Source organism: Spirochaetota bacterium, from assembly GCA_035477215.1.
GTDB lineage: Bacteria > Spirochaetota > UBA4802 > UBA4802 > UBA5368 > MVZN01.
On record DATIKU010000034.1, the window covers coordinates 1 to 57671 of the forward strand.

At 56.7% G+C, this 57671-nt stretch carries 49 protein-coding genes and 1 tRNA gene (1 of these 50 running past the window's edge); 38 read left to right on the forward strand and 12 right to left on the reverse strand.

Features of this window, described 5'->3' with window-relative positions:
• Positions 1-184: 184 nt before the first annotated feature.
• Genes VLM75_07590 through VLM75_07600 form a run of 3 tightly spaced genes read right to left on the reverse strand, consistent with a single transcriptional unit; the run spans position 185 to position 3349 of the window.
• The gene (locus tag VLM75_07590) at positions 185-760 is read right to left on the reverse strand and encodes a putative metallopeptidase (GenBank protein ID HSV96782.1); all 576 of its coding nucleotides are present in this window, start codon (positions 758-760) and stop codon (positions 185-187) included.
• The gene (gene recN, locus VLM75_07595; protein HSV96783.1) at positions 757-2466 is read right to left on the reverse strand and encodes a DNA repair protein RecN; all 1710 of its coding nucleotides are present in this window, start codon (positions 2464-2466) and stop codon (positions 757-759) included. The genes VLM75_07590 and recN overlap by 4 nt, the downstream gene beginning before the upstream one ends.
• Position 2467: 1 nt before the next feature.
• The gene (locus VLM75_07600) at positions 2468-3349 is read right to left on the reverse strand and encodes an NAD(+)/NADH kinase (GenBank protein HSV96784.1); all 882 of its coding nucleotides are present in this window, start codon (positions 3347-3349) and stop codon (positions 2468-2470) included.
• A 142-nt stretch (positions 3350-3491) separates the two neighbouring features.
• Between VLM75_07600 and VLM75_07605 the strand changes: the two genes are divergently transcribed.
• From VLM75_07605 to VLM75_07645, 9 genes are all read left to right on the forward strand, one after another.
• Entirely contained in the window at positions 3492-4337 is an 846-nt protein-coding gene (locus tag VLM75_07605; GenBank protein ID HSV96785.1) for a helical backbone metal receptor, read from the forward strand.
• Entirely contained in the window at positions 4321-5310 is a 990-nt protein-coding gene (locus VLM75_07610; protein HSV96786.1) for an iron ABC transporter permease, read from the forward strand. The genes VLM75_07605 and VLM75_07610 overlap by 17 nt, the downstream gene beginning before the upstream one ends.
• 139 nt (positions 5311-5449) lie before the next feature.
• The gene (locus tag VLM75_07615) at positions 5450-6238 is read left to right on the forward strand and encodes an ABC transporter ATP-binding protein (GenBank protein ID HSV96787.1); all 789 of its coding nucleotides are present in this window, start codon (positions 5450-5452) and stop codon (positions 6236-6238) included.
• A gap of 179 nt (positions 6239-6417) precedes the next feature.
• Positions 6418-6696: a hypothetical protein gene (locus VLM75_07620; GenBank protein HSV96788.1), complete on the forward strand. Its 279-nt coding sequence runs from the start codon at positions 6418-6420 to the stop codon at positions 6694-6696.
• Positions 6697-6866: 170 nt separating this feature from the next.
• Complete coding sequence (locus VLM75_07625; protein HSV96789.1) at positions 6867-7832, forward strand: glycerophosphodiester phosphodiesterase family protein; 966 nt, start codon at positions 6867-6869, stop codon at positions 7830-7832.
• 321 nt (positions 7833-8153) lie between these two features.
• On the forward strand, positions 8154-9383 hold the full coding sequence (locus VLM75_07630) for an amidohydrolase family protein (GenBank protein ID HSV96790.1): 1230 nt from the start codon (positions 8154-8156) through the stop codon (positions 9381-9383).
• An 18-nt stretch (positions 9384-9401) separates the two neighbouring features.
• Positions 9402-10634, forward strand: a complete 1233-nt coding sequence (locus VLM75_07635) for a cyclic nucleotide-binding domain-containing protein (protein ID HSV96791.1) — start codon at positions 9402-9404, stop codon at positions 10632-10634.
• Between the two features lie 5 nt (positions 10635-10639).
• Complete coding sequence (locus VLM75_07640) at positions 10640-11290, forward strand: Crp/Fnr family transcriptional regulator (protein HSV96792.1); 651 nt, start codon at positions 10640-10642, stop codon at positions 11288-11290.
• Positions 11291-11296: 6 nt separating this feature from the next.
• Positions 11297-11370, forward strand: a tRNA-Arg gene (locus VLM75_07645).
• A 7-nt stretch (positions 11371-11377) separates the two neighbouring features.
• Here the strand turns inward: VLM75_07645 and VLM75_07650 are convergent.
• Positions 11378-12379, reverse strand: a complete 1002-nt coding sequence (locus VLM75_07650) for a hypothetical protein (protein ID HSV96793.1) — start codon at positions 12377-12379, stop codon at positions 11378-11380.
• A 322-nt stretch (positions 12380-12701) separates the two neighbouring features.
• Here VLM75_07650 and VLM75_07655 point away from each other — a divergent pair, with 322 nt between their 5' ends.
• The 7 genes from VLM75_07655 (at position 12702) to VLM75_07685 (ending at position 21742) form a co-directional block, all read left to right on the forward strand.
• Complete coding sequence (locus VLM75_07655) at positions 12702-13505, forward strand: enoyl-CoA hydratase-related protein (GenBank protein HSV96794.1); 804 nt, start codon at positions 12702-12704, stop codon at positions 13503-13505.
• 422 nt (positions 13506-13927) lie between these two features.
• Positions 13928-15343 carry a CoA-binding protein gene (locus tag VLM75_07660; protein ID HSV96795.1) on the forward strand — a complete coding sequence of 472 codons (1416 nt, stop codon included), beginning with the start codon at positions 13928-13930 and terminating at the stop codon, positions 15341-15343.
• A gap of 61 nt (positions 15344-15404) precedes the next feature.
• Positions 15405-16298, forward strand: a complete 894-nt coding sequence (locus tag VLM75_07665; GenBank protein HSV96796.1) for a hypothetical protein — start codon at positions 15405-15407, stop codon at positions 16296-16298.
• A gap of 202 nt (positions 16299-16500) precedes the next feature.
• Positions 16501-17295, forward strand: a complete 795-nt coding sequence (locus tag VLM75_07670; protein ID HSV96797.1) for an enoyl-CoA hydratase/isomerase family protein — start codon at positions 16501-16503, stop codon at positions 17293-17295.
• Positions 17296-17402: 107 nt separating this feature from the next.
• Entirely contained in the window at positions 17403-18005 is a 603-nt protein-coding gene (locus VLM75_07675; GenBank protein ID HSV96798.1) for a TetR/AcrR family transcriptional regulator, read from the forward strand.
• A gap of 249 nt (positions 18006-18254) precedes the next feature.
• On the forward strand, positions 18255-19931 hold the full coding sequence (locus VLM75_07680; GenBank protein ID HSV96799.1) for a long-chain fatty acid--CoA ligase: 1677 nt from the start codon (positions 18255-18257) through the stop codon (positions 19929-19931).
• 128 nt (positions 19932-20059) lie between these two features.
• Positions 20060-21742 (forward strand): long-chain fatty acid--CoA ligase, encoded by a 1683-nt coding sequence (locus VLM75_07685; GenBank protein ID HSV96800.1) that lies wholly within the window; start codon positions 20060-20062, stop codon positions 21740-21742.
• 86 nt (positions 21743-21828) lie between these two features.
• On the opposite strand, the gene VLM75_07690 is transcribed toward VLM75_07685, so the two are convergent.
• From VLM75_07690 to VLM75_07705, 4 genes are read right to left on the reverse strand one after another with little or no spacing between them, the layout of a single operon-like run.
• Entirely contained in the window at positions 21829-22980 is a 1152-nt protein-coding gene (locus tag VLM75_07690; protein HSV96801.1) for an acyl-CoA dehydrogenase family protein, read from the reverse strand.
• 52 nt (positions 22981-23032) lie between these two features.
• The gene (locus tag VLM75_07695) at positions 23033-25039 is read right to left on the reverse strand and encodes an FAD-dependent oxidoreductase (GenBank protein ID HSV96802.1); all 2007 of its coding nucleotides are present in this window, start codon (positions 25037-25039) and stop codon (positions 23033-23035) included.
• Between the two features lie 10 nt (positions 25040-25049).
• Entirely contained in the window at positions 25050-25856 is an 807-nt protein-coding gene (locus tag VLM75_07700) for an enoyl-CoA hydratase-related protein (GenBank protein HSV96803.1), read from the reverse strand.
• Between the two features lie 11 nt (positions 25857-25867).
• On the reverse strand, positions 25868-26440 hold the full coding sequence (locus tag VLM75_07705) for a nitronate monooxygenase (GenBank protein HSV96804.1): 573 nt from the start codon (positions 26438-26440) through the stop codon (positions 25868-25870).
• Positions 26441-26833: 393 nt separating this feature from the next.
• Here VLM75_07705 and VLM75_07710 point away from each other — a divergent pair, with 393 nt between their 5' ends.
• The 5 genes from VLM75_07710 to VLM75_07730 all read left to right on the forward strand — a co-directional run bounded on the left by VLM75_07710 (position 26834) and on the right by VLM75_07730 (position 33265).
• Positions 26834-28693: an acyl-CoA dehydrogenase gene (locus tag VLM75_07710; protein HSV96805.1), complete on the forward strand. Its 1860-nt coding sequence runs from the start codon at positions 26834-26836 to the stop codon at positions 28691-28693.
• Between the two features lie 24 nt (positions 28694-28717).
• On the forward strand, positions 28718-29572 hold the full coding sequence (locus VLM75_07715) for a MaoC/PaaZ C-terminal domain-containing protein (protein HSV96806.1): 855 nt from the start codon (positions 28718-28720) through the stop codon (positions 29570-29572).
• A gap of 61 nt (positions 29573-29633) precedes the next feature.
• On the forward strand, positions 29634-30548 hold the full coding sequence (locus tag VLM75_07720) for an SDR family oxidoreductase (GenBank protein HSV96807.1): 915 nt from the start codon (positions 29634-29636) through the stop codon (positions 30546-30548).
• Positions 30549-30591: 43 nt separating this feature from the next.
• Positions 30592-32058: a 3-oxoacyl-[acyl-carrier-protein] synthase III C-terminal domain-containing protein gene (locus VLM75_07725; GenBank protein HSV96808.1), complete on the forward strand. Its 1467-nt coding sequence runs from the start codon at positions 30592-30594 to the stop codon at positions 32056-32058.
• 1 nt (position 32059) lies between these two features.
• On the forward strand, positions 32060-33265 hold the full coding sequence (locus tag VLM75_07730; protein HSV96809.1) for an acetyl-CoA acetyltransferase: 1206 nt from the start codon (positions 32060-32062) through the stop codon (positions 33263-33265).
• A 260-nt stretch (positions 33266-33525) separates the two neighbouring features.
• Here the strand turns inward: VLM75_07730 and VLM75_07735 are convergent, their stop codons facing one another.
• The gene (locus tag VLM75_07735) at positions 33526-33999 is read right to left on the reverse strand and encodes a YiiD C-terminal domain-containing protein (GenBank protein ID HSV96810.1); all 474 of its coding nucleotides are present in this window, start codon (positions 33997-33999) and stop codon (positions 33526-33528) included.
• Between the two features lie 306 nt (positions 34000-34305).
• Here VLM75_07735 and VLM75_07740 point away from each other — a divergent pair, with 306 nt between their 5' ends.
• The 3 genes from VLM75_07740 (at position 34306) to VLM75_07750 (ending at position 38082) form a co-directional block, all read left to right on the forward strand.
• Complete coding sequence (locus tag VLM75_07740) at positions 34306-35802, forward strand: NAD(P)/FAD-dependent oxidoreductase (GenBank protein ID HSV96811.1); 1497 nt, start codon at positions 34306-34308, stop codon at positions 35800-35802.
• Between the two features lie 10 nt (positions 35803-35812).
• Positions 35813-36976, forward strand: coding sequence for an FAD-binding oxidoreductase (locus VLM75_07745; GenBank protein ID HSV96812.1), 1164 nt, complete (start codon positions 35813-35815; stop codon positions 36974-36976).
• Between the two features lie 122 nt (positions 36977-37098).
• On the forward strand, positions 37099-38082 hold the full coding sequence (locus VLM75_07750) for a nitronate monooxygenase family protein (GenBank protein ID HSV96813.1): 984 nt from the start codon (positions 37099-37101) through the stop codon (positions 38080-38082).
• Between the two features lie 90 nt (positions 38083-38172).
• Here VLM75_07750 and VLM75_07755 read toward each other — a convergent pair whose 3' ends face one another.
• Positions 38173-38949 (reverse strand): enoyl-CoA hydratase/isomerase family protein, encoded by a 777-nt coding sequence (locus VLM75_07755; protein ID HSV96814.1) that lies wholly within the window; start codon positions 38947-38949, stop codon positions 38173-38175.
• A 793-nt stretch (positions 38950-39742) separates the two neighbouring features.
• Between VLM75_07755 and VLM75_07760 the strand changes: the two genes are divergently transcribed.
• The 9 genes from VLM75_07760 (at position 39743) to VLM75_07800 (ending at position 50537) form a co-directional block, all read left to right on the forward strand.
• Positions 39743-41359 (forward strand): carboxyl transferase domain-containing protein, encoded by a 1617-nt coding sequence (locus tag VLM75_07760; GenBank protein ID HSV96815.1) that lies wholly within the window; start codon positions 39743-39745, stop codon positions 41357-41359.
• Positions 41360-41429: 70 nt separating this feature from the next.
• Positions 41430-42917, forward strand: a complete 1488-nt coding sequence (locus VLM75_07765; protein HSV96816.1) for an acetyl-CoA carboxylase biotin carboxylase subunit — start codon at positions 41430-41432, stop codon at positions 42915-42917.
• A 52-nt stretch (positions 42918-42969) separates the two neighbouring features.
• Positions 42970-43476, forward strand: coding sequence for a biotin/lipoyl-containing protein (locus VLM75_07770; GenBank protein ID HSV96817.1), 507 nt, complete (start codon positions 42970-42972; stop codon positions 43474-43476).
• Positions 43477-43534: 58 nt separating this feature from the next.
• Complete coding sequence (locus tag VLM75_07775; GenBank protein HSV96818.1) at positions 43535-44305, forward strand: enoyl-CoA hydratase-related protein; 771 nt, start codon at positions 43535-43537, stop codon at positions 44303-44305.
• A 24-nt stretch (positions 44306-44329) separates the two neighbouring features.
• The gene (locus VLM75_07780) at positions 44330-46123 is read left to right on the forward strand and encodes an acyclic terpene utilization AtuA family protein (GenBank protein HSV96819.1); all 1794 of its coding nucleotides are present in this window, start codon (positions 44330-44332) and stop codon (positions 46121-46123) included.
• A 108-nt stretch (positions 46124-46231) separates the two neighbouring features.
• Complete coding sequence (locus VLM75_07785) at positions 46232-47368, forward strand: acyl-CoA dehydrogenase family protein (protein ID HSV96820.1); 1137 nt, start codon at positions 46232-46234, stop codon at positions 47366-47368.
• A 125-nt stretch (positions 47369-47493) separates the two neighbouring features.
• Complete coding sequence (locus VLM75_07790) at positions 47494-48327, forward strand: biotin--[acetyl-CoA-carboxylase] ligase (GenBank protein ID HSV96821.1); 834 nt, start codon at positions 47494-47496, stop codon at positions 48325-48327.
• Between the two features lie 26 nt (positions 48328-48353).
• Positions 48354-49733: a sodium:solute symporter family protein gene (locus VLM75_07795; protein ID HSV96822.1), complete on the forward strand. Its 1380-nt coding sequence runs from the start codon at positions 48354-48356 to the stop codon at positions 49731-49733.
• 117 nt (positions 49734-49850) lie between these two features.
• The gene (locus VLM75_07800; protein ID HSV96823.1) at positions 49851-50537 is read left to right on the forward strand and encodes a TetR/AcrR family transcriptional regulator; all 687 of its coding nucleotides are present in this window, start codon (positions 49851-49853) and stop codon (positions 50535-50537) included.
• A 333-nt stretch (positions 50538-50870) separates the two neighbouring features.
• On the opposite strand, the gene VLM75_07805 is transcribed toward VLM75_07800, so the two are convergent.
• Together VLM75_07805 and VLM75_07810 are read right to left on the reverse strand one after the other, a co-directional pair.
• Entirely contained in the window at positions 50871-52490 is a 1620-nt protein-coding gene (locus VLM75_07805) for a long-chain fatty acid--CoA ligase (protein ID HSV96824.1), read from the reverse strand.
• 111 nt (positions 52491-52601) lie between these two features.
• Positions 52602-52922, reverse strand: a complete 321-nt coding sequence (locus tag VLM75_07810; protein ID HSV96825.1) for a hypothetical protein — start codon at positions 52920-52922, stop codon at positions 52602-52604.
• A 317-nt stretch (positions 52923-53239) separates the two neighbouring features.
• Between VLM75_07810 and VLM75_07815 the strand changes: the two genes are divergently transcribed.
• From VLM75_07815 to VLM75_07835, 5 genes are all read left to right on the forward strand, one after another.
• Complete coding sequence (locus VLM75_07815) at positions 53240-54301, forward strand: SMP-30/gluconolactonase/LRE family protein (protein ID HSV96826.1); 1062 nt, start codon at positions 53240-53242, stop codon at positions 54299-54301.
• Between the two features lie 117 nt (positions 54302-54418).
• Entirely contained in the window at positions 54419-55489 is a 1071-nt protein-coding gene (gene prfA / locus VLM75_07820) for a peptide chain release factor 1 (GenBank protein ID HSV96827.1), read from the forward strand.
• Between the two features lie 14 nt (positions 55490-55503).
• Positions 55504-56334 (forward strand): peptide chain release factor N(5)-glutamine methyltransferase, encoded by an 831-nt coding sequence (prmC, locus tag VLM75_07825; GenBank protein HSV96828.1) that lies wholly within the window; start codon positions 55504-55506, stop codon positions 56332-56334.
• Between the two features lie 283 nt (positions 56335-56617).
• The gene (locus tag VLM75_07830; protein HSV96829.1) at positions 56618-57559 is read left to right on the forward strand and encodes a hypothetical protein; all 942 of its coding nucleotides are present in this window, start codon (positions 56618-56620) and stop codon (positions 57557-57559) included.
• 9 nt (positions 57560-57568) lie between these two features.
• On the forward strand, positions 57569-57671 hold the start of the coding sequence (locus VLM75_07835) for a hypothetical protein (GenBank protein ID HSV96830.1). The gene runs 1223 nt beyond the window's last position; only the first 103 of its 1326 coding nucleotides appear in the window; the start codon lies at positions 57569-57571; its stop codon lies beyond the right edge, outside the window.

Below are 57671 nucleotides of genomic sequence, written 5' to 3' on the forward strand. Positions count from 1 at the left end.
ACGCGTGCTGCTCGACATCGAAGACGACGATGCGGCGCGCGAGTACATGCGGGCACTCAGGCAGAATCCGAAGCGCATTGCTTTTTACGGTTATATCGAGCGCATAGACGTGCGGTGGCACGCGGGGCCGATTGAGGGTGATTATCTTTTTTAGCGCGGCATCGCGCCTTTCCGGAACGCGGTTTCAGCCGACGACAACCGGCCTGGGCATCTTCATCCTGCGCCCCTTTATCTTTTCGAACGAAAGGCGCAGCGCGCGCGCGTTCATCCCCAGAAACTTCATGTACGGAGTTTTTACGATATACGCGTGGAATTTCCGGAGATCGTTTTCGAAGTAGTCGTCGAAGCGTTCGCGCGAGTTTCCATGGGAGGCCTTGTGCGAGGCGAGACGCCGTATGTCGCCGTTGAAATAGGGGCTTATATGGTAGAGCTCATGGAAAATCACCTTGAGCTTCTCGATTGGCGAGAGGTTGAAGAAGCGGGGATGGTAAAAATAGATGAGGTAGCGCTGGTCCACGCCGCCGTTACGGAGGCGCGGCATGGCGTAGAGCTTCCCCCGGTAGCGCAGCGTTTCGGCGCCGTCCTTGAAGCGCAGCGGCACCAGCTTGCCGAAGGTGCCGCCGCTCGCGTTCGACCGGTTGGTTGCCATGCACACCAGCACCCTGCGCGCGTCCACATGGCTGAAGGCCTCGCAGCGGGAGGCGATCTCCTGGATTATAAGCGTGATGACGTCGGTGAGGTTTATCTCCGGGAGCTTCAACCGCCCTTCCCCGCCTGTGCGATCATCTCCTCGGCGTGGCGCACCGACAGCTCGGTGACCTTCTCGCCCGCGAGCATCCGCGCGATCTCGTTTACCTTCTCCCGGCGGGCGAGCTTCTTTACCAGGGTCGTCACGCGGCCGCCGATGTTCTCTTTCTGAACGGTGAAGTGAACGTCGGACATCGCGGCGATCTGCGGGAGGTGCGTGATCACGAGTACCTGCCGCTCCTTCGCCAGGGACTCGAGCTTTTTCCCGACCACCTCGGCGGTCTTGCCGCCTATCCCCGCGTCCACCTCGTCGAAGACCAGGCTTTCGACGATGTCCGCCGAAAGTATCACCTTTTTGATGGCGAGCATGATGCGCGACATCTCGCCGCCGGAAGCGGCCTTGCGAAGCTGCCTGAGGTCCTCGCCCTCGTTGGCCGATAGCAGGAACTCTATGCGGTCGAGCCCGTGTGGATAGAGCACGTAGCGCTTGTTCTCGGTCTCGATCTCGCCGTCGGGCGAGAGCTCCCGCTTGATCGATATGCGGAAGACCGTTCCGGGCATGCCGAGGTCTGCGAGTTCCCTCATAACCTTTTCTTCGAGGTCCTTGGCGGCGAGCCTCCGTTTTTCGGAGAGGTCCAGCGCCGTTTCCTTTGCTACCTGCACCATCGCGCGGTAGTCGGCCTTAAGTTTCTCGATCTGCTCCTCGGAGGACGAGATGGCGTCGAGCTCGCGTTTTGATTTCTCGGCGTAGTCGAGCACCTCGCGCACGGTGTTGCCGTATTTCTTCCTTAACGAGGAGATCAGCGAAAGGCGCTCCTCGACCTGGTTGATCCGCTCGGGCGAGAACTGTATGTCCTTCTCGAAGGTTCGAAGGTCCGCGGCCGCGTCCTCGAGCGAAAAGAGCGAGGTGCGGACGGTTTCCAGGATGGAGGATATGCGCGCGTCGAAGCCCGATATGGCCGAGAGGCTCTGGTCGGCGCGCTTGAGGCTCTGGACAATGCCGCCGTCGCCCTTGAGCAGCGACGAGCTGGCGTTTATCTCGGTGAAGAGCTTTTCCGAGTTCTGCAGGAGAGCCGATTCGTTTCGCAGCTCGTCCTCCTCGTTCGGCTGGAGGCGGGCGGCCTCGATCTCCTTGATGGCGTAGCCAAGAAATTCGATCTTGCGCGCCTTCTCCTTTTCGTCGATCTCGAAGGAGCTGATGCGCTCCTTGAGATCTGAAAGGCCGCCGTGGAGGCCGCGCACCTTTTCGACCAGCGTGACGAGGCGGGCGAAGCTGTCAAGCGTCTCGCGGTGCTTGGCGATGCGCATGATGTTCTGGTGCTCGTTCTGCCCGTGGATGTCGACCAGGTATTCGGAGAGCGCCTGTAGTTTGGCGATGGGGATCTGGGTGGCGTTGGCGAAACAGCGGCCCTTGCCGCTGGTGTAGATCTCACGCCTGAGCACGAGCGTGCCGTCGTCGCAGTCGATGCCCGATTCGTCGAGGATCGCGCGCACTTGAGGCACCATGGAAACGTCGAAGACGCCCTCGAGCGCGGCGCGCTCGAAACCGGAGCGGATCTGGTCGGTGGTCATTTTGTCGCCGAGCACGCCCGAGAGCGCGTCGATAAGGATGGATTTTCCGGCGCCCGTCTCGCCCGTGAGGATGTTGAGGCCCGCGCCGAAGGGTATCTTTAGGTCGTCGATGATTACGAAGTTTTTTATTCGCAGCTCAGTCAGCATGTCAGCCGTCACCGTTTACGTTTTTTCCCCAGCCGAGTTTTCTTCGTAAAATTTCGTAATAGTCCCGTGCCGGGTGCTGAATCAGGTGGACCTTTTTTTCGGAGCCGCGGACGCGGATCTCATCTTCGCCCTCAATGGGGATAGCCTCCTGTCCGTCGATTGTCAATAATAAATTTTCGAAGTCCGAGACAATCCGCGCCCGGAGCGTCGTGTGCGCCGGAATTATCATGGGACGCACGGCGAGCATGTGCGGGCAGATGGGGTTGAGCACGTAGGCGTTGTCGATGCTGGGAATGACGATGGGCCCGCCGGCCGAAAGCGAGTATGCCGTCGAGCCGGTCGGCGTCGCGATGATGAGGCCGTCACCGGAGTAGCTGTTAAGGAAGGAGTCGTCGAGCTCGAGGCGGACGCCAATGGGGCGCGAGAAGGCCCCCTTCGATATGACGGCGTCGTTGATGACGGTCGCGGTGCGAAGCTCCTCTCCGTCGCGGATGAGCGAGGCCTCGAGCGTGGAGCGCGCGGACGATTCGCGCTTCCCCGCGACGACCTCGTCGAGGTAGCACAACGCCTCGCCGGGTGAAAACTCGGTGAGGAAGCCCAGGCGCCCCCGGTTGATGCCGAAGAGCGGCGCGTCCCTGCCCGCGAAGAGCCGGGCCGTGCGAAGGAAGGTGCCGTCGCCGCCGACGACGATCACGAGTTCCGATACCGCAACGAGCTCCCCCTCGTCCACGCGGTGTTTCGACAGGGCGCCGTCCGCGAATAGTTCGATATCGGGAAGGAGGGTGCCTATGCCCCGCTTTGCAAGGAACGCGACGATATCGCCCACCAAGGCGAGCGAGCCGGTGTCGTCCGGGCGTATATGGATGGATGCGGTTTTAATCATGGATACCGTGCCGTGCGCACGTCCGTTTATATGCGCGGGGGGCGCCGGGCGTCAATGAAATTATGGGAAGGGGGGCCGGGATAAAAATACCTTGATTTTGCCGGTCGCGCGAGTCACAAGGAACTATCCGCGCATACAGCCGATGAAGAACGCGATCAACATCCTCGCGCTTGTCGCGATTACCGCCCTGCCGCTCGTCCTGTTCCCGGACCGCGCACCCGGGCCACCGGAGGCCGGGGCGGTGCGGAGCGTCGTGTCCCTATCGCCCTCGATAACCGCCGCCATCGTCGATCTCGGTGCGGCTGACCTTCTGGTCGGTGTGAGTTATCGTCATCCGCCTCTTTCGCGGAGCGTCGAGGTTGTGGGCGATCTCGCGCGCGTCGATATGGAGCGGATCGTGGCGCTCGATCCGGACATTGTGTTCTTCTCGGCCGAGGACGGGGCGACGCAGATGGCGGACCGTGTGCGGGCGATCGGTGTCGCGGCCCACCGTTTTGGCCGCAACAGGGACTTCGACGACATCTGCGCGCATTACATCGATCTGGGCGATATCCTCGGAAGGGGAGCGCGTGCGCGCGAACAGGCCGGCGAATACCGGCGACAGCTCGGCCGCATCGCCCGCGCGCCGGAAGCTCCCCGGGTTGCGCTTTTCATCTCTCACGAGCCGCTCATCCCCGCGGGCGGAGGCTCGTTTGTGGGCCGCATAATCGAGGCCGCGGGAGGGCGTAACGCGTTCGGCGGCATTGATCGGCCGTTTCCCGTGGTCTCCGCCGAGCACCTCGTTCTGCTCGATCCGGACATCATAGTCTCGATCGCCGCCGGCCCCAGGCAATTTTTTTCCTCGGGCGCATTCCGCCGGATGCGCGCCACGCGGCGTGGCGCGGTGCGCCGCATCGACGCGGACCTTGTCGGCACGTACACGCCGCGAAGCTTCGTCGCCGCGGCCGCGGAACTGAGGAGGTTGATCGCCGATGCCGGCAAGAGTTAGGCCCCTTTTCGCCCTGGCGCTGCTCGTCGCGCTCGGGACGCTCGCGATACTCCTGGCGCTTTCGTCCGGATCGACCTACCTTGCCCCGGCGGATATCGCCAGGGCGCTTGCAGGCGACCACGGCACGGCCGAATATCGCATACTGGTATACCTGCGCCTTCCCCGCGTGCTCATGGCGCTCGTGGTGGGGGCGTCGCTTTCGGTCAGCGGCGCGATGTTCCAGTCGCTTTTCCGAAACCCCCTGTCCGATCCTTACACCGTCGGGGTATCCGGCGGCGCGGCCCTCGGCGCGAGCGCGGCGATCGTACTGGGCTCCCCCTTCGCGCTGGTGGCCATTTTCGCATTCATGGGAAGCCTTGCCGCCATCACGCTCGTGTACGGGCTTTCCCGCCTTCGGGGACTCGGGTCGGGCGGGATAATCCTGGGCGGAATTTCGCTCAGCTTCATTTTTTCCTCCGGGGTCATGCTCATCTTCGCGCTCGCCCGCCCCGAGGCGGTGCACAGGGCGCTCATGTGGCTGATGGGGGACCTCTCGCTCGCACGCTACGACGCGCTCTACCGCATGGGGGCGTTCGCGCTGGTGTTGCTCGGCGCGGCGCTGCTGCTGCACCGTCATCTCGACGTCATATCGTTCGGCGGCGATTTTGCCCGCTCGCTCGGCGTGGCGGGTGTCGATGCGCGCGCGGTGTTCTGGATCGGCGGACTCCTGGCCGCGCTTTCGGTGGCGCTGGCCGGGGTGATCGGCTTCGTCGGTCTGATCGTTCCGCACGCCATGCGCGCGCTCGTCGGCCCCGTCCACCGGCGACTCCTCCCGGCCTCGGCCGCGGCGGGTGCGCTTTTTCTCGTTGTGTGCGATACGATCGGAAGGACCGCGGCCATGCCGTATGAAATACCGGTGGGCGTTATAACAGGTTTTCTCGGAGGCATATTCTTCCTCGTCCTTCTGCTCGGAAGGGGGAGGAGCATGGGATGATGTCATACTTCGAACGTGCGATGCCCCGGGGGCGCAACCGGATGCAACGTCGGGAACGGGACCGCACGCACGACGGGCCCCCGCGCGGAGAGCATATGGCCGCGCGGGCTGATGTGATTCCGAATGAAGGAACACCGCGATGAAGCTGATCGAAATACGGGATGTGCGCGCCGGGTACGGCGGCGGCGACGTGCTGAAGGGCGTCAGCCTGTCGTTCGTGGAAGGGGAGATGACGGCGATCATCGGCCCCAACGGCGCCGGCAAGAGCACGCTCCTGAAAACGGTCTGCGGTGCGCTCAATCCCTCCTCGGGTGAAGCGCTGTTTCGCGGACGGCCGATCTGCTCGATCGGCGAGGCCGCGCTCGCCCGCGAGCTCGCCGTCGTTCACCAGCTCATGGAAAACATTCCGCCCTTTTCCGTGTATGAGTTCGTGCGCCTGGGTAGATTCCCCTACCGGGCGTTCTGGCGCCTTGATTCTCCCGGAGACGACGCGAGGATAGAAGAAGCCCTTGCGGCCGTAGGGGCCGGTCATCTACGTACCAGGACCATCACCGGGCTTTCGGGCGGGGAGCGCCAGCTGGTTTACCTGGCGCGCGCCCTTGCGCAGAGCGAGCGCGTCATCATCCTGGACGAACCGGTTTCGCATCTCGATATACGGCATGCGGTCAGGGTGATGGACGTTCTCCACGAGCTCAACACCGCGGGCACGACCATCATCACGGTCCTGCACGACATCAACCTCGCGTCGGATTACTGCCAGCGTATCGTCGCACTCAGGGACGGCTCCGTCTTCGCCGACGGCCCGCCGGGGGAGGTGATACGCTACCAGGTGATGGAGCCCCTTTTTGACACGGTCTGCGTGGTGTTTGAGAACCCCATCACGAAAAAGCCGTACACCTTTCCCGTCCCCCGGCATGCGAAGAGTTAAGCGCTGCGGGCTCCATTTGTTGGTCGCCGGGGAGCGCCCGGCCGGCGAAGAAATTATGACTGGACATTATTCCTTTTTTTAATTATATAATGACACATATAAATATTCGAGCTGTACTTTTGGATCAGCGACACCCGGGCCTTCGCCGCGGGTAATATCAGGCCGATCGGAGGAGCATCATGAGCAAGCGTTACCAGTCGGGGATGTTTTGCGTCGATATCAGCTGCCCGCGCCACAAGCCGCTTGAGGGGCTCGAAGGGGACGCATACCTGAACAAAAAAGCGGAGCATTGCAAAGAGTGCTATGCGTGGATGTTTTTCAGCTGGCTCAGAGACAAGAATTACCGCATCGTGCTTACCATGCCTGAAATGGCCTCAAGGGAGCTCGTCGCGCGCATCAAGGGGATCGACCCCGTCCGGGTCGAAGACCTCACCGAGGACGAGATTCTCTGCCTCTGAACGAAGGCGCGTACCGCACTTTTCGACAGGGGCGGCAAAGCGCCTTCCCTGGCAATTTCCGGGTATTCGTGCCTCCGGCAACCGGTTCCGCGCCGGAGGCGGATAAATTTTAATTGAAAAGCCGCGTCCGGGGTGAGCCAATAGGGAAAAATCGAGGATGGGGGTATCCCATGACACGACGCCTTTCCCTTTTTCTTTCCGTCGTTTTTTTTATCCTGGCGGCCGCGGCGGTGATGATCCGCGTAGCGGCGGCGCCTTCCGCCGGAAAATCCGCGGCCGAACGGCTGGGCATAATCCATCCGACGGTGGTCGCCCACCGCGGCGCCTCGTACCTCGCGCCCGAGGCCACCGCTCCCGCCTATATCCTCGCCAGGGAGCTGGGAGCCGATTACCTCGAGATCGACGTGCAGCGTACGTCCGACGGGGTGCTCATCGCCTATCACGACGACACCTTCGAACGGACGACCGACGTCGCCGCGCGCTTTCCGACACGCGCCAAAAACCCCGTCGCCGATTTCAGCCTTGCCGAGGTCAAGTCGCTGGACGCGGGCTCGTGGTTCAACGCGCGCAACCCCGAGAGGGCGCGTCCATCCTATGAAGGGCTTAAAATCCTCGCCCTTGAAGAGGTGATCGCCATCGCCTCCGCGGCGCGAAAGCCGATAGGCCTGTATATTGAAAGCAAGCGCCCGGGATTATATCCCGGAATCGAGTACGATATCGTGAAGGTCCTTTCCAATAGGGGATGGCTCAATCCAAAGAAGAATATATTCCAGTCCTTCAGCAGGGAGAGCCTCGAAGTCTTCGCCAGAGCGGCCCCGGCCATACCGCGCGTCTATCTTATCGATGAGAAAATGGAAAAGGAGACGGGCTGGAAAGGCCTGGTGCGCGCGGCCGCCGAGGCCGGCTCGGGAGTCGGCCCCGTCGGTTATGTCGCCTTTCCCTGGAATATCGGGAGCGCCCATCGCGCGGGGCTCATCGTGCACGTCTATACCGTGAACGCATCGTGGCAATTTTCGGTCTTGAATTTTTTCGGCGCGGACGGTTTTTTCACCGACCGGTGCGACCTTTTAATGGAATACTACGGCAGGCGGCCCGACAAAGCCCCGAACGACATACTCGAAAAATTTAAATATTAGTGATATTCCATCGGGTGCGATAATCCGATAAAAAAAACAACGGGCCTTTCCAGGGCCGGCGCGTGGGGCGTGTGCCGGTGCCGGCATATTTTTCTTGACTGAGCCCCGTCATTTTCATAAATTTTACGGGATTATCCGGTTCCGGCCGCTTGGCTCCGGGTGTTCGGGTGCAGGGGAAGGGAGGCGGGGAAGGACTCCTTTCAAAGCTCCGGATCTCATAGTCCGTACGGAGGAGGTCCCGGCGGAATTGCGTACCGGCCGCATGGAAGGGTCCGCGGCCGCTTTAAATACGCACAACCAGCATGCAGGAAGGAATGCGGAATGAAAGAGTGGGGTATTAGCGGAGTCACCGTTTTAACGCCCGAGGATGTTGCGAAAAGCGGCGGTCTGGAGATAAAGGACGGCAAGATCGAACGAGTCACCAGGGAAAAACCCAAAACCGCGCTCACCCTCGAAATCGAGAACGGCGTGCTCACCCCCGGCCTCATCAACGCACACGACCACCTTCTCGGCACCTATTATCCCAAGGTGGGCAACGGCCCCTACGAGAACTGGCTTCCCTGGGACAACGATCTGAAAAGCGCTCCCGTCTACCAGGAGCGACAGCAGATAGAAAACAGGGACCTGTATCTCCTCGGAGGATATCGAAATCTCGTCTCGGCCGTAACGACCGTTTCCGACCATATACCGCACTTCGTTAACGAACAGTTTCTCGACATCCTGCCCATGCGGGCACTTCGTGATTATGCGCTCGCCCATTCCATAACCTCGTTCGCGCTCGCCTGGGGCGACGGCATCGAAGCGGAGTATCAGAAGGCCGCGAAGAACGACATGCCCTTCATCACCCATATCGCGGAGGGCTTCGATCCCGAGACCGTCCGCGACCTGAAAACCCTTGACAGCAAGGGCGGACTGGGAGAGTATTCGGTGCTGGTGCACGGTATCGCGTTTTCAGAAGAAGACATCAGGCTTATAAAGAAAAAGGGCGCGTCGGTCGTGTGGTGCGGAGATTCCAACGTCTTCATGTTCAACAAGACCGCCAATGTCGACAGGATGATCATGGAGGGCGTCAATCTCTGCATCGGCACCGACTCGCCGATGTCCGGCGGACTCAACCTCCTGTACGAGATGAAATTCGACAGGGAGTATTACCGTAAGACCTACGGTAAAAGCCTTTCCGACGAGCATATACTGAGGATGGTGACGCTCAACCCCGCCAGGGCCTTTCGCCTGAAGAAGTTCGGGCAGGTGAAGCCCGGATTTGTCGCGGACCTCGCCGTTTTCGCCAACAACGGGAAAACGCCTTATGAATCGGTGGTATCGGCCGGACTTCGCGACGTCTTGCTGGTCGTTATAAACGGAAAGCCGGCGTATGGCGGCGCGGAGTACGCGTGGCTGTTCGACGCCCTTAAGATCAAGTGCCAGCGGGTAGTCATCGACGGCGCGGAAAAGGTTATCATCGGAGACCTGCTCGGGCTCATGAAGAGGATAAGCAGGGCGGTGGGATTTAAAAAAGAGCTGCCGTTTCTGCCGGTACAGTTCGATGTATAGTATCTCGGGAGAGTAGCAATGTCCAACGGGGCGATGGGTCAGACATCAGGAATCGTTACGCGGCGCTATAAGCACGGTTCCATCGTCTATTTCGAAAACGATAAGAGCGAATATATCTATATCCTCAAGGGCGGCAGGGTCATCCTCACCTCGCTGAAGGTGGATACCGGCGAAGAGGTCAAGGAGGAGATCAAGCCCGGCGAGTTCTTCGGCGTGAAATCCTCGCTCGGCAAGTACCCGCGCGAGGAGACGGCCCAGACCATAGGCGAGACGGTGCTTCTGGTGCTCACCCTTGCGGACTTCGAGAGGCTCGTTTTACAGAACGTAAACGTTGTGCGCAAGATGCTCCGCATTTTCAGCAACCAGCTCAGGCGCATCGGGAAAAGCCAGCGCGAGGTGTTGGGCGAAAGCGAATCCATCAACCCGGCCGAGGAGCTCTTCAAAATAGGCGAGTATTATTTCAAGGTCGGCAGGGTGCAGCAGGCGCAGTACGCCTATAAGCGCTATATGGAATATTATCCCGACGGCAAGTACTCGGGGCCGTCGATGCAGCGCATACGGGCCATAGAGTCCGGGAGCGCGGGCGGCGGCGACGATCTCCCGCCAGTCGGCCCGGCGGCGCCCCCTTCTGCGCCGATGCGCGGGGACGGGAACGTGGATTTTACCGATTTCAGCATCGACGGCGAAAAGCCGGCCGTTTCGGCCCCGTCCCGTACTCCCCTCGATGATTTCGGCGTCGACGCGGCGTCGTCCTCTTCTCTGACCAGCGAGATGGACGATTTTTTCTCGGAGGGCAAGTCTGTTGATTTCGAAGGCGATCCTTTCAGCGGGGGCGATATGAACGAAAAAGGCGGCAAAGGCGTGGCCGAAAACTTCTACGCGGCGATGAGCAGGTTTTCGCAGGAGGATTACGCCGGGGCCCTGGCGCTTTATTCCGGCATCCTCGATGTGCGCAATCTCAAGAACGACTCCGAGGCGAAAATATTCGAGAAGGCGCATTTCGAGATCGGCAGGTGCTATCTGAAGCTCGCCAAGTTCAGCGAGGCGCTGACGTCCTTCTCCAACATGATTAAAAAATTTCCAGGCTCCGAGAACGTCAAGAACGCCCTCTTCCACATGGGCGTCGTTTACGAAAGCGTAAAAAAGGCCGACAAGGCCGCGGCGTATTACAACAGGGTAATTCCGATGGAGCCCAGGGATTCCATCAATAAATTAGCCGCCAAGCGGCTCAAGGCGATAGAGAATGGTTAGGTGCCATGAGTATGTTTCTTGACAGCCAGCTTTTTGATAAGTTCGGGGTCGAGTATTCCCCTAACGATATCATCTTCTGCGAGTACGAGCCGGGCAACGAGTTTTATTTCATCCAGAACGGCCGGGTGAAGATCGTAAAAATCATCAACAACACCGAAAAAACGCTTGATATACTCGAAGTTGGTGATGTTTTTGGCGAGATGGCGATCCTCGAGGAACAGCCGCGCTCAGCGTCGGCGATCGCGATGGATCATGTAAAGCTTCTGCGCTTCCGCAGGGAAAACTTCGACGCCCTGCTCCAGGGGAATCCGCAGCTTGCATACAAGCTCCTGATAATATTCTCGAAGAGGATCTACGACGCCAAGCGACGGCTCATGATCCTCCTGCTCGAGGAGCCGCAGGTCAAGGTGATGGATGTGATGTGCATGCTTTCCGAGCAGGACCCGCACCTGGATCTCCAGGAGGCGATAACGCTCAGGGTGACCATACAGGAGGTCGCGAACTGGGCGGGAATGCAGATCGCGGACGTGCAGAAGATCCTTTCGCACCAGAACCAGCTTGGCAAAATAGAGCTTTTCAACGACAGGATCGTCGTCAAGAACATCCGGGACTTCCAGCGTATCGTGAATTCGCGTCGCAAGAACATGTTTTCATAACCACAGGCTCCCGTAGCTCAGGCGGATAGAGCAGTAGTTTCCTAAACTATGTGCCGGAGGTTCGAGTCCTCCCGGGAGCGCACAGATTTAATTTCCCACCAGTTCGCCGTTCTCCCATAGTCCGGTTACGGGCTTTGCATTCGGGACCGTAAGCGTGCCCTTTCCGTGCATTTCGCCGTTTTGCCATTCTCCCCTGTATTCCCTTCCGTCGCGGTATTTCATCGTTCCGACTCCGTGCATCTCGCCGTTTCGCCAGCTGCCGGTATAGAATCGTCCGTCCGGCCATCGCATGCCGCCGGTCCCGTTGATGACATCATCGGTAAATTGGCCCCTGTATTGCCTGCCGTCGGCGAACTTCATTTCGCCGTCACCGTTTTTTTTGTCGTTTTTCATTTCGCCCGTGTAGATCGCACCGTCCCCGCGTTTGAGCGTGCCTTTTCCGGACATGCGGTCATCCACCCACAGCCCCTCGTAGCGCGAGCCGTCCGGCCAGGTCATGACGCCCGTGCCGTTGCGCCTGCTTTCGCGGAACTGGCCGACATAATTCATGCCTCGTGAATACGCGTACTCGCCCCTGCCATGCATACGGCCAAAGGCCCACCCGCCCCTGTACATTGAACCGTCGCTGAACGTGAACGAACCGTTACCGTGCATGCGGTCTTCCTTCCACGAACCTGAATATATTTCGCCGTTGGGCCAGGCCATGCGCCCCGTACCGTCTATGCGGTCGTTCTTCCAGTCGCCGTCGTATTTCCTGCCGTCGAGGAAGAAATATCTTCCCTTGCCGTGGCGGTGGTTGTTCAGCCACTGGCCTTCGTAACGGCTTCCGTTGGGGCGCGCGAGTGTGCCACTGCCGTGCATCCGATCATTGCGCCATTCTCCCTCGTATGCGTCGCCCTCGGGGCGAAGGTAGCGTCCCCTGCCGTGACGGAGACCGTTTTTCCATTCGCCCGTGTATACGCTGCCGTCCGTCCAGGTCATGGTGCCGCTGCCGTTTTCGCAGTCACCGCGCGAACAATCGGCGGATTCGGCCGCATTCAGCGTTAATGAGAGAAACATCAGAAACGACAACGGAAGGATGCAGCGCATGGTAGTTCTCCATCGGGCCTGTGGCGAATTGCTTCCGGCGCCATAATGGCCCTTGTGATAGTTGTCGCGGCCCGCCGTGCGAACGGGGGCTGCCTTCATTTAAAGAATCGGCATGGCGGGCGGATTTTCGTATACCAATGGGGCCGGTAAAAACCGTACGCCCGTCCCGGTTAAAACATATTGCATGATTATAAATATGTTGCCATATAGTATTATTGCCGTAAAACTATTTTCTGCCTTTCCCTTTACTGTGGCCCGTGGTTTTACGGGAGCGGGCCGTCTGTCCGGGCGTATCCGGTGAAATGACTGCCAGGAGGCCGCGATGCAGATTTCCGATATGCAACTGTCCACCCTGACGTTCGAAGAGCCTGAAAAGGGTGTGGGGCTGGTCACCATGGACCGTCCCGATACCCTCAATTCCATCTCGATTCAGATGCTCGAGGATTTCGATACCCTCTGCTCCGCTCTTACCGGAAACGCCGGAATCCGCGTGGTGATTATCACGGGCAGGGGCAGAGGGTTCTGCTCCGGCGCCGATCTCAGCGCCGCGTTGAGCCACCGGGGCGCCGAACCATTTGCCGATCCCGTACATTTCATCGAAATGGTGCAGGAACGATACGCCGATCTGGTCATCAAGCTCAGGCGCGTTCCCCAGCCCCTTATCGCGGCGGTGAACGGGGCGGCGGCGGGGGGAGGGTTCTCCATGGTTCTTGCCTGCGACATCAGGATCGCGTGTCCCGAGGCCTATTTTGTCGCCTCTTTCGCCAATATCGGTCTATCCGGCGGTGAGCTGGGAACCTCCTACCTTCTGCCCAGGCTCATAGGCTTGTCTCGTGCTGCGGACGTGCTTCTCACCGGCAGGAAGTTATATGCGGAAGAGGCCGAACGCATGGGGCTGGTGAACAAAATTGTCACGCGGGAGGGGCTGATGGAGGCCGCCCTCGAATATGCCCGCATGATGGTGAATAAAAGTGCCGGCGGACTCAAGTTGACCAAGCGAGTGCTGGATCAAAACATCGACGCCCCGTCGTTGGAGGCCGCCATAAACCTTGAAAATCGAAACCAGACGATGCTGGTGTTCTCGGGCGAGTTTTTCAAGCTGATCCAGGGATTTTCGAAGTCATAGGATTATAGGGGCCGACAGGTGGCGGCCGCACATGCCCGTTAATCGGGGGCTCGGCCTTGCTGCCATCGATCGGAATTGTGCGACAGATGTCTGTTCCTGGTGTTTGAATCGCGAAAGGGCTGGTCCAAAAATGCCGCTAACAAAGTGTCCGCAAAATGGGGCCAAGTCCGGGTCTCCGGGTTTGCCGGGTGTTGAATTTTCCCTTGTCCAACCACTGGCGATAAATCACCTATGATAATCAGAGGGGAAACCATCGGCGCTGCGAATTCAAGTTTTAAGTGCAAAGGAAAATAATTCCTTGGCGCAGGTTTGGAAGCGGCAGAATTGATCGCCCCGTCGGCCTGTGGAGTATGGCTTGACATCCCCTTTGTCTGTGTATAAAAGTGTATGAAATGTCAACATATATTGCGAAGGTTTATCCCATGACCAACCTGGATCCCCTGTTTTATCCCGAAACCATCGCGGTCATCGGCGCCTCCCCCGACGTTGTGCGCGACCGGGCCGGTTTCTTCGGCAGTCTGCGGGAATGCTTCAAGGGCCGTCTCTATCCGGTAAACCCGCGCCATGCCGAAATTCACGGGCTCACGTGCTACGCCCGGGCGAGCGACATCCCCGAGCGCATCGATTATGCGCTGATCATGCTTCCCCGGGAGAGGGTGGCCGCGGCGCTGGAGGACTGCGCCGCGGCGAAGGTCAAATTCGTGCTGGTTTTTACGTCCGGGTTTTCCGAGGTCGGCGACCGCGAGCTGGAACAGAAGCTGGTGTACATAGCCCGCTCGGGCGGGACCAGAATGGTCGGTCCCAACTGTATCGGCGCCCACTGTCCGGAGAAGGGGCTGGTGTATTATCCCCCCATGATGAGTGAGGACCCCGGCGATGTGGGATTCTTCTCACAGTCCGGGGGCCATGCGTTGAACTTTCTCATCCGGGGGCTTTCTCTGGGCGTCCGGTTCAACAAGGTCATCAGCGTGGGGAACCAGGCCGACCTGTGCATAGAGGATTTTTTAGAGTACTTCGGGGAGGATGAGCGGGTTAAATACATCTGCGGCTATGTTGAGGACATAAAGGACGGCGAGCGATTCAAGAAGCTCGCCCGCTCCATAACCCTTGAAAAGAAAAAACCCATGGTCATCTGGAAAGGTGGCCGTTCCGAGGAGGGCGCCCGGGCCACCCGGAGCCACACCGGCGCCATGGCTATACCGGTCAAGATATGGGACTCGGTGATGAGCCAACTGGGAATCATCAACGCCGAGTCCCAGGATGAGATGTCCGACATCATAATGGCCCTGAGGATGGGTTTCCACCCCAGGGGGCTCAATACATGTATCCTGGTGGCGGGAGGGGGCAGTTCCGTGGAACTCACCGACGCGGTGAGCCTCAACGGCCTGTCGGTGCCTGAGCTGAGCGAGAGAGTGCAGGACGCGGTGGGCGAGGGCATCTCCCGGGTGAACACGTCCACCCGCAATCCAATCGACCTGGGCATGTTCGGCTTCGCTCCGTCCATATTCGTGGAATCGGCCATCAGGGCCGCGGAGGACCCGAACATCGACATCATCCTGGCGTGCCAGTATCCAGAGATCGTGCGCTTCATGGTTAAGGAGCTGTGGGACGCCAGCGCCAACCTCATCGTGGAAGGGCTTTCGAAAATTGAAAAACCGGTGGTGATGGTGATACCCCGGGTGGTCCATCACCAGCCGGAGGTCGAGGGAATACGTGCCGATTTCACCCGCAAGCTTGAAGCGAAGGGGATACCGGTTTTTTCATCGGCCGAACGGGCGGCCCGAACCGCCCGGAAAATCGTCCGCTACATGAATTACCTGGCGACTCATTCCGGTTAAGGGTGGGTACGAGCCTGTCATACCCTGCGGGAGGGTCGATGACATCATCTTCGATCAATTTATGAAAGATTCTTCCGGGAAAACCATACCCTCCGCGGCGACGGTGATTATGCTCAGGGACGCAGCCGCCGGCCTCGAGGTGTTTCTGATGCGCAGGCACCTGAACCAGTCATTCATGGGTGGAGCCCACGTGTTTCCTGGTGGACGGGTGGACCCCGGGGATGGCGATCCGGCCTTGGAGCGCGCCCTGTATGGGCCGGGCGGTGTTCCGCCGGGAAACAGTTTCCAGGAGTCGTTTTGGGAGGAGGGAAACCCGCAGACGATCCTTCTCGCGGCCATACGGGAAACCTTCGAGGAGGCCGGCGTTCTCTTCGGGCGTGACGGGATGGGAGAGGTATTTGTCCCCGGGGACCGGGTGCTGAAAGAAAAGCTCGAAACCCTGAGGGCAGAACTAAATAACGGGGTCGTCACCCTTGGCGGAATCGCCGCTCTGCTGGATATTCGTTTCGATCCCGGCATGCTGGTGCCCTATGCACGCTGGATCACCCCTGAAATTGAGAAAAAGCGGTTCGACACGCGTTTCTTCCTTGCCGCGCTTCCGGAGGGGCTGGAGCCCGCTCACGACAACAGGGAGCTCACAGAATCACGCTGGATCGCCCCCGGAGAAGCGCTGAAAAAGCACGGACGCGGAGAGATGCTTCTCATGCCCCCCACCCTGAAAACCATCGAGGAGATCGGCAATTTCTCCCATGTTTCGGCGTTGCTGGATTGCGCGCGAAAGCGGACGATTTATCCCATTCTTCCCCAGGCATTCATGCGGGATGACTGCTTCGGTGTGCTGCTCCCGCATGACCCGGAATACGCAATAACGGGCCATGGACAGCCCGCACGGCCCGCGGAAACCTCAAGAATAGTTATGCGAAATGGGATATGGACGACTGTCCCGGCGCCATGACGTTCCCTTCGAAACAACCGGTACGGCAGCCCGCGTCGTTTCCACGAACTTCAGGGGAGCGGAAAGTTGTTGACATAATATAATGAGTGAAATTCACTAACCTTGCGGGGCTCGCGGTTGCGCCGCGTGATTAATGCGCCATGGAAATGGCGGGAAACAAGTTCATGGGCGTAAGCCGAGAAGCGCATACGGGGAGGAAAACATGGAAAGCCTAGTGACCTTCAAGGTTGAAAAAGGGACGGCCTTTATGGCCCTTAACCGGCCGGAGAAGAGAAACGCACTCAACGGTGACGTCCTGAAGGAACTGGACGGACGTCTTCGCGAGGCCGAGGGCAACGATGAGGCGAGGTCTGTGGTGCTTCATGGAGAGGGCCCCTGCTTTTCCGCCGGAGTGGACTTCAATTTTATCGCCGGGATGGGAGGAGTGAGCTCGTCGACAGCCCGTAAATTCAGGGTAATCCTTTCGGACCTGCAATCGGTGTTGAACCTCATGGAGCGCATGGAGAAACCGGTAATCTGCGCCATTCACGGGGTTTGCGTCGGCCTTGGAATGGAGCTCTGCCTCGCCGCTGATTTTCGCATAATGACGAAGGACTGCCGCCTCGGCATGCCCGAGGTCGATTTCGGCCTTATCCCCGACGTGGGTGGCATTACACGTCTGGTTCGGCTTGTAGGGATGGCCCGCGCGAAGGAGATTATCATGACGGCGATGGAAGTCCCCGCCGAACATGCATTGGCCATGGGGCTTATTAACCGCATCGCCGGGGAGGGCGGGCACCTGGACGAGGCGAGGGCTATGGCGGCTTTGTTCAATCGAAAAGCGCCCCTGGCCCTGGGAATGGTCAAGAAGGTGATAGACCGGGGAGGGCATCTGGATAAATATTCTTTTCAGGAGTTGGAGGCCTTCGCGCAATCTCTTCTGCTTGCTACCGGCGACGTTGCCGAGGGTTTTGCGGCCAAAATGGAAAAGCGGGAGCCCCGCTTCTTGGGCCGATAAAACCGGCGAAATGATTTGACAAAAAGAATAAGTAAGCTTACCTAACATGCTTTTTAGCCGTAATACCTGATTGCGGTGGCATTAATTATTGTTGCGGGTCGATAAACATGAAAAATGAAAACACACAGCCCCCTGGAAAAATTAAAATCGCGGAGGCAATGCGGGCGCTCTTAAGCAAGAAATCCTTCAATGAGATCACCACCGCGGAGATAGCGCGGCTTGCCGGCGTTACCGAAGCGCTGATCTACAAGTACTACAAGGACAAGCGGGACCTGCTCCATCAGATACTGACAGAATACATGAAGCGATACCTGTTGGAAGGGCAGAAAGAAATGCTGGGCATCAGCGGGGCTTTGAAGAAACTTGAAAAATCCATCTGGACCCATATCAATGTATACGCCACCAACCGGGTGTTCGCCCGGATACTGCTTCTGGAGGTGCGCAGTTTTCCCGATTACTACCGCAGCAGATCTTATAAACTGGTAAAGGAATACAGCGATATTCTGCTCGAAATTATCGAAGAAGGGATGAAGAACGGCGAGATAAGAAAGGATGTTTCCCCCTCTTTCCTGCGTCAGGTAATTCTTGGCAGCATAGAACACGTATGTCTCACCGATGTGGTCTTCGACCGGGAGATCAATCCCGATCAGAGGACGGAAGATCTTTGCCGTTTTATTTTCCAGGGCATAAGCGGCCGTAAAAGAAAGTAGCACACATATCACTTCGCCGAGAATGAAAAAAACTTGACACCGCCAGGTTAGTGAGTATCATTTATATTAGCTGCTTGCGGTGCGTTCGTTTGACGGCTGCCGCCGACCTGCCATGATCACCTGCCCGAATCTCCGAGCGTATGTCTGTTTTACTGGGAACGGTTGTTCTCCCCCGCGGATACACACAGGGGGGAGGCTTCGGTTCCGAATAGATACAGGAACAGGGTTCCCGATACCGGGAGGTTTCGCATGGAACAAAAATTATGGCATAAATGTTATGCCCCGGGTGTGAAAAAGAGCCTTGATTATGAGAAAGTCACGATCCCCGAGGCGCTGGAGCGGACGGCGAAAAACTTTCCAGGCACCGTTGCTCTCGATTATATGGGAATGAAAATCAGCTATCGGCAACTCAACGGCATGGTAAACCGGTTCGCCCGGGCCCTTGTGGATATTGGGGTGAAAGCGGGCGACAAGGTGTCGCTCATCCTGCCGAACATTCCCCAGACCATCATCGCGAACCTGGCGGTATTCCGCATAGGGGCGGTCGCGGTGCAGAATAATCCTCTATACACCGAAAGGGAGCTCGAGTATCAGTTGAAAGACTCCGAATCGGTAATTGCCATCACCCTGACCCTGCTGGTGCCGCGGGTGCAGAAAATCATGCCTTCCACGGGGGTTCGTAAAATAATCGCCTGCCACATCCATTCGTTCCTTCCGTTTCCCAAAAAGCAGCTTTTTCCCTTCGTGCGAAAGGAAATGTATAAAAAGATCGAGCCGTCCGAGACAGTCATGATCTTCAAGGACCTCATGGAAAAATATCCGGACGGTCCGGTGGATAATGAAGCCAGGTGGGACGATCTGGGGGCCCTTATATACACCGGCGGAACCACCGGGGTGGGCAAGGGTGTGATGCTTTCGCATAAAAACATCAGCTGCAACGTGCAGCAGTTTGGCGCGTGGTTCCCGGATCTTAAACCGCCGGAAGAGCGCCTGGTGGGGACCTTCCCCATATTTCACTCAGCGGGTTTTACCGCAATACAGAATTTTATTATCTGGATGGGCCTTACTCATCTCATGATCCCGCGTCCCACCCCGGCGGGTATCATCGATATAATTAAAAAGAACAAACCAACCTTCATACCCGGCGCTCCAACCATCTTCGTGGGCCTCCTGGCGGAGCCCGAGTTCAGGAAACTGAGGTTGGATTTCGTAAAGGGGTTTTTCTCCGGTTCGGCCCCGTTGGCCCCCGAGACAATCCGCGACATGCAGCAGCTGGCCGGCGCCACGATCTGCGAGGTGTATGGTCTCACCGAAACAGCCCCCATCGCCTGCGTGACACCCTGGGGCGGGACCATCAAGCCGGGAACCGTGGGCGTTCCGGTGGCCGACACCGACATCAAAATCGTCGACCTCGAAACGGGGGAAAATGAGCTGCCAACCGGCGAATCGGGCGAGATCATCATCAAAGGGCCCCAGGTGATGATGGGGTATTACAAGAAACCCGAGCAGACGGCACAGGTACTCAAGGATGGGTGGTTCTATACGGGGGACATCGGGCATTTCGATGAAGACGGATATCTCCTGGTAACCGACCGTATCAAAGACATGATCATATCCGGAGGATACAACGTCTATCCGGTAGAGGTGGACAACATCCTCATGGATCATCCCAAAATACTTGAAGCCTGTTCAATCGGCATTCCCGATACCTACCGCGGCGAATCAGTCAAGTCCTATGTGGTGCTCAAACCGGGGGAGGAAATCGATGTCGCACAGATAATCACCTTTTGCCGGGAAAAACTGGCCGCCTACAAGGTGCCCAGGGATATCGAGTTCATCAATGAACTGCCCAAAACAGCCGTAGGGAAGATCCTGAGGCGCGAGGTGCGCGAGCTGGACAGGAGGAGACGGGAGGGAGCGGCGTAACGCATCGAACAGGGAGGATACGGACATCCTCCAGGTTTTTCTCGGGTCGGTTGCGTAATCAAATGGGAGAAACGTGAGGGACTCTTCCTCGCTTGAAAAATATCAACGACAATACAGGGAGGTTTTTGATGAAGGATTCAAAACAAAAGAGAATCTGGCACGGTTCTTATGCCCCGGGGACACCCGTCTCGATTGATTTCGAGAAAATAACCGTTTCCCAGGCCCTTGCTCGGAGCGCGGAACGGTTTCCGGACAGGGCGGCCATCAACTACATGGGGAAGAAGATAAGCTATCGACAGCTAAACGGAATGGTTAACCGCTTTGCCCGGTTGCTGATCGATCTTGGGGTAAAAGAAAAGGACAAGGTGGCCGTAATTATGCCGAACCTGCCGCAGACTATGGTCGCAAACATGGCAATAATGCGCATAGGGGCGGTGGCGGTACAGAATAATCCCCTCTACACCGAGCGGGAGCTTTCATACCAGATCAACGACTCGGACGCCGTCCTTGCCGTGACCCTTACACTGCTCGTGCCGCGTCTGTTGAAAATCATGCCGGAAACCAAGATTAAAAAGGTGATGGGGTGTCATATCCACAGCTATCTACCCTTTCCCAAGAAACAGCTTTTCCCATTGGTTAAAAAGGCCATGTACCGTAAACTTGAAACGAATGAGACCGTATTGCTTTTTGAGGAGTTGATCGGCAAGTATTCAGATGCCCCGTTGGAAGACAAGAGTTCCTGGAATGAAATGGGGGCCATCATCTATACTGGGGGAACCACCGGCGTGTCAAAGGGCGTAATGCTAAGCCATAAGAACCTGAGCTGCAATGTCCAACAGCTGGACGCGTGCCTTCCGGGAACGGAGGCGGAAAGCGTAGTAGGGACTTTCCCCATATTCCATTCGGCGGGTTTTACGGTCATACAGGATTATCTTACCTGGAAGGGATTTACGCACTGCATGATACCACGGCCGGATCCCCAGGGGATTGTGGATATAATTAAACGGGACAGACCGACCTATGTAACCGGCGCGCCTACCATATTCGTCGGACTTCTGAACCATCCGGAATTCAGAAAGATGAATATGAAGTTCGTCAGGGGTTTTATTTCCGGCGCCGCTCCCCTGGCGGCGGAAACCATCAGGGATATCAAAGAACTCACCGGCGCGACCATGGGAGAGGCATATGGTCTTACCGAAACCACCGTGCTCTCGGCAATGACCCCCTGGGGAGGGACCATCAAACCGGGCACAGTGGGGGTGCCCTGCCCCGACACGGATATCAGGATCGTGGACATCGACAAGGGGACCAAAGAACTGAAAACCGGCCAGGCCGGTGAAATATGCATCAAGGGGCCCCAGGTGATGATGGGATATTACAAGAAACCGGAGGAGACGAAACAGGTTTTGAAAGATGGATGGTTTTATACCGGTGACATCGGCTTCTTCGACGATGATGGTTATCTTACCATATCGGACCGGAAAAAAGATATGATCGTGGCCAGCGCCTATAATATTTATCCGGTGGAAGTTGATGGTATACTGATGGACCATCCCAAAATCCTTGAGGCATGCACCATCGGTGTGCCCGATCCGTACCGGGGGGAAACCGTGAAGGCCTATATAGTCGTAAAGCCGGGACAGAGCCTTACCGCTGAAGAGGTGACGAAGTTTTGCAAAGAGAAGCTTGCCGCATATAAGATTCCCAAACTCATAGAGTTCATCGATGCATTGCCAAAGAGCCCGGTGGGTAAAATACTACGACGCGAGATACGGGAGATGGATAAAAAAAAGAGGGAGGGGGCGGCATAGACGACTTGAGCGCGTGGAGAGCATGACATCTGGAGAATGAAAGAAGGCGAGGATCCGTCTCCTCGCCTTCGATGTTGGAGTTAAAATCATAAATCCATGTACCGTGATATAATCAACTTCATGATCTCCGATGTACCCGCGAAGATGGTCTGCACCCGGGCATCGCGAAATATGCGGGCGATGGGGTATTCCTCCATATAGCCGTACCCTCCGTGTAGCTGCACCCCCTGCTGGGCTATGCGGTTCGCCATTTCGGCGACCCAGTACTTTGCCATTGAGACTTTTTTTACGATGTCCGTCCCCTCGATGTGGTCCAGGGTGAGGGCCTCCATAAAGGTGCGCCCCAGTTCCACCTCGGTGGCCATCTCGGCCAGTTTGAAGGATATATGCTGCAAGCGCGAAATCTGACGCCCGAATGCCTTTCGCTCGCGGCAGAACTTGATGGTTTCTTCGAGCGCCCGTTCGGCCGTCACCTGCGATGCCCAGGCCGAGATCAGCCTCTCCTGTTGAAGCTTCTGCATGAGATAGCGGAAGCCCGCTCCCTCTTCACCCAGCAGGTTGGAGACGGGAACCCGGCAGTCGTCGAAGAACATCTCGGCAGTGTCCTGGCTCTTCATCCCGATCTTGTCGAGCTTCTTGCCTTTTTTAAAGCCTAAAGCGCCATCTTCGACCACCAGGAGGCTCACGCCGGTGTAAGGGGGGTCGGCCTTGGGGTCGGTGCGGGCCGCGACGATAACCAGATCGCAGTTGATGCCATTGGAGATGAATGTTTTTGCGCCGTTGATGACAAAGCTGTCTCCGTCCCGAAGCGCGGTGGTTCTCAGAGCGGCGAGATCTGAGCCCGCTTCCGGCTCGGTCATGGCGATGGCGCTGATGCATTCACCGGAGGCGCATGCCGGCAGCCATTTCTTCTTCTGATCTTCGCTGCCGAAGGAAAAGATGTAAGGTACGATGATGTCGCTGTGGAGCAGCGTTACCAGGCCCGCCTGGTTGGTCTTTCCCATCTCTTCCACGATGATGACCGAGTATTCAAAGCCCGCGCCCGACCCGCCATATTCCTCCGGCAGCCAGGGGCACAGAAAGCCCTGGGCGCCGAAGTCCTTCCATGCTTGTCTGGGAACAATTCCATTTGTCTCCCATTCATCGGCGAAGGGAGTGACATTTTTATCCAGGTACTTTCTCAGGGACTCCCGAAATATGGCGTGCTCTTCGGTGTAAATTTTTTCAAGTAATGACATGGCAATGGAACCTCCGTTTGGTTGAAATGTTGATGAGCAACTTTCAAGTGAGCTATATTTTCATGGCTTCGTCGAAACCTTCCCTGATGGCGTCGGTGATTTTGCGGGGGCTTCTTGCGTCTCCCAGGGTGATGATTTTTATCCCGCTTTTTCCCAGATCGGCCGCCAGGGAGTTTTCCGAACGGACCCCTGTCGCCAGCACCACGGTGGATGCCGGTATGGTATTTTGGCCATGGCGCGTTTCCACGATGACCTCGTGGTCTTTTATTTCAAGAAGCCTTGTTTCCGTGCATAGGGAGACCCCCATAAGTCGAAGGCTTTTAAGCAGGGACCACCGGGCGGTTTTCCCGACATTGGCGGCGATCTTTTCGGCCATTTCGATTATGGTGATTGTGCGTCCGCTTGAATGAAAAAGCTTCATAGTCTGGCCGGGGGTCTCGGCATGGTGATACATCAGGAAGGCGAGAGCATCGGGCGGCGGGGTGCCCAGGGCCGCGATATAATGCGCCGTTTCACAGCCGGTGGCGCTGCCTCCTACGATTACAACGCTTGATCCTATGGAAGGTACCTTCTCCGTAAGAATGTCCCAGGCGCTCGCCACGTGGGCTTTGTCGATGCCCTTAACCTGTATCCGTGACGGCACCGCGCCGGTGGCAACGACAAGGATGTCCGGGTTGATTTGTTTTACCCTTCCGGCGGTGAGCGGTCTGCCCGTTTTCACCTCAACCCCGGCTTTCCTCATGAGATTTGAAAGGGTCTCCGTTATTTTACCCATCTCCGCTTTCCGCGGAGGTGTCATGGCCAGGTTTATCTGGCCGCCCAGCGTCTTCTGTTTTTCATAGAGTATGACCCTGTGTCCGCGTTGGGCGGCGATCAGGGCGAACTCCATGCCGGCGGGTCCTCCTCCGGCCACCAGGATTTTTTTGGGCCTGCGGGTTTTTTTTAATTTGGTTTCGTGCTCGCGGCCCACCCGGGGGTTCAGTACGCAGCATACCGAGGTTCCCAGAAAAATGGAGTCGAAGCACCCCTGGTTGCAGGCCATGCAGAAAACGGCTTCGTCCAGGCGGCCCTCCCTGGCCTTGTTGGGGAGATCGGGATCGGCTATCAGGGGACGACCCCAGCAGACCAGATCGCAGGAGCCCGAACGGAGCGCCCGCTCGGCGACGCAGGGGTCTCCCAGGCGGTTGGACGCGAAGACGGGAATGGATACTTTCTCCTTGATTCCCCGGGCCAGATAAAGATAGGTGCCGGGCGGGACGTCGGTGGTGAGCTGAGGGATATTGGTCTCATGCCATCCGCCGGTCACGTTTATGGCGTCGACGCCCGCTTTTTCGGCCTCGGCGCAGAAAAGGGCCGACTCCGTGCCGGTGTGACCGCCCTCGAGGAAGTCATTACCGGCGACGCGGATTCCGACGAAGCTTTCTTTTCCGGCGGCTTCACGTACCGCGCGGATCACCTCGAGTCCGAAACGCATTCGGTTTTCGAGTGTGCCCCCATATTCATCGGTGCGGTGATTGGTCAGGGGCGAGAGGAACTGGCTTATAAGGTAGCCGGTACAACCAAGAATTTCAATATAGTCGAACCCCGCGTCCCGGGCCCTTGTGGCGCCCCGGGCAAACGATTCCTTGACTTCTTCAATATCGTCCCGGTTCATTTCACGGGGCATCTCGTTCGAGATCGTACTTTTAACCGGCGAGGGGCCGATCGGCTGAAGCCCGGTAAATATGGAGAAGGCGTTTCTGCCCATGTGAAAGAGCTGGGTGCCGAGCTTTACATCGGTCGTGCGATGCATTTCATCATTGAATTTTTTCAGCGGTTCTATGTGCTTGTCTAAAAAGAGCCCGGGCATGAAGGGCGCGCTTCCAACCATGTCGATGGCCACGGGTCCAATAATCATAAGGCCCACTCCGCCATGAGCCCGCTCGCGATAAAACGCCCGGTAACGTTCGTTGAACTCGTAGCGGTCGGTATAGGCCAGTCCCATGGCGGGCATGACGATGCGATTTTTAATGCGTACGCCGTTGATGGTGACTGGCTCGAATAATCGCGTAAATTCCATGGGGCGCCGCTTATCTTCGTTTCCACTGCGGGGCCCGTTTCTCGAGCATCGCGGTGACGCCTTCCTTGAAATCCTCGCTTCGCCCGCAAATGCTCTGGTAGAAGCCCTCCATGTCAAGCTGGGTGGCCTGGTCAACCCCCAGTCCCCTGCGTATGACTTTTTTAATGGCGCCGACCGCGATTGGCGCCCCCGCGGCGATTTCATCGGCCAGCTTCTCGGCCTCCTCGAAGAGCCGCTCTTCCGGGTACAGGTAGCTTACCAGACCCCATTGGAGCGCCTGCTGCGCGCTGTAGAGCTTGCCGGTCATGTTTATTTCCATGGCACGTGCCGGCCCCACGAGGCGCGAAAGCCTGGTGTTGCCCCCCAGGTCGGGGATCAGGCCAAATTTCACCTCCTGGAGCCCCCAGAGGCATTCATCACTCATCAGGCGTATATCACAGGCCAGGGCAAGTTCCACGGCCATGCCCTGTACACGGTTGTGAATGGCGCAGATAATCGGAATCTCAACGGACTCAAGCAGGTTCATGCAGCGCTGGCCCTTCGAAACAAGGTCGCGTATGCCGGACCCGCCGGCCGCCGCCTCTCCCGCGAAAAGTGGCAGGAGCCCCGCAAGAGATCCCAGGTCCACGCCTGAAGAAAACATTTTCCCGGCTCCCTTCAGCAGAATGACCCTCGCATCGGGGTCACCCGCGACCCCTTCAACCATGTCGGAGATTTCCCGAAGCATCTCAAAAGACAGGGCGTTGCGCTTTTCAGGACGGTTTATGGTGATGTGATAAACGTGGCCTTTCTTTTCACCGATATAGTTTTCCGCCATGGTGTTCCTCCTCAGCTTATAATTGTTGAACGAGCCCGGTCCAGGCGCAGACGCGCCACGTCGGCCATCCGGTCCAGCGGTTCCCTGCAGGTGGGGACATCGTCGATGAGTGGATGCCCGCCCTCCTCGAAACCAGCGGCGTAAATGCCATCGTATCGCACTTTCTCGGCGTGGAGGGCGTGACGCACCGAGCCCGCTTTCTGAAAAAGCCTGACGCCCGCTTTTCTCAGGATCTCGATGGCTTTCATTCCCGCCGCCCTGTCCAGCGATGAACCGGACACCTCGATGCCGGCTATTTTTTCCTCTGCGCATACCTTAATGTACATGTCGTGATGATCCGCGGTGACGCGTACCGACGGGTGCAGTGTGAGGTTTACCATGAAGGGCCTGTCCGTGAGCTTTCCGGTTTCCCTTATGGCGTTTCGAAAATCTTCTTCTGATGGATAATTCCCGGCGGTAAGGTTCCCCATGCCCCCTGCGCCGGAAATCGCGGCGCTCAGCGGCGGGGTGCAGGGCCACATCATGCCCCACACGAGCAGGGGGTGGGGGATTCCCAGCATTTCGGTTATCCTGGTTTTGAACATCCGCAGGTTTCCGGGATATACCCGGCCTCCCTTCATTCGTGATTCAGGCGCACAGTCGTTAGTGATGCTCACTTACACATTCAGAGAATATGGGCCGGTATTTTTTTGTCAATTAAATTGTATTACAATATTACATGTTTTTGAAAAATGGGTTGATTTCTGTTGCGTGCCATGAAAAATATATGTCTTATCGTATTACAAAATAATTATTGACAAACCATGTCTTGGCATTCACTCTTGCGTAAGTGAGTATCACTAATTTTATCAGCACGCAGTATTCGGCGCAACCGGGCTTTGCTTCGCGTTGCGGGAAATGAGCCGGGTATCCCTGGGGGAAAGAATCGGCCCATGTGTCGTGAATAAAAATTATACTGTAATTACCGGGAGAGCCTGATGAACAACACCATCGTCGACGAACGGGACCAGGCGTTCGTGCTCTATGAAATGCTTAATTTCGAGGAGCTCTGTTCCACTGAAAAATTCAAGGATTATTCCAGGGACATGTTCGACATGACCCTTGAGACCGCGGTCAGGCTGTCGGTAGAGGAGCTCTATCCCGCCAACGCGGAGGGGGACCGGGAAGGCTGCAGGCTGGAAAATGGATCGGTCAAGGTGCCGAAATGCTTCCATCGCATTAAAAAACTGTTCGCCGAGGGGGGCTGGGGCGTAATGTCGATGCCTCCAGAGCATGGAGGGCAGGGGCTCCCCTATGCCATTAGCGTTGCCGCGACCGAGCCCATGATCCACAATTTCAGTTTTCTCGCATATATGTTTCTGACTTCCGGCGCCGGCCACATGATTCAGAATTATGGCACCGACGCTCAGAGGAAAAAATACATGGAAAAGATGTATTCGGGAGAGTGGGGAGGCACCATGGCGCTTACCGAACCCGAGGCAGGCTCGGACGTCGGAAACCTCAAGACCAGGGCCATCAAACAGAACGACGGCACTTACCGGTTGGTCGGGTCCAAGATATTCATAACCGGCGCCGATTCGGACCTCTATGATAACATCATTCATCCCGTACTGGCGCGCATCGAAGGAGACCCTGCCGGGACCAAGGGCATATCGATCTTTCTCGTCCCCAAATATCTTGTGAATGATGACGGTTCGCCGGGATCGCGAAACGATTACACGATCAGCGGCATCGAGCACAAGATGGGAATAAAGGGGAGCGCGACCTGCTCGATCAACTTCGGGGACAACGGTAACTGCTATGCCGAGCTGCTTGGAAACGAACGGCAGGGAATGAAGATCATGTTTCAACTCATGAACGAGGCGCGCATCGGCGTGGGGCTTCAGGGTCTTGGTGGCGCCTCCGTCGCCTACCTGCACGCGCTCAATTACGCCCGGGAACGAAAGCAGGGCGCGAGCCTGATGAACCTGCAGAACCCGGACGCTCCACGGGTGTCCATTATCGAACATCCCGACGTCCGCCGTATGCTTCTGTGGATGAAGTCTCACGTAGAGGGGATGCGGGCGCTGGTGTATTACTGCGCGAGTTGCGTCGACCGCGCCGAGGCGCTGGCGGACCGGGGGCTGGCCGAAAAACTACACGGCGTCATGGAATTGCTGACGCCCATATGCAAATCCTTCTGTTCGGATATGGGTTTTCGGGTCGCCGAGACCGCCATTCAGGTGTATGGTGGTTACGGGTTTTGCCAGGATTACCCCGTCGAGCAGTTTATGAGGGACTTGAAAATAGCCTCAATCTACGAAGGGACCAACGGTATCCAGGCCCTGGACCTTGTGGGCCGCAAGCTGGGGCAGAAGAAAGGGGAGAATTTCATCAACCTTCTCGGGGAAATGAACAAAACCATTGAGGAATATGGAAGTGAGAAGTCCATAGCCGACATGAAGTCCGAGGTCCAGGCCGCGGTCAACCTTCTGGGAGAGCTGGGCATGTTCTTTGCCCAGTGCGGAAAGGAGGGGAAGTTCATGACGCCGGTAATCAACGCACATCCTTTTCTTACCATGATGGGTCATGTCTGCCTGGGATGGCTGCTTTTCTGGCAGGCTGGAATCGCGTCGCGGAAGCTTTCGATGATGGCGCAGGAAAACAAAATCGCCGATGCCGGCATGGCCGATTTTATCAGGAACAACAGGGACGCGGCTTTTTACCAGGGAAAGGTCCATGGCGCCCGGTATTTTATCAAAAACTGTCTGCCCCAGATCGACGCGCTGGCCATGGCAATTAAAAGCGGAGATCTTACGGTAATGGAGATTCCGGAGCAAAGCTTCGCCTCGATATAAAAAATTATCAATATGGAGGTCCTTATGCCGTTGAATGAGAAGGTTGTCGGCAAGAAGTATCAGTCGAAGGGCGGAATAGATATCACCGCCCACGAGAGCATCTATTATGCGCTTGCGTATAACGAGGACAACGACGCCTACTTCGACAATCGGCGTCCGGGCGGTATTATCGCGCCGCCCATGTACGCGGTCAATTACGCCCTCGCCCCGGTGGTTGACCTGCTTTTCGATCAGGAAACTGGCATGAATGTCATGATGATGGTTCATTATTCCCAGGAGTTCGAATGGCTGCTTCCCGTGAAACCAAAGGACAAGGTGAAAAGCGAGCTGACCATCTCAGGGATCGAGACGCGGGAAAAGGGGGGAATACTTGCCTGGCAGTCGGTCTGCGCCAACCAGAACGGCGAGGTGGTGGTGAAGGCCACCGGCGAGTTCTTTGATCGCAGCGCCGGGTCGGGACAGCCGGACGTCAAAAAGGATGAAAAGATCATTCCCGGAGATATACTCTGGGGCCAGGAAATGAAGGTGCGAAACGGACAGACTTATATCTATGCCGAGCCGTCCGGTGACCATAACGTGATTCATATCGATGACGATTTCGCCAAGAAGGTGGGATTGCCCGGAATCATCCTGCAGGGGCTGTGCACGATGGCGTTCGCCCATAAAAGCTTCGCGGACAACTGCGCCGGCCCCGACAGGGATCCGATGAAGATCCGAAAAATGAAGGTCGGATTCTCGCGACCGGTGCTGCCGGGGCAGACCCTGACATTCCAGGGATTCAAGATCGGCCCGGCCGAGGGCGGTGTGAAGTTTGGTCTTACTGTAAAAAACAACGAGGGTCATGATGTGCTCAGGAACGCGTGGTCGCTGATTGTGTAAGTATGTGCATGGCCGATGCGTTCGATCGTGGAAAAATAATTAATTATTCAAGGAGGTTCCAATGGCTGAGATTAGATATGACGGAAAGGTCGCAATTGTAACCGGGGCCGGCGCCGGTCTGGGAAGGGTCTATGCCCTGGACCTGGCAAAGCGAGGGGCGAAGGTGGTGGTTAACGACCTGGGCGGCGGAAGGGACGGTTCGGGTGCGAGCTCAAATGCAGCGGATGCAGTGGTGGATGAGATTAAAAAGGCTGGCGGCCAGGCCGTCGCCAACTATGATTCGGTTGCGACGGCGAAGGGGGGCGAGAATATCACCAAAACCGCTCTCGACGCCTTCGGGACGGTGGACCTGCTCGTCAACAACGCGGGGATCCTCAGGGACAAGAGCCTTGTGAAAATGAGCGAAGACGAGTGGGACATTATTCACAACGTGCACCTCCGGGGCGCCTTCTGTGTCACCAAGCCCGCGTTCGCCGTCATGAAAGAGAAGGGGTACGGCCGTATCGTGTTTACCACCTCCGGCGCGGGACTCTATGGCAATTTCGGTCAGGCCAACTATGCCGCCGCCAAGACGGGCCTCCTGGGGTTTATGAACGTGATCAGCATCGAGGGGGCAAAGAATAACATCAGGGCCAATACCATCGCGCCGATCGCGGCTTCCCGGTTAACCGAGGACGTAATGCCGCCGGAGTTTTTCCAGAAGCTCAAACCCGAGTTCATTATGCCGCTGGTGCTGTTTCTCCTGTCGGAAGATATGAATGATACGGGGATGATTTTCAACTGCGGCGCAGGATGGTTCAGTCGTTCCGCCATCGTTTGCGCCCCGGGGATAGCCATCGGAGACGGTAGCCGGGACATCAAGGTCGAAGAAATCAAGGCGAACTGGGACAAGATCACGAGCCTGAAAGACGCGAAATATATAAGCAATCTTGCCGAGACTTTCGCGTATTTCACTCCCCTGCTTCAGGGGAAGTAGTAATAATGAATGGTTGAGCAAATAAGGAGAGGAGGATTGGCCAATGGCTGGTATCGTTTCATACGGCGGATACATCCCCCTGCTGAGACTGGATCGGGGAACGGTGTTTTTCGCCAATGCGTGGATGAACCCGGCGCTGTTTGCGGTGGCGCAGGGCGAGCGTTCGATGGCGAACTGGGACGAGGATAGCGTCACCATGGCGGTTGAGGCTTCGCGTGACTGTCTGAGGGGGTTTGATAAGGGAAAGGTCGACGCTCTGTATCTGGCCTCGCTCAGTTTTCCCTTTCAGGACCGGCAAAACGCCGGTATCGTCTCGACGGCGCTGAATCTTAAGGACGCGGTCGAAACCGCGGATTTCGCCGCCTCCATGAGGGCCGGCGGTTCGGCGCTCCTGGCGGGGCTGAACGCGGTGAAGTCGGGCGAGTATGAGACCGCGCTGGTGGTGGCCGCGGACAAGCGGCGCACAAAGTCGGCGTTTTTCCATGAGATGTGGTTTGGCGACGGGGCGGCCTCGGTACTTTTAGGGAACAAGAATGTGATAGCCGAGATCAAGGGTTCGTATACCGTGTCCTACGACTTCGTGGACCACTTCAAGGGAATCGACAAGCAATACGATTATTTCTGGGAAGAGCGCTGGGCCCGTGACGAGGGGTATAATAAAATCGCCGTGCAGGCGATTGACGGCCTCTTGAAGAAGACAAAGACGGCCGGGGCCGATATCGCCCGCTTTGTGATGCCCTGTGTATTTTCAAGGGAACCGGTAAGCGTTGCGAAAAAATTCGGCATAGAGAAGGACAAGGTCGCCGACAACATGCACAAGGTGTGCGGTGAAACCGGGACCGCCCATTCCCTGGTGATGCTGGTCGCGGCGCTCCAGGACGCCAAGCCGGGCGACAAGATTCTTCTGGTGGCCTTCGGGCAGGGAGCATCGGCGGTTCTATTGGAGGTAACCCCGGAAATAACGAAACTCAAGCCCCGAAAGGGGGTCAAGGGGTGCCTGGCCGAAAGAAAGGAAGAGAAGAATTATCTCAAATATCTTACCTTCAACAACCTGGTTGTCCAGGAGAACGGCATGAGGGCTGAAGGTGACTGGAAAACGGCCCTCTCGGCGCTGTACCGTAAGCGTAAAATGCTGCTCGGACTTGTCGGCGGCAAGTGCACGAAATGCAATACACCGCAGTTTCCCAAGTCGGATTTCTGCGTGAACCCTGAATGCGGGGCTCTGCATTCCCAGGAAGATTTTGAGTACGCCGACCTGGGTGGAAAGATTAAAACCTGGTCGTCAGACCTGCTTACTTATTGCGTGGACCCGCCGGCCCACTACGGCATGATCGAGTTTGACGAGGGCGGGCAGTTTATGTGCGATTTTACCGACCACGTGACCGGTAACGTGGATGTGGGTATGCCGGTGAAGATGGTGTTCCGCATCAAGAACATCGATACGGCCCGCGGTTTCACCCGGTATTTCTGGAAAGCGAAACCGATCTACGCCAAGGGACAGGAGGGGTGATATGGCCAGTGGAATCAGAGACAAGGTGGTCGTACTTGGTATGGGCTGCACCAGGTTCGGCGAGCGCTGGGACATGGGCGCCGAAGAGCTTATGGTGGAGGCCTTCGAGGAGTGCGTCAAGGACGCCGGGATCGAAAAGAAGGACATTGAGATGGCGTGGCTGGGCGTGTGCATAGAGGAGATAAACACGGGCAAATCGGCCCTGGCCCTGCCCATGGCGCTGAAACTGCCCTTTATCCCGGTGACCAGGGTGGAAAACTTCTGCGCCACCGGAAGCGAGGCCTTCCGGGGCGCGGTATACGCGGTGGCGTCGGGCGCCTGTGATATCGCCCTGGCACAGGGCGTGGAAAAGCTCAAGGATACGGGATATGGAGGACTTCCGGTTTTCGACTCGAGAGCGGGATCTCTTTTATCCCAGTGGGCCCCCAACATGACCGCCCCGGGTGCCTTCGCCCAGCTGGCCAGCGCCTACCGCAACAAATTCAACATCAAACGGGAGGATCTGAAACTGGCCCTGGCGCATGTTTCGGCAAAAAGCCATGCGAACGGAGCCAAGAATCCCAAGGCCCATCTTCGAAATCCCGTAACGGTGGAGCAGATTTTAGCGTCTCCCATCGTGGCGGACCCCCTGGGCCTATTCGACTGTTGCGGTGTAAGCGACGGGTCGGCCTGCGCCATCGTCACTACGCCCGAAATAGCCAGGAAGCTCGGCAAGAAGGACCTGGTATCGGTAAAGGCACTGCAGCTTTCGGTAAGCAACGGCCTTGAGGGTGGTCACAAGTCCTGGGACGGTTCGTATTTTATGACCACCCGGACCGCGGCGAAAAAGGCCTACGAAGAAGCCGGCATTAAGAATCCTCGCAAGGAAATCAGCATGTGCGAAGTGCACGACTGCTTTTCAATAACAGAGCTGGTGACCATGGAAGACCTGTTCATCTCCCCCGATGGAGGAGCGATCAAGGATTACATGGACGGTTTCTACAATGCCGATGGAGGGGTGCCCTGCCAGATCGACGGGGGCCTCAAGTGCTTCGGACATCCCATAGGCGCGTCGGGACTTCGTATGATTTATGAAATGTACCTTCAGCTGCTGGGCAGGGCCGGTGACAGACAGCTTAAAGACCCAAAAATCGGCCTTACGCACAACCTGGGGGGCATGCCTTACATGAACGTATGCAGCATCTCGATTGTGGGGAAGTATAACTAAGCGGTCATCTATGCTGTAAGAATGCCAGGGTGGGCGGACATGTAAGTGTTCGCCCACCCTTTTTTATGCTGTCACGGGTCGCGTTTGGGAATTCATCATGAATCCGCACAGGCAAGCCGGAATTTTTTGGCAAATCCCCTTGTGTGCTCTCTTTTTACGGCGAAAAGCGACAGAGGTTTTTAAACGGGAAGCCGCGCCCCGACTGTCTCCCGGAGCATTTGGTGATGGGAGTGGTAGCGTAATACAATGGTCCTGGTAAATCAGACCAGGGGATTTTTCATGCCCTCGGGAATTTTGCGCACCTGCCAGATGCCGTGTACCAGGGCAACGGTTTCATCGCCGGCGTCCTTGATTTCCAAATCAAGGGTGAAATCGGCCTTGCCATTCCGGTCTGTGCGTTCCTGGAGCTCGCCAACCCGGTCCGAGGTCATTTCCACCACAAGGGTGACGTCGCTCAATGCCGGTTTTCTGTAGCGAATGGTGACCTCCTTGACGATGGGGATGTATTTCAGGTAATCGAAGGTGACGCCGAAAATCGCTCCCCCGGAAACCTCCCCAATAGTGAACAGCGATCCCGCGTACATCATGCCTATGTGATTCACATTTCCTTCCAGCGGCATCAGGAGCTTGACATAGTTGTCACGACACTCCAACAGGGTGAGTCCGGTCCTTTTGATGGCCTCGATACCGTTTTTTGTGTAATCGGCGATTTTTTTGTACTTTTCGTCTATCATGGGTGGTCCCTCTTGGGCATATATTTCCTCTCGCGGCTGTTCCACTTAAACGAGAGGGTAAATCTACGGTGTAATCTCATACGGCACTTATCCTGTTGGCGCGTCAAAACGACAAGCAACGGTATCGAATGCGATTAAAATCATAGGGTCGGAATATAGCATGCTGAGATAGCCGCCGCAACTCAATTCCCTGTCATATTTTAGAAAAGCTGAATTCAAGGATGAAGTGCAACAATGCTGTTTTATTGCTTTACAACATAACAGTGTTATGTTGTATGGAGCTATCTTTCCAAAAGGAGGCAGTCCATGGCGGATTACGATGTGGTCGTAATAGGGGCTGGAAACGGCGGGCTTACCGCCGCCGCGCACCTGGCGCGGAAGGGTGTGAACGTGTTGCTGCTGGAGCGCCATAATATACCCGGGGGCTGCGCCACCAGTTTCTGCCGGGGACGTTTCGAATTCGAGGTGGCCCTCCATCAATTGAGCGGCATGGGAAGTCCTGAATATCCCGGGCCCCTCAGGGGCTTGCTGGACCGGCTGGGGGTGATGGACAAGCTCGAATTCGTCCCCATGACCGACCTGTACCGCATCACGGTACGTGACGAGCTGGACCTGGTGCTTCGGCCGGAATGGAACGAAACCATCGGCTTATTGCAGAAGCAGTTTCCCAAGGAAAAGGATAATATACAGAATTTCTTTGATTTTGTGAAGGCCTACTTTGTCGAAGTTATCAGTGCTTTTTATATGAACGATCCAGAGACCAGCCGCGAGAAATACCCCAGGTTTTTCAAGTACGCCCTGCGCAGCACCCAGGAGGTGCTGGACGGTTATTTCAGCGATCCCATCCTGAAATACGTTCTTTCGGCCTATTGGGGATACATGGGCCTTCCGCCCCGGCATCTGGCCTTTAACGACATGGCGGCGCTTATTTTCAGTTACATGGAGTTCAAGCCCTATCATCTCAAGGGCGGCTCCCAGGCCATGTCCAACGCCATAGCGGACGTCATTCTCTCATCGGGCGGCGCTATTCGCTACAATTGCGGCGCGAAAAAAATCATTGTTCAACAGGGCGCGGTAAAAGGCGTGGTGACCGAATCCGGCGACGAGATCAGGACGAACTTTGTCATATCGAACGCGTCTAAAATATCCACCTACATGGAGTTGCTTGATCCTGAGCATGTGCCCGAAGGCGTACTGCCTGAGCTTCGCCAGAGCTCTATAAGCCAGTCGGGCTTCTGCGTTTACATGGGGTTGGACTGCACCCCCGAGGAGGCGGGTATCCCCGAGTCGACTCACTTCATCAGCCAGAGCACCGATATCGACCGGGGATATGAAAAGATGAAGGTGGTGAACATCGACGAGGAAGATTTTATGATGATGACCTGTTACGACCTCATAATTCCCGATTTTTCGCCGCCGGGGACCTGTCAGGCGACCCTGGTTACGCTCAAATATGGAGACGCCTGGCTGAGGGTTCCTCCCCAACAGTATGCGGAAACCAAGTTCAGGGAGGGGGAGGCCATGATCTCCCTGGCCGAGAAGTCATACCCTGGACTTCGCAATCACATTGAGGAGATGGAGATTTCGACGCCGCTGACCCACATGCGTTACCTTGGCCATCCGCGGGGGGCCATCTACGGCTTCGATCATTTCAATAAGGACTCCACCATGTTCGTGCCCCCGAAGTCCCATATCAGGGGACTCTACAGCGCGGGTGCATGGGTGGGATACCCCGGATTTCAGCCCACCCTGGAATCGGGTGTCGCCGCGGCAAGGGCGGTTATCAGAGAAATGAAAGCGTAAGGGGGACGACATGAAAGAAGAACTGGTAAAACAGCTGGATCGTTACGATGACGTAATCAAGGAAATGGAAATCGCCCGACGCTACGGCAGCGATCACAGTCTGGAGCGGGGCGAGGTGGCGAAATACATAAACACGCTTCACCCGGCGAGTATGACGCTAAGGGTAAACGACATCATCGATGAGACGCCTTCCACTAAAACCCTGAGGCTGACGGCGACCGAGGGCCGGCTCCCGCCGTTTATCGCCGGACAGTACATCAGCCTGTTCGTGGAGGCCGGGAAGGTGCGAACCTCCAGGGCTTACAGCATTTCGTCGCCACCGAATCAGACCGCCTATTATGATATTACGGTACGCAGGGTGGAAAACGGTCTGGTATCCGGTTTCCTGCTGGACCGCGTTAAGATCGGTGATCGACTGGAAAGCTCCGGACCGGCCGGCACCTTTTATTACAATCCCATCATACACGACAATACCGTGGTATACCTGGCCGGCGGAAGCGGCATCACCCCCTTCATGAGCATGATACGGGAGATCGCCCAGCGGGGAACGGACCGAATAGTATATCTCTTCTACGGCAACCGCGGCGATGACGATATCATCTTTCATGAAGAGCTCGCCGCCATCGGGAAGAAGGTGAAAAAATTTCATTATATTCCCGTAATTGAAAAACCGGCGGCCGGGTATGCCGGTAAATGCGGCTTCATCACCGCCGATCTCATGAAGGAGGTGCTGAAAAAAACCGGTGACAAGACGTATTTCATATGCGGACCGCAGGGCCTGTACGATTTCTGCCTTCCCGAGATGGTGAGCATGGGCATTCCCCGTCGCAAGATCCGCAGGGAGGTGTTCGGCGCGCCGGTCAACATCTATGAGTGCCCGGGCTGGCCCGAAAGCGTGAAGAAGGACGCGGTCTTTAACCTGAAGGTGAAGGGTGTCAAAACCGCCGCCATCAGGGCTTCGTCGCGCGAATCGATTCTTTCTGCCCTGGAAAAGAACGGCATCGTACTTCCCAGTCTCTGCCGCTCGGGGGAGTGCAGCATGTGCAGGTTGAAGCTGGTCGCCGGAAAAGTGTTTCAGCCGAAGGGGACACCGGTGCGCAAGTCGGATCGACAGTTCGGTTATATTCATTCCTGCGTATCCTATCCGCTGGAGGATTGCGAGATACTGATTTAACCTGCATCATCACGGAACCGAGTGGGGATTCTTCGGCAGGGGGTTGATCATTGGATGCCCCCACGGTGGGCAGGGGAGCGATAAAAGCTACGTATGCACAATTATATTTCGGGAGGAGCAACATGAAAACAGCAATAACCGAGATGTTCGGCGTGAAGTATCCCATTATATGCGGAGCGATGCAGTGGCTCTGTAAACCGGTGCTTTGCGCCGCCATCTCCAATGCCGGAGGGTTGGGTAACCTCACCGCCGGCAACTACGAGACCGAGGATGATTTTCGAAACGCCATTCGGGAGACCCGCAAATTGACCGACAGGCCCTTCATCGTGGGGCTTACCATTCTTCCGTCGGTGCGCATCACGGCGGAGCACCACCAGATGTATCTTAAAATCTGCGCCGAGGAAAAGATCGCGGGCATCGAGGTGTCGGGCGCCCCGATCGACAGGGTCTCCGGGCCGGAGATGATCGATATGCTGAAAAAAGCGGGGGTCAGGCTTTTCCATAAGGTGGGATCCGTGCGTCACGCAAAACACGCCGAGAAGGCCGGATATGACGGGATTTATGCCGCGGGCATCGAGGAGGGCGGACATCCTCTCAACGACGATGTCACCACCATGGTGCTCACGCCCAGGATCGTCGAGTCGGTAAAAATACCGGTGGTGACGGTGGGGGGTATTGCGAACGGGAAAACCATGGCGGCGGCCCTGGCGCTGGGAGCCCAGGGCGTTATGATGGCCAGCCGTTTCATGGCCACAAAGGAATGTGTCGTGCATGATAACATCAAACAAGAGATCGTTAAACGCCAGGAAAACGAGACCACCCTTATCTGCAAGTCGCTGCACCTGCAGGGCAGGGCGCTGAAGAACCAGGTGGTTGCCGAAATATGCAAGATAGAGGAGAGCGGCGGTAAATTCGAAGACCTCTATCCCCTGATCGCCGGCGAGCGCATGAAACGCGCGTGGGAAGATGGAGATGTGGAGGTGGCCCCCATGATGGTAGGCCAGTCCATAGGCCTTATCAACGATGTCGTTACCTGCAAGGAATTGCTGGACCGGATGGTCAGGGAGGCCCAGGAAGCGCTAAGTAAGGCCGGTAAATTGTTTTAACAGCCCGGCCTGCGCTGGGAAAAGGCGGCAGCGGTCACTGCCGCCTTTTTCCGCCGGTCTCTTGCCATTTTCTCCCAAGCCGCAGCCTTCTCATCCTTTCTGGGTAAATCCCTCAAGCAGACTCTCGAGCATTGTCTTAAACTCCGGCGCCGCTGTCGCCTCCAGCAGCGCGGCGTGTTCCGCCGAGAGGTGGACCAAAAGGTCCATCCCGGCCGAGCCGTAGATCATGCGCTTTATGGCCGAGGCCGTCTTCGGCGGCAGGGCGGCGATGCGCTCGGCGATTTTCTGGGTCTCATCGTTCAGCAGATCGGCGGGGAAAAATTTCGTGATGATTCCCAGCCTCGCCGCCTCCTCTTCGCGGATATCCTCGCCAAGGAGGGCTATTTCCAGGGCGCGTGATGTTCCGGTCATCCTGGGGAGGGACCAGTTAATGCCGCCGTCTCCGGTCAGCCCAATCGATGAATAGGCATACCGCAAACGAACCCGTTCGGTGGCGACCCGTATGTCCGATGCCAGGGCCAGCGCAAGTCCGTATCCGGCGGCCAGCCGGTTGAGGCTGGCCACTACCGGCTTGGGACACTGTCGGAGCTCGGCGATGGCCCTGTGTGCAATGGTGGCGAGTTCGCCTATAACGCGGGCGGGATCGTCGGAGCCGCTCACCTCGAGCACGTCGGCACCCACCGAGAAGGCCTTGCCAGATCCGGCGAACACGATTACACGGGTGGTCGGGTCTTCAATGGCCCTGCCCAGGGCGGAGAAGGCCTCCCTGCCCAGCTCGAGGTTAAAGGCATTGTAAACATCGGGCCGGTTGAAAGTGATCCAGGAAACGGGACCTCGATTTTCACACAGGACGAGTGGGTCTGACATCTCATTTGCCTCGTTATTATGCATATTACCGCGGAGCCGGCAGGTTCAATCGCGATTCCGATTACTGCCGTCCGCAGACCGGCCAAAACGGACCACTGGCAAACCCCCTTCTCCGGGGGTGTTTGGTGAATACTATGACAGTATGGTTCGCGATGCTTTTATACCATCCGTATCGTGCCAGTCCGCCACCCGCCATGGCATGGAGGGCGATCTCAAAGGTGAACCCATCACGCTTAAAACTGGTCGCGCAGCCCCCCCCGCAGCCCGTGAATACAAACGATACGAAGACCGGAACTACAAACCCATATATCACGCCTATAAGTTTCATTCCCACCTCTTCGGTGCTGGGCGCCACAGGTTCTATTATACCGCTGTCCCATGGAAACACGGGTATGATTAAAAAACGCTAATAGTTTCCATAATATATAGACTTGGAAATCGCTGAAAACTTCAGGCAACAAAGGAGTTCAATGGCATGATTATGACAAATACGATACCGGCAAATATTCAAGCAATTTTTAATACATGGGGAATTCAGCCTCCTCATTCCCGGGGAAAGCTCCGGGACATGGCACTAAAAGGGGCGGTCCGAGGAAATGAATGCCCTTTGGCAGAACAGGAGAGCGCGCTTGAGCAGGTCGCATCGGCCGTTATCCATCATTCGCTGGAATTGCAAAACAATGAATTACCGTTTAAAATAATTATTGTATTGACATATATTGAATTGTATTCAATAATAAATCCGTATTCAATATTCCATGGAATTCAAATACGCAGGTGAGGATATTCTGCAATGGATATGATTGACACAAGGATTGACACTCATTCGGACGAGTATCGGAGTAATTATGAAGCTATGGAAAAGCGGGTCGCCGAACTCCGTGAAGAACTTCTCAAAGCGCGTGATGAGCGATCCCAGAAATCCAGGGACCGTCTGGCCTCGCAGGGGAAATTACCCATCCGCAAGAAAATCGAGCTGCTTTTGGACAGGAACACACCCTTTTTGGAGATTGCGCCGCTTGCCGCCAGGGAAATGTATGACGGCACCATCCATGGGGCGGGGTTTGTATCCGGTATAGGAGTTGTGGAAGGGAGAGAAGTGTATGTAGGCGGGAATGATTCCATGATCAAGGGCGGTTCGAGCTATCCGATGACGGTCAAGAAGACGCTGCGCGGCCAGACCATTGCCATGGAAAACCGCCTGCCGATGGTGACGCTGCTCGATTCCGCCGGTGGGTACCTGCCACTGCAGTCCGAGGTGTTCCCGGATATCGACGACGGTGGCAGGATATTTTACAACCAGGCGATATTGTCGAAAAAGGGCATCCCCCAGATCACCGCGGTGATGGGTCTCTGCACTGCCGGAGGTGCCTACATACCCGCAATGTCCGATGAGACGATACACGTGCAGGGGAACGGCGCCATCTTCCTCGGTGGACCGCCGCTGGTGAGGGCCGCCACCGGCGAGGTGGTGACCGCCGACGAACTCGGTGGCGCCGACGTCCACTGCCGGTATTCCGGGGTCTCGGATTATTTCGCCGACGATGAAAAGCACGCCATCTCCCTGCTGCGCAAGGTCATTAAAAACCTGCCGCGCGGCGAGAAGACCAGACTCGATACGCGGGACCCGGCAGCGCCACTGTACGACCCGAAGGAGCTCTACGGTATAACCAGCAAAGAGCTGAAGGTCTCCTATGATGTAAGGGAGGTGATCGCGCGGATTGTGGACAGGAGCGAGTTCCTGGATTTCAAGGAGCTTTATGGTTCTACGCTGGTCTGTGGATGGGCCTATATCCACGGGTATCCCGTGGGCATCCTCGGCAATAACGGGGTCCTGTTTTCGGAGAGTGCGCAGAAGGGGGCCCAATTCATCCAGCTTTGCGACAGAAGAAAAATACCGCTGGTCTTTCTTCAGAATATCAACGGGTTCATGATAGGGCGCGAGTATGAAAAACGCGGCATCACCAAGGACGGGCATAAGATGGTGAACGCCGTTTCGACGGCGACGGTGCCCAAGTTTACCGTGATAATCGGGGCCTCATTCGGAGCAGGCAATTACGCAATGTGCGGGCGGGCCTATTCCCCCCGCTTCCTGTGGATGTGGCCTAACGCGGAGATCGGCGTTATGGGCGGGGAACAGGCGGCGAATGTTCTGGTGACACTCAAGCGTGACCAGCTTGCGAAGGCCGGAATGCCCCCGATGGCCAGGGATGAAGAGGACGCGATACGGGAGCCCATTATCGCCGCGACGAAAAAAGAAACCAACGCGTATTACAGCACATCGAACCTGTGGGACGACGGCATAATCGATCCGGCGGACACCAGGGACGTGCTGGGGCTTGCCATCTCCGCGTCGCTGAACGCCCCCATCCGGGACGATGTCCTCGGATACGGGATCTTCAGGATGTAGAGATGGCGGGGCGTTCCGGGTATCCTGTTGTTGACATGCCGGGTTATACCTCGGCGATGGAGGGCGCAAAGTGTTCAAAAAAATCCTGATAGCAAATCGCGGTGAAATTGGGGTCCGGGTCATCAACACCTGCCGGGAGATGGGCATAACGTCGGTGGCGGTCTACTCCGATGCCGACCGGCATGCGCTGCATGTGTTGAAGGCGGACCAGGCCGTGCGCCTGGGCGGTCCGCCCGCCGCGGAGAGTTACCTCAATATCGACAGGATCATCGACGCCGCGAAGCAGACGGGAGCCGAAGCCGTTCACCCGGGCTACGGGTTCCTCTCGGAGAACGCCGAATTCGCCGCGCGGTGCCTGCGGGAAGGCCTCGTCTTTATCGGCCCGTCGGCCGACACCATCCGGAATCTGGGGGATAAAATCACCGCGCGAAAGATCATGATCGAGAACAATGTTCCCGTGGTGCCGGGCACATTTGCCGCCGAAACCGACCCTGAAGTGCTTGGCAAAGAGGCGGACAGGATAGGCTACCCGGTGTTGATCAAGGCGACAGCGGGCGGCGGCGGGAAGGGTATGCGGATAGTTTCGGCGCCGGGGGATTTCCGGGACGCGTGCGTTTCCGCATCACGCGAGGCGGCGGCCGCTTTCGGGAATGGAAATGTGTATCTCGAAAAATTTCTCGCAAGGCCCCGGCACATAGAATTCCAGATACTGGCCGACACCCATGGGAATATCATCCACCTCCATGAGAGAGAATGTTCCGTACAGAGAAGGCACCAGAAGATCATAGAGGAAACGCCGTCCATCGCGCTGGGTGATGATCTACGGAAAAGGATGGCCGCGGCGGCGGTGGCCGTCGCCGCAGCCTCGGGCTACGTAAATGCGGGGACGGTGGAATTTTTGCTGGACCGTGATGGCGGCTTTTATTTCCTGGAAGTCAATACCAGGCTCCAGGTGGAGCACGCCGTCACCGAGATGGTGACCGGCATCGATATTGTGAGGCAGCAGATAGAAATAGCATGCGGAAACCCGCTTCCCTTCCGGCAGGAGGACATACGCCCCCGCGGCCACGCGATTGAATGCCGCATATACGCCGAAGACGCGGAGAAGGATTTTTCGCCGTCGCCCGGCACCATCCGTTTTCTGAAAGAACCCTCGGGCCCGGGAATACGCCATGACTGCGGGATATACGCGGGATTCACGGTGCCGATGGAATACGATCCCATCCTCGCGAAGCTCATCACCCATTCCGAAAACCGGAAAGAGTGCATCAGCCGGATGATCGAAGCGCTCCGGGACTACGCCCTGCTGGGCATAAAGCACTCCATCCCTTTCCTGATAGACGTGCTCCGCTCCGACGCCTTCGCCGATGGGGATCTCTGCACCGATTTTATCGAACTTAATTTCAGTGAATGGAAACCAACACGGGAACGAATTAATGAGGCTTTCATCGCCTTCCTCGCGGACGATATCTCGGGAGAGAGGGAGACGGCGGCGTCCACGTTTTCGGACGACAGCCGGTCGTCGCCGTGGCGCACCCTGGGAAGCTGGAGATTGTAACGACCGGGGCGCTGACCCCCGGCGGATACCTTAGAGCAGGAGATGTTGATACGTGGAATACAGGCTGAGAATCGGCGAGGAAACGCGAACATTCACCATCGACGCCGGAGGCGAAGGCAGCTTCCGGGTTTCGTGCGGGGAGAGCTCCTTCGAAGTGACATGCACCCGAGTGTCGAACCACCACCTCGGCCTGGATATCAACGGGCGGCGGGTCAACGCTTATATAATAAGGGATGACAGCGGTAAAACGATCGCGATCGACGGCGTCTCGTACCTGGTACAGGATGCGGACCGGCTCGAGCAGGCGGCGTCGGGCGGGAAAAGGCGGGATGAGTCCCCGGGCGAGGTGATATCAACCATCCCCGCGACGGTTATGGCCGTCAGGGTGGCCGAGGGGGAGACGGTGAAAAAGAACCAGCCGGTGATCGTCGTCTCGGCGATGAAAATGGAAATGACGCTCAAAGCCCCCTACGACGGCATCGTTAAAAAAATTAATGTCGCTGTGGGCGAGAACGTAATGTCTGGAAATGTGCTTGTAGATATTGAAAAGAGCGGGTGAGGATAATACGCCAGGACGGGATCAGGTGGATGAAATATATTTTCATGGAGATGGAAATATGGATGAAGCGCATTTGCTGTATACAGTTGAAAAGGGAGTTGGATACATCACCATCAACCGCGAAAAGCAGCGGAATGCCATCACGCCGGAGGCGGTAGCGCTCTTCCACGAGTACCTCGGGAAGACGTTGAATGACCCGGAGGTGAAAGCCATTCAGGTGACCGGGTCGGGCGAGAAGGCATTCTGCACGGGAGCGCAGCTGGGCGACGGGATGTCGACCGAGGGGATGAAGGTCTTCGAGAGCTACGCAAATTTATTGAAGCGGATCGCGGGTTTTCCAAAGCCGACGGTCGCCAGAGTCAAGGGCCATTGTCTTGCCGGGGGGATGGGACTCATGCTGGCCTGCGACATAGTGGTGGCCAGCGATGATTCCGGTTTCGGGACCCCGGAGGTAAACGTGGGGCTGTGGCCCATGATGATCGGCGCGCTTATATTCAGGAACGTTCCCCGGAAGAAGGCGATGGAGATGATACTGCTGGGAGAGAGGATAAGCGCCGCGGAAGCGCTCGGTATGGGGCTTGTCACCCGCGTGGTTCCGAAAGAGAAGCTTGACGAGGAAACACGGACAATCCTGGAAGCCCTTGCCATAAAAAGCCCGATCGGGATGAAAATAGGGAAAGAGGCTTTTTACGCGACAAGGGACATGCCCTTTGAGGAGTCGTTGGATTTTCTGTCGGAAAAAATCAAGGAAGTGGTGAGCACCGATGATGCAAGAGAAGGGATCACCGCGTTTATTGAAAAACGAAAACCAAATTTCACGGGCAAATAGCATGCAGGTCCACCAGGGGGATATATGAAGGAGAAGAATAAACAAAACCGCGAGAAGGTCATCATCGCCAATTGCAGCGGTTTCTTCGGAGACCGGTTATCCGCGGCGAAGGAGATGGTGCAGGGTGGCCCCATCGATTATCTCACCGGTGATTATCTTGCCGAGCTTACCATGGCGCTCCTGTTCAGGCAGAAGCTGAAGAATCCAAACGGAGGTTACGTCCCTACCTTTCTGAAGCAGGTGGAGGAGGTCCTTGGTGAATGTCTCGACAGGGGAATACGGATCATTTCGAACGCGGGCGGCCTGAACCCGCGGGGGCTGGCGAATGAGCTGAAGGCGCTCGCGGACAAGCTGGGGCTGAAACCGAAAATAGCATGTATCGAGGGGGACGATATTCTCCCGCGGCTTGCCGAGCTGCAGGAAAAGGGAGAATCCCTCGCGCACCTCGATAAAGGAATAAGCCTCTGGGAGGCGAAGGGCATGCCAATCACAGCTAACGCGTACCTCGGGGGATGGGGAATCGTCGAGGCGCTTAATAAGGGCGCGGACATCGTCATTGGCGGGCGTATCGCCGACGCGGCGGTGGTGTCCGGCCCGGCCGCCTTTCACTTCGGGTGGAAGAAGACTGATTGGGACAGGCTTGCCGGCGCGGTCGCGGCGGGCCACATCATCGAGTGCGGTGCCCAGGCCACGGGTGGCAATTATTCCTTTATAGACGAGATACCCAGCTTCCTGAAGATGGGCTATCCCATAGCCGAGGTCTTCGAGGACGGGTCCTTCGTCATTACGAAGCATCCGGGCACCGGCGGCCTCGTGTCGGTCGATACGGTAAAGGCGCAGCTGCTCTATGAAATAAGGGAGCCCGCGTACCTTACGCCGGATGTTATCGCGCACTTCGATACCATCGACATTTCACAGGAAGCGCCGGACCGGGTCAAGATCACCGGCGTCCGGGGCGGGCCGCCCACCGATACGACCAAGGTGTGCCTCAACGTCATGGGCGGGTACCGCAACTCCATGACAATCATTCTTACCGGCCTTGATATTGAAAAAAAGGCGAAGATATTCGAGGACGCGCTCTTCGACAGCGTGGGGGGGAGGGATGCGTATGAAACCGTCGAAGTGCAGTTGATCGCGTCGCAAAAAGAAAATCCCGAAACCAATGAAACGGCGTTCGCGTATTTCAAGATATCGGTGAGGGACCCCGACGCGGAAAAGGTGAACCGGTTCTCTTCAAAAATAGTTGAGCTGGGACTGGCGAACATTCCCGGTTTCACGGCGACGGCGCCCCCGGCAAAGGGGACCCCGGTAATAGTCCACTGGCCGGCCCTTTTATCGGTCAAACACATCGAGCAGAAAATATCAGTCGACGGGGAGGAATCCGTTGTCCAGGCGGAGATCCCGAAAGCTGCCGGTTATGCGGCGCCTGAAAAGAATTTCGCTCCGCTTCCCGCGGTGCCGGGAGGCAATACGGTGAAAATCCCCATGGGACGCCTGTTCGCCACCAGGTCCGGCGATAAGGGCGGCAACGCCAACCTGGGCGTGTGGGCGAAAAACATCAAAACCTACGCCTTCCTGAAGAGTTTCCTCACGGAGGACAAGCTCAGGGAGCTTTTAAAAGACCTGCGGGGATATGAGATAGAGCGCTATGAGCTCCCCAACCTGCTGGCGGTCAACTTCTATATAAAGGGGATACTGGGAGACGGGGTCGCCGCATCATCACGGTCCGACCCGCAGGCCAAGACGCTGGGTGAATACCTGCGCGCCAGGATCATTGAAGTTCCCGAGGCCATAGTGGAGAAACAGAGCGGGGAGTAATGCCGCTTGCAATGATGCGATCCCGCTTGCCAGCGTCGGCAAGGTCGACAAAAGGCTCGACGGAGGGCCGTGGTTTGAATTGCGATATCACACAATGCGGAGGGTGCAATGTACTTCAACGAGGAACATAATATGTTCAGGGAAACACTGCGCCGCTTCATTGATAACGAAATAAACCCGTATGTCGACGAATGGGAGGAGAAAGGGACCCCGCTCCATAACCTGTTTAAAAAAATGGGCGACCTCGGTTTTCTCGGCGTTCGGTATGATCCGAAATACGGCGGGCAGGGGCTGGATTACTGGTTTGAAGTCGTATTTCTCGAAGAACTGGGGCGCATTCACGGACTGGGGGTGGCGACGGCTATCGCCGTTCAGACCAATATGGCGACCCCTGCCATCGCGGCCTTTGGCAGCGACTATCTAAAGGAAAAATATCTCAAAGCCGCCATTGCCGGCGACATGGTGTGTGCTATCGCGGTTACCGAGCCGAATGCGGGCTCCGATGTGTTCGCGATCCGTTCGAATGCGAAGAGAAATGGGGACCACTATATTTTGAATGGGTCGAAAACGTATATTACCAATGGAGTCCAGGCCGATTTCCTCACCCTCCTTGCAAGGACGAACGAGAACGCCGGGCATCACGCCTTCGGGCTCTTCGTGGTGCCGACGGACCTGCCGGGCGTTTCGGTGAGTAAAAAACTGGACAAGCTCGGCTTGAGGAGCAGCGACACGGCGGAACTGTTTTTCGATGAGGTGAAGGTACCCGCCGAGAATATCATCGGACAGGAGGACGAGGGATTCATCTACCAGATGCAGCAGTTCCAGCACGAGCGGTTCGCCATGATACCCGGCGCGTACGTGTGCGCCAAGGAAATGATAGATCTCACCGTGGATTACATCAGGCAGAGGATCGTGTTCGGCAAACCGCTCATCACCAAACAGGTCCTCAGGCACCGGCTGGCCCACTGGCTGACCGAGATGGAGTGCCTGAAACAGCTCGCCTATCACATAGTTCGGATGAAGATGGCGGGACTTGACCCGACACGAGAGGTATCCATGGGAAGGATTATATCTTCCGAGCTGATCAACAAGGTGGCCGACGGCTGCCTGCAGATGTTCGGCGGAATGGGGTTCATGAATGAAGCGCTTATATCCCGGTATTTCCGTGATGTGAGGATCATGTCGATCGGGGGAGGAGCTACTGAGATCATGCATGAGATAATCGCCAGGATTGAAGGATACTGATTTGTGGACCACATCGGGAATTGCCCGGCCAGTCCCTGCGGGAAGGTGTTTTCGTTATACACCGAACTCCGGCAATGCCCTGCCGGGGAAAATGCGGGATTTCCATGTATTTAAAGGGTTAGCTATTGGACCATTCAGATACCATTAACGCCAGTCGTTCCCGCCCGCACGATGACTTCAGTGCGGCAGGAATTCAGTCCGGGCTCCGCACACGTCTTTTTGGGAGGACGGATCTATACTTCTATGATGAAACAGGTTCCACAAATGATCAGGCTATGGTTCTGGCTGAACGGCACTGCCCGGAGGGAACGGTTGTTATCGCCGACTGCCAGAGTCGCGGGAGAGGACAAAAGGAACGGGAATGGCACTCCCCCCGTGGAACAGGAATCTATCTTTCCCTTGTCCTGCGTCCCGACATCCCGCCGCAAGAGGCGCTGAAAATCACGCTGCTCTCCGCCGTAGCCGTTGCGGAAACGCTCATCCAACTGACGGCACTGGATGTCCGGATAAAATGGCCCAACGATATTATAATCAACGGGAAAAAAATTTCAGGTATTCTTTCCGAAGTGAAGACCGGAAAGAATTCGGTAAACTATGTGGTTGTTGGAGTGGGTATTAATGTCACCACCCGGGAGGAGATGTTCCCCGAGACGATCAGGAATATCGCCACATCGGTGTTGATCGAATCGGGGAAAGAGGTGTCCCGTGCAAAGATTATATGCTCTTTTCTTGAAATGTTTGAACTCAGCTACACGGCCTTTCTGAACGGCGTGTGCGATGGAATCCTTGCGCGGTGGAAGGAGCTTGCGCGGATTATGGGGAAAAGGATACGGGTTGAGGTGGACAACAATGCAGTAAGCGGCATTGTTCAATATATTGACACGAACGGGTTTCTTTTCCTAATGGATGACAACGGAGATATCCGGCGGATCTGCTCGGGAGACGTATGCTTCTGTTGACAGGCATTTTGCCCGGATAATTCGGTATGAACCTGGCAATTATTATAATCTATTTTCTGGGGATGATAGCCGTGGGGGCCGTAAGCCTGCGGCATTCCCAAAGTCTCAGCGGATATCTGGTCGCAAACCGGAAGGGCGGCGCTTTTGTCATTACCGGCTCTCTTCTGGCCACGATACTCGGCGGTTCCAGCACTATGGGCATGGCGGGGCTGGGATACAGCTGGGGACTCGTCGGGGCGTGGTGGCTGCTTTCCGGGGTCGCCGGCATGGCGGTACTTTCCCTCTGGCTCTCCAGGAGGATACGCGCCCTTAGCGTTTATACCCTTCCCGAAATACTCGAAAAACAGTATGGCAGCCCAGCTGTTAAAATTATCATTTCGGCCCTTATCTCCGTGGCGTGGATCGGTATTATCGCCGGTCAAACCATAGCCTGCGGAAAAATCCTTTCGGTTTTATGGCCCGGAAATTCTGTCGCCTTTATAATTCTTTCAGGAGCCGTGTTCATAGCTTATACCGCCCTGGGCGGCCAGTATTCGGTAATAAAGACCGATGTCATCCAGTTCTTCATTATCGTCGCGGGGGTGGCGGTGTGTGTCGTATACGGTATCAGTTCGGCCGGCGGATTATCACGGATGTTTCTGGATTCTCCGGCGGGGCACTGGTCCTTTCCCCTGTCAGAGTCCTTTGGCACAGTGAAGCTCCTGACTTTTCTTTTCTTCGTGGGACTGCCGTATCTTGCCGGCCCCGACATTTACAGCCGTCTATTCAGCGCACGGACACCGGAGGTCGCGAGGCGTTCCTCGGCCATTACCGCCCTTATTCTGATACCGGCAGCTTTTGGTATTACGCTCATAGGGATGGTTGCGCGGGTATTGCTTCCCGGGATATCGCCGGAAAACTCTTTTCCATCCCTTGCCATGTACATCCTGCCGGTGGGTCTTAACGGACTGGTGATCGCCGCTCTGCTGGCGGCCGTGATGTCCAGTGCATCTACATGTCTGCTGACAACGGGCACCATCCTTACAATGGACGTAATCGCGCCTATCGGCGGCAAAAAACTCGGTGAGGGCATGCTGCTACTCCTCTCCCGAGTAATGGTAATAATTGCAGGAATCATTGCCGTCCTCGTTGCTATTTTCAGCGAGGGAATTATCAGCGCTTTGCTCCTGGCGTACACTGTATACTCTGCGGGGGTCGTGGTGCCGCTGCTGCTGGGATTTTATGCCCGCCGGCTCCGGTTGAATCAGGCCGGGGCGATAAGCGCGGCTCTGGGAGGCGGTTCTCTCGCCCTCGCACTCAAGCTTGCCGGGTTCAATGATCTTATTCTTATCAGCCTCCCCGTTTCCGCGATCCTTCTGTTTATGGGAAGTGCGGGCTGGGCCGTTTATGGCAGGAGGCGCGGGTGACCCGGCAATTATCCGCTTGCGGGAGTCGCATCGGCAAGGGTGATATATCGGAATTGACGGCGTTTTATCCGGAATCATTATGCATACAATCAATCTAAGAAGGCCCCCGGGCGCGTGATGAAAACCACAGAAAATCAGGACAATGTTCCGCGGCATATTCAACGCAGAAAACGTGACAAGGAATTCAGGTACAAAACGTTATTGAAAGCAGCGGAATCCCTTTTTGCAGAAAAGGGATACAATGAAACAAGCATCGAAGAAATAGCCTCGCTTGCGGAGGTCTCTCCCGGAACGGTGTATTTCTATTTTGCCAACAAGGAAGACCTGCTTGTCAACCTGATCAGGGAAATAGGGATTCATCTCCGACAGCTTCTCGGAAATGTTTACGCCGGGGCGCAGACTGCAAAAGAGGGGATGAACAGTGTGGGTATTGCCTTCTTCAGGGATTTCTGCCTGCGGTCCCCCGAAAAACTTTCAATCTTCTTCCGCGAAGCAGTGGGGCGGAGCGCGCTGGTCGAGGAGGAGCGGAAAATTGTTTATGAGTTGATTACCGCGGATATAAAGAATGCGGTGATGCAGATAAGCGATTCACTTGACGAGAATGACAGATCACGGCTTGCCGCTGAAATTATCGCTGTCTGTATCGTTGGCATCTATGAAAAGCTGGCATACCATTACCTGCTGTGGTCCAATCAAACCTCGCAAATCATGGATATCGCTGAAGATGCCGTAATGGTGGTTTCGGGGGGTATTACCAATTTGCTTTCCAGATTTCCAGCCTTTCCGCAAAAGCCGGATGGCTGATACACCCTTTTCGCCATGTCGTGAAAGGTTGGCGATATCGAAAAGATGGCGCTATTTCCGCAATTTTATCAAATACCGGACAATGGCCATTCGGATATTTTATCCCCGAGGAAGTGTCAAGGGACCAGGATAATCTGGATTCGTCACTCGGAATTAAGGCCGGTTTTTCGCGATCCATCACAGATTGAGAATTACGGAATTATACGTGTGAAGTTAAAAACACGTCCCCCGCCGCCGGCGGGGGACGTTCGTATCGTCATCGAAGACCTCGCTGACTGTGCACTGCGATTCTCCGGGGGGGCGCCTATGTCGCACCACCCCCGCCGCTTCTCATCACGTTACCTGCGGAAGTACCGTCGCGCGAAGCATCTTCTTGTCGAACTTGCCCACGCTGGTCTTCGGAATGGCATCCATGAACACCACCCTGTCCGGCACCCACCATTTCGCGACCCGTTCCTTGAGATAATCGATGATCTCGTCTTCGCTCACCGTTCCAGCCGCGCCGGGCGACAGCACCACGCAGGCAAGGGGGCGCTCCTGCCATTTCTCGTGCGGCATGCCGATCACCGCGGCCTCCATTATCTTGGGATGCGACATGATCTCGTTTTCGAGGTCTACCGACGAGATCCATTCCCCCGCGCTCTTAATGAGGTCCTTTGTCCTGTCCACGAGACGGATATAACCTTCCGCGTCGATTGTGGCGATGTCGCCGGTGTGGAGCCATCCGTCCCTGAAGGTTGCTTTGCTTCGCTCGGGGTCTTTGTAATATTCGTCCGCGATCCAGGGCCCGCGCAGGCACACCTCGCCAATCTCCGCGCCGTCCCAGGCCACCTCGTTGCCGGTGTCCAGACTCTTTACCAGCATGTCGAGACAGGGCACCAGCATCCCCGCGGTGGTTTTGACGTCGTAGAGCTCTTTTTCCGAGCACCCCGCCATGTAGCTCTTCGGGAGCGCCACCGTGGCCAGCGGAGAGGTTTCGGTCATTCCATAGGCTTGGACGATGTTGAAGTTATACTTCTTCGCCATCACCTCCATCAGGTGGCGCGGCATGGCCGAACCTCCGGAATAAACGGCGTTCAGTTTCGAGAAGTCATGCTCCCCGCCGTCCTCCAGATACTTGTGAAGCATCATCCAGATCGTGGGTACGCCACAGGTGAAAGTCACTTCCTCGTCCGAGATTATGCCGCACAGCGCCTTCATGTCCAGTATCTGCCGGCCTGGGAGCACCTGCTTGCAGCCCATCATGGTGCTGGCAAACGGCGCGCCCCAGGCGTTGGCGTGAAACATGGGGACCACGTGGAGCACACATTCGCTCTCCTTCGTACCCAGTACCGCGCTGGAGGTTAGCGAGTGCAATACGAGACCCCTGTGGCTGTAGACCACTCCCTTGGGATCGCCGGTTGTGGCCGAGGTATAGCAGATCAGGGCCGGGTCGTTTTCGTTGCGGTCAATCGGAAAGTTGTACTCGTCGGGAAACGCCCCGATGAGTTCGTCGTAGAGGACAACGGGAGCGAGGCTCGTAGCGGGGAGTTTGCCGCTCTGCGACAGGATAACGTACTGCTTGACGGTCTTCAGGCGGTCCTTTACGGGCTCAAGAAGAAAGTACAGGTCCTCGTCGACGAAGATTACGCGGTCTTTGGCGTGGTTCACGATATAGATTAGATGTTCCTGCGACAGTCGGACGTTCAGCGTGTGCAGCACCGCGCCCATGCAGGGGACGCCGAAGTACAGCTCGAGGTGGCGATGGTTGTTGAGTGAGAACGAGGCCACGCGGTCTCCCTTTTTTATGCCAAGCGACTCGAGGGCGTGGGCGAGCTGACAGGTGCGGCGGTACCATTCCCCGTAAGTGTAACGGAAGGTGGAATCGCTGTAAACCGATACGATTTCCTTTTTGGTATAAAGCCTTGCCGCCCGGTTCATGAAATTGGTGAGCAGCAGCGGATATTGCATCATGACGTACCTCCTGTATCGATGTGTTTTTTTGTGCGCGATATACAACCGGGCACAGGCAAATACACGTGGATGCTATGGCTGGAGAACCGAACGCCGCGGGGCGGCGGTGCGTCAGAAATAATTAACCTGGGTGCATCCCTCCTTTTCCTTTAAGATGTCCTCGATCTCCTTTCTCTCGACCGTGTCGGTAACCGGGTCAACCTCGGTCTGACCGTCGTTCCCCGGGTGCCGCGCCCTTATAAAGCCCGCCACCCGGCAGAAGACGCAGGCCCCGGTGCCGCAGCACGCGGAATCCGTGACCGCAAAACCGGTGTAGTAAAGAAGCTCCCTGTCCCGGTAAACGATGACTGCTTCGCGCAGAAAGGAGTAGTGTCCCGAAATGGAGCCTATATCCTCGCCTATTTTCGGGTGCTTGAACATTTTTGCAGTCATCGGGAAAACCTCAATGATTTACCGCACTACCGGAGATTGCAAAAATCACATCCCGCCGCGGGCCGCGACTGCCCCCGCTTTTGCCGGGATGAATGCCATGTAATATGTACATACATGAAATAATGTAATAATACCAATATCATGAAGGATGGAAAATGTCAATACTAAAAGATGCCGTGGGAAGGTGATGGCGCGCATGGCCGAAGGTGGCCGGATTTTTCCGGCAAAGAATGCTGGAATTTCGCAGGCGGGCATGGTACGACTTCAATACGCTCCCGCGCGCCGGGTGGCGCGATTTCTTTACCGGTGGGTATATAATGAATTTACGGGTCACATTAACGGTAACCGGCGTCATAGCAATGCTGGCGGTCATTTTGTTGCTGAAAACATTTCACGACGCCGGCGAGTTTAAAAGCATTGTATCGCGATGCGATTGTGCGTGCGTCGAGTTCGGCGGTGTCGCCGGGGCCGAAGACATCACCATAGACCCGGAGACCGGGCGCGCGTTTATCTCGTCGGACCACAGGCGTGCGGCGATGGCGGGGATGGCCGTTCAGGGGGCGATATACGGTTTTGATACCCGGGCCGCGAATGCCAAACCGGTCCGGCTCACCGCCGATCTGCCGTTTGATTTCCATCCGCACGGCATAGGTTTTTACCGCGGTGATGGGAGTGGAAACCGCCTCTTCGTGGTGAATCATCGCGCGGACGGCCATTATATCGAGATCTTTGAATGGCGCCGGGGAAAACTCGTTCATATGGAGTCTATCGGGGGGGCGCTGATGCACAGCCCGAACGACGTGGCGGCGGCCGGGGCGCGCAGCTTCTATGTGACCAACGATCATGGGAATACATCCGCGGCCGGGAGGATGGCCGAAGAGTATCTTCAACTGAAGCGATCGTATGTGCTCTATTATGATGGCTCGACGTTCAGGATCGTCGCGGGAGGAGTTGGCTATGCCAACGGAATAGCCCTGAGCGCGGATGGTGGCACGGTCTATGTCGCGTCCAGTGTGGGGCGAAACCTGCTCGTTTACGGGCGCGATATTAAAACGGGTACGCTGTCGCCCGGACGTGGGATCGACGCGGGATTCGGCTTGGACAACATCGAGGTAGACGCTGACGGCTCCCTGTGGATTGCGGGACATCCCAGGATGCTGACCTTCCTCCGGCACGCCGCCGACGCGGCGGTTCCCTCGCCCTCCAGGGTGGTGCGGATCGAGCTGAAATCCGACGGCAAGGCCGCCATCAGGGAGGTCTTCCAGGACGATGGCATGAAAATCTCGGCCGCGAGCGTCGCGGCGCCGTTTCCGGACGGCTTTCTGGTCGGCGCCGTTTTCGACGAGCGTTTTCTCGTGTGCAGAACATCCGGCCGGTAGGCTTTCCCGCCGGGACCCGACGCACGGAAATTCAATATATTGTTGACAGCGGTTCGTCGCCTGCCAGAGGCTGGAGCAAGAGGGTGGCGGGGCCGCCCGTTTTATCAGAGGTGGCGAATGGAAGGCAGGCTTCAGGAAATTGCCGGCAGATGCGCCGAGATCGAGGACCAGCTCGCACGGCCGGAGATTATAAGGGACAATAACCGTTTCAGGGACCTCACCAGGGAGCACTCGCAGATCAGGCCCATCGCGGCAAAGTACGATGAATATCGTAGAATTAAAAGGGAACTGGCAGAGTCCGAAGAGATCCTGAAAAGCGAGAAGGACGATGACATGCGCCAGATGCTCCGCTCGGAGGTGGCCCTCCTCAGGGAAAGGATCGGGACGCTCGACGCGGAATTGATGGTGCTCCTGCTCCCCAAGGACCCCAATTCCGGAAAAAATGTAATCATGGAAATACGCGCGGGGACCGGCGGCGAGGAGGCGGCGCTGTTCGTCGCGGACCTCTTCCGCATGTACGGCAGGTATATCGACGACAGGAAGTGGAAGCTCGAATTATTCGAATCCAACGCCACGGGTATCGGCGGGTACAAGGAAGTGGTCTTCTCGGTTTCGGGAGCCGAGGCCTACGACTGTTTAAAGTACGAGTCCGGCGTACACCGCGTGCAGCGCATACCGAGCACGGAGTCGGGCGGGAGGATCCACACCTCCGCCGTCACCGTGGCCGTACTTCCCGAGGCCGAGGAGAGCGACGTCGTCATCGACCCCAATGATCTTCGTATCGATGTGTACCGCTCGACCGGCCACGGGGGTCAGTCGGTGAACACCACCGATTCCGCCGTGCGGATCACCCACATTCCCACTAACATGGTGGTGACCTGCCAGGACGAGAAATCCCAGCTTAAAAACAAGACCAAGGCGCTCAAGGTGCTTCGCGCGCGGCTTTTCGAGAGAATGGAACAGGAGCGCCTGGCGAAAGAGGCCCGGGAGAAGCGCTCGCAGGTGGGCTCGGGCGACCGGAGCGAGCGCATCCGCACCTACAACTTCCCGCAGTCGCGCGTCACCGACCACCGCATAGGTCTTACCGTGCATGCGCTCGAGAGCTTTCTGGAGGGGGGACTCGACGCGATGATCGACGCGCTCAGGCGGCACGACATCGAGCAGAAACTGAAGACCGTCACCGGTTGACGGACGGGAACGCCATGACGATCGCCGAGGCCGTCAAAGAGATGACCGTCCGGCTCGAGGCCGCGAACGTCGAGTCGTCCGCTCTCGACGCGGAGGTGCTTCTGGCGCACGCGCTTGGCGTCGGGCGCTACCGTCTCCTGGTCGACGCAGCGGCACCCGTCAATTCCGCCAAATTCAATTCATGCCGCCGCATGGTCGCGCGCCGCTGCGCGGGTGAGCCCGTCGCCTACATCACCGGACGAAAAGAGTTTTATTCGCTTGAATTTCTGGTAACGCCCGACGTACTGATCCCGCGTCCGGAGACCGAGCTCCTTGTGGACATGGCGCTCTACTATGCCGGGCCGGGCGCAAGTCTTCTCGACCTGGGGACCGGTTCCGGTGCGATCGCCGTGGCGGTCCGCAAAAACAGGGAAGACATAAAGGTGGACGCCTCGGACATATCCGCCGCGGCCCTGCGAATCGCTAAATACAACTGCAGGCGAATTATGGGGGCCATGCCTATTGTGTTTCGGGTCGGCGATCTTTTTTCCCCGTTCGAAGGGAGGCGGTTCGACATCATCGCCTCCAATCCCCCCTACGTTGACCCTGCGCTTAAGCCCGTGCTTAAGCGCGAAATCGGATTCGAACCAGAACATGCGCTTTTCGCCGACGATCACGGGCGCGCCGTTTTACGGAGAATCATCAGTTCGGCCGAATCATACCTCCGCCCCGGCGGCATCGTGCTGCTCGAGATAGGGCACGATATGCGCGACTTTTTACTCGAAGCGGGGGCGCGGGCGGGTTATGCCGTTTCCGTGCTCAACGATCTGGCCGGGCGACCCAGGGTTGCGCTTCTTAAAAGATAAAAATAACGAACGACCTCCAAAAAAAGAATTGAAAAATCCGAATGAAAATGTATATTCACTCCCGTTTTGTGTAAAAAAACGGACTTGATGTGCGGTTGCGATTCCAGTGCCCGTATCCGCCGCGCAGGCGCGAAAGGGCCGGCTGATGGTTTAGTATTTTGCGTCGTCACTGACATCTCCCTCATCGGGCGTGGAATTAAAATATTAAACGGGACAGACGGCATTAATCGACGCGCGTCGGGTGTCTGCAGGATTTTTCCATAACGCGGGGTTCGTATCGTTAATGATAAATGTGAAAGATGAGTACCTGCACGAAGGGAAAAAGATCGCCGGCTGGGCGGAGTCGTACACCATAAACTTCGCCGACAGGAAGAACAGGCTGTTCGGTTTCGCCGATATCAATTATTTTCCCGCGTCGCACGAGGCCGAATTCTCCTGGTCGGTTTTTTACAACGATGTACTTCATACCTACTCCAACTTGGTGGACTTCCGGCCCGCGGAGGCCACCCGTGTCCTGACCGACCGGCGCTTCACCTACAGGATGGTAAGGCCGCCGGAGAAATTCGAATTTAAGCTCAAAGGCGACTCGATAGCGATCGACCTCGCGGTGACGGGAGCATACCCGGCATACGTCTTCCCCGCCGCGATGGCCGAGGAATCCAGGTCGGCCGGCCGAGAGCGTGAGATCCAGTTGTGGGACCAGTACGAGCAGCGCTGCAAAATTACGGGCACGATCTCGATTCTCCGGGGTGAAAAGAAAGGGCAGTCAAAGCGCTTTGAATGCCCCGGCATGCGCAAGCATTTGTGGGGCGAGCGCTTCTCGGACCGACTGCAGTGTTACAGCTGGGTGACGGTCCAGTTCAGGGACATGAGCAAGAACCTCACCTACTTCGAGGTGGGTTCCGTCCCATATTCGCAGGGCTTTATTTCGCGCAGGAGCGGAAATATCCCCATAATGAACGTGGAGCTCGAGCTCCTCGCCTTCAGCCGCGAGAAAAAAACCCTGCTGTCCGGTGAGTTCTCGTATCGGGATGCCCAGGACGACCGCGACCTGATCGTTTCCCGGCGCCTCCATTCGGTCGATATGCCGCTTCCCCGCAGCAAGCGGAGCAGGTACGTGCGTTTTCGTGCATTCTCCGAGTTCACCGTAATCGGGACCGGCAAAAAGGGGATCGGGATGGAAGAGCATCTCATCTCGCTGGAACGGCTAAAGACCCTGGATTGATGAGCGCATATGTCACTTATTTCGTCACGACTCCGGAATATCGCCGTTTTCATCTACGTACTGCTTTTTCTGCTCGCGCTTAACCTCTATTTCAACATGAATTATTCCTGGG

Excerpts from the sequence above, each read along its gene's own strand:
- VLM75_07700 (HSV96803.1), bottom strand. The coding sequence starts at position 25,856 with ATGGCGGAAAACTATATCGGTGAAAAGAAAGGCCACGTTTATCACATC.
- VLM75_07690 (HSV96801.1), bottom strand. The coding sequence starts at position 22,980 with ATGTCATTACTTGAAAAAATTTACACCGAAGAGCACGCCATATTTCGG.
- prfA (HSV96827.1), top strand. The coding sequence starts at position 54,419 with ATGGAAGGCAGGCTTCAGGAAATTGCCGGCAGATGCGCCGAGATCGAG.
- VLM75_07775 (HSV96818.1), top strand. The coding sequence starts at position 43,535 with ATGGATGAAGCGCATTTGCTGTATACAGTTGAAAAGGGAGTTGGATAC.
- VLM75_07685 (HSV96800.1), top strand. The coding sequence starts at position 20,060 with ATGAAGGATTCAAAACAAAAGAGAATCTGGCACGGTTCTTATGCCCCG.
- VLM75_07705 (HSV96804.1), bottom strand. The coding sequence starts at position 26,440 with ATGTTCAAAACCAGGATAACCGAAATGCTGGGAATCCCCCACCCCCTG.
- VLM75_07755 (HSV96814.1), bottom strand. The coding sequence starts at position 38,949 with ATGTCAGACCCACTCGTCCTGTGTGAAAATCGAGGTCCCGTTTCCTGG.
- VLM75_07660 (HSV96795.1), top strand. The coding sequence starts at position 13,928 with ATGACCAACCTGGATCCCCTGTTTTATCCCGAAACCATCGCGGTCATC.
- VLM75_07710 (HSV96805.1), top strand. The coding sequence starts at position 26,834 with ATGAACAACACCATCGTCGACGAACGGGACCAGGCGTTCGTGCTCTAT.
- VLM75_07675 (HSV96798.1), top strand. The coding sequence starts at position 17,403 with ATGAAAAATGAAAACACACAGCCCCCTGGAAAAATTAAAATCGCGGAG.
- VLM75_07750 (HSV96813.1), top strand. The coding sequence starts at position 37,099 with ATGAAAACAGCAATAACCGAGATGTTCGGCGTGAAGTATCCCATTATA.
- VLM75_07715 (HSV96806.1), top strand. The coding sequence starts at position 28,718 with ATGCCGTTGAATGAGAAGGTTGTCGGCAAGAAGTATCAGTCGAAGGGC.
- VLM75_07745 (HSV96812.1), top strand. The coding sequence starts at position 35,813 with ATGAAAGAAGAACTGGTAAAACAGCTGGATCGTTACGATGACGTAATC.
- VLM75_07815 (HSV96826.1), top strand. The coding sequence starts at position 53,240 with ATGAATTTACGGGTCACATTAACGGTAACCGGCGTCATAGCAATGCTG.
- VLM75_07730 (HSV96809.1), top strand. The coding sequence starts at position 32,060 with ATGGCCAGTGGAATCAGAGACAAGGTGGTCGTACTTGGTATGGGCTGC.
- VLM75_07620 (HSV96788.1), top strand. The coding sequence starts at position 6,418 with ATGAGCAAGCGTTACCAGTCGGGGATGTTTTGCGTCGATATCAGCTGC.
- VLM75_07725 (HSV96808.1), top strand. The coding sequence starts at position 30,592 with ATGGCTGGTATCGTTTCATACGGCGGATACATCCCCCTGCTGAGACTG.
- VLM75_07800 (HSV96823.1), top strand. The coding sequence starts at position 49,851 with ATGAAAACCACAGAAAATCAGGACAATGTTCCGCGGCATATTCAACGC.
- VLM75_07650 (HSV96793.1), bottom strand. The coding sequence starts at position 12,379 with ATGCGCTGCATCCTTCCGTTGTCGTTTCTGATGTTTCTCTCATTAACG.
- VLM75_07805 (HSV96824.1), bottom strand. The coding sequence starts at position 52,490 with ATGATGCAATATCCGCTGCTGCTCACCAATTTCATGAACCGGGCGGCA.
- VLM75_07625 (HSV96789.1), top strand. The coding sequence starts at position 6,867 with ATGACACGACGCCTTTCCCTTTTTCTTTCCGTCGTTTTTTTTATCCTG.
- VLM75_07810 (HSV96825.1), bottom strand. The coding sequence starts at position 52,922 with ATGACTGCAAAAATGTTCAAGCACCCGAAAATAGGCGAGGATATAGGC.
- recN (HSV96783.1), bottom strand. The coding sequence starts at position 2,466 with ATGCTGACTGAGCTGCGAATAAAAAACTTCGTAATCATCGACGACCTA.
- prmC (HSV96828.1), top strand. The coding sequence starts at position 55,504 with ATGACGATCGCCGAGGCCGTCAAAGAGATGACCGTCCGGCTCGAGGCC.
- VLM75_07640 (HSV96792.1), top strand. The coding sequence starts at position 10,640 with ATGAGTATGTTTCTTGACAGCCAGCTTTTTGATAAGTTCGGGGTCGAG.
- VLM75_07600 (HSV96784.1), bottom strand. The coding sequence starts at position 3,349 with ATGATTAAAACCGCATCCATCCATATACGCCCGGACGACACCGGCTCG.
- VLM75_07830 (HSV96829.1), top strand. The coding sequence starts at position 56,618 with ATGATAAATGTGAAAGATGAGTACCTGCACGAAGGGAAAAAGATCGCC.
- VLM75_07680 (HSV96799.1), top strand. The coding sequence starts at position 18,255 with ATGGAACAAAAATTATGGCATAAATGTTATGCCCCGGGTGTGAAAAAG.
- VLM75_07615 (HSV96787.1), top strand. The coding sequence starts at position 5,450 with ATGAAGCTGATCGAAATACGGGATGTGCGCGCCGGGTACGGCGGCGGC.
- VLM75_07760 (HSV96815.1), top strand. The coding sequence starts at position 39,743 with ATGGATATGATTGACACAAGGATTGACACTCATTCGGACGAGTATCGG.
- VLM75_07635 (HSV96791.1), top strand. The coding sequence starts at position 9,402 with ATGTCCAACGGGGCGATGGGTCAGACATCAGGAATCGTTACGCGGCGC.
- VLM75_07630 (HSV96790.1), top strand. The coding sequence starts at position 8,154 with ATGAAAGAGTGGGGTATTAGCGGAGTCACCGTTTTAACGCCCGAGGAT.
- VLM75_07735 (HSV96810.1), bottom strand. The coding sequence starts at position 33,999 with ATGATAGACGAAAAGTACAAAAAAATCGCCGATTACACAAAAAACGGT.
- VLM75_07605 (HSV96785.1), top strand. The coding sequence starts at position 3,492 with ATGAAGAACGCGATCAACATCCTCGCGCTTGTCGCGATTACCGCCCTG.
- VLM75_07695 (HSV96802.1), bottom strand. The coding sequence starts at position 25,039 with ATGGAATTTACGCGATTATTCGAGCCAGTCACCATCAACGGCGTACGC.
- VLM75_07740 (HSV96811.1), top strand. The coding sequence starts at position 34,306 with ATGGCGGATTACGATGTGGTCGTAATAGGGGCTGGAAACGGCGGGCTT.
- VLM75_07665 (HSV96796.1), top strand. The coding sequence starts at position 15,405 with ATGAAAGATTCTTCCGGGAAAACCATACCCTCCGCGGCGACGGTGATT.
- VLM75_07780 (HSV96819.1), top strand. The coding sequence starts at position 44,330 with ATGAAGGAGAAGAATAAACAAAACCGCGAGAAGGTCATCATCGCCAAT.
- VLM75_07795 (HSV96822.1), top strand. The coding sequence starts at position 48,354 with ATGAACCTGGCAATTATTATAATCTATTTTCTGGGGATGATAGCCGTG.
- VLM75_07720 (HSV96807.1), top strand. The coding sequence starts at position 29,634 with ATGGCTGAGATTAGATATGACGGAAAGGTCGCAATTGTAACCGGGGCC.
- VLM75_07785 (HSV96820.1), top strand. The coding sequence starts at position 46,232 with ATGTACTTCAACGAGGAACATAATATGTTCAGGGAAACACTGCGCCGC.
- VLM75_07610 (HSV96786.1), top strand. The coding sequence starts at position 4,321 with ATGCCGGCAAGAGTTAGGCCCCTTTTCGCCCTGGCGCTGCTCGTCGCG.
- VLM75_07655 (HSV96794.1), top strand. The coding sequence starts at position 12,702 with ATGCAGATTTCCGATATGCAACTGTCCACCCTGACGTTCGAAGAGCCT.
- VLM75_07670 (HSV96797.1), top strand. The coding sequence starts at position 16,501 with ATGGAAAGCCTAGTGACCTTCAAGGTTGAAAAAGGGACGGCCTTTATG.